The organism is Kitasatospora sp. cg17-2, assembly GCF_054031055.1.
Genome location: NZ_JBSSXW010000005.1, coordinates 1 through 53,448, shown reverse-complemented (window position 1 = coordinate 53,448; position 53,448 = coordinate 1). Strand labels below are relative to the sequence as shown.

The window sequence follows — 53,448 nt, the reverse complement described above, 5'->3', positions numbered from 1 at the left end:
CCCCTCAGCCGGCCCTCCGTCGCAGGACCGGCCTGGTCACGCGACCCGGCACCGCCGACCGGTGCCGCGGTTTCTCCCCGGGGCGCAGCGGGCGCGGTTTCGGCGGTTTGGGCGTCGGGGGTCTTTTCGCCCCGGGGGGCAACTGCTCGCGGGAGCGTCACTTCGGCGGTGCGGGCAGCGTCGTGCTGCCCGGTCGTTACTCCCCGGGGGGATCGGCCTGCGGGTCCGGCGTCCGGGACCGGGTCGGCGGCCGCGGGACGGGGGGCGGGCACGGTGGCCGACGACGTCCCGGCCGTCGCCGGGGCGTCGCCGGGGGCGGTGCGGGTTTCACCCCGGGGGGTTTCGCCGGGTGCCGGGGCGGGGTGTTCCGGCGTCGGGGTCTGGGTCGGGTGCTCGGCGAGCATCCGCTCGGCCAGCTCCCGGTGGCGCAGCATCACCAGGTAGGCGGCGTGGAGGGCGTCAGTGACCGCTTGGCGGGCAAGGGCGGGGTCGCCGTTGCGGGTCGCGCGGTCGAGTTGGAGCAGCAGGACCCGGTCGTGTCGGCGCAGTTCCTCGCCGAGGGCGAGGAGGTCGGCGGCCAGCGGGTCGTCGGTCAGGCCGTCGGGCAGTCCCGTTTCCCCTCGGGGCGTTTCGGTGGCTGCGGCGAGGGCCTTGGTCTGCTTCTCCTTCTCCCGGGCGCGGTCGGCTTTCGACGAGCACGCCTTGGAGCAGTACTTCGGCCGGCGTCCCTTGCCGGCCCAGGCCAGCTCCGTGCCGCACACCGCGCAGGTCGGGCCGCCGAACAGCATCGGCGCGGCCGCCGCATCCACCGCTTTACCCCCCGGGGAGAAACTCATGATCGGGATGCTAGTCCCACGACCTGCGCCGTTTGCCCTCGGGGTGAAACGGCGAGGGTGTTGCGCGGGGACGACACCGTGCCGTCCCCGGGCTCACCGGCCTTGTCCCCGCTCGGCGGTCCGATCGGGTGCGGGTACCCGGGCGGTGTCGGTCGTCGGCGTCGGGCGCCGAACGGGATCGGGTGTCGGGGCCTGGGTCACCGGGCCGGCTGTCCGGCCGGTGGGACAACCTCCCGTCCGGATGCCACGCGCGAGTCACCAAGGTTGGTGCCTGCCGTACGGACGGCGGCCTGGGCCGCGGCGAGCAGGTTCTCCGCCGAGCGGACCAGCACCGACAGGGACACCTGGGCGTGCAGGGGCCCGAGGTCGTCCTGGGCCAGGGTGCGGGCCAGGGCCCGGGCGCTGCGTTCGACCACCGCGCCCAGGCGCCCGATGTGGTCGCCCGACGGGTCGCCGGTCGGCTCGCGCGAGCCGTCGACGGCGGCCGCCAGGAGGGCGTTCTGCTCGGCCTTGCGGCGGGCCCGGTAGGCCTTGGAGGAGCAGCCGCGGCCGCAGTAGGAGGGGCGCTGTCCGGGGCCGTGCCCGCGGATCGGCGCCTGGCAGACCGTGCAGCGCGGCCCGTCGTGTGCGTGCTCGGGGGCCGGGTTGATGGCTCGCGCGTCGCTTTCCATGATCGGCATCGTAGGGGCGGGCGACGACAAGGGGGGCGGGACGGTGGTCGCGCGGGAGGTCGTCAGCGGTCCGGCGGATACCCGCGCATGCGCCGGGCCGTCTCCTCGATCATGGCGACCCGGTCGGGGTCCTCCTCGCGCCGGCGCCGCCACCGCTCGGCCCGCTCCGCCTCCCAGTGCTCCTGGGTGCGCCGTTCGGCGGCGAGCAGTCGCTCCTCGGTGACGCCGAAGACCGGCGGCGCCCACTCGTGCCAGCCGATCCACCGGTCCTGGGCGTCGTCGTAGCGTGCGGAGGCGAGCCGGCCGCGGCGCCCGGTGGTCTCCAGCTGCCGGTAGGTCTCCTCGGCCATGCCGAGTTCCCGGGCCATCGCCGCCCGGCTGCGGCCGGTGAACACCCGCAGGTGCGCCAGGCGCTCGTGCTCGACGGTGCACAGGTCGGCCGGCCGCGCGCCGACCGCGTCGGCGAGGCGCACCAGCACCTCGGGGCGCGGGACGCGGGATCCGGCGAGGTAGAGGGACACCGCGCGCCCGGACACCCCGCTCTCCCGCGCGATCCGCGCCACCGAGGCGCCCGCGGCCGTACGGGCGGCGCGGAGCCTGGCCGCGTCGAAGCCGTACTCGGTATCACTCACACCGGAGTCCTACCCGCCCGACGGGAGGTTCGTTCACCCTGAACGAACCTTCACAGGGGCGGGAGGGTGAAGGTTCGTTCAGGGTGAACGAACCATGAGACTCCAGGAGCAGGCCGGTGCCCGGCGGCTACCGGGCGGCGCCGGGATCCGCCAGGCGCCGGCGACCGGACCCGGCAGGCGCGGCGGGCGGCATCGGACCGGCGGCCGGGTCGACCGGGCCGGCGAGTTCGACGGCCAGGCGGCGCAGCCCGGTCTGGGTGCCGGAGTCGGGGGCGGTCCGGGCGGGGTCGGCGGGCGCGGGCCGGTACAGCGGGCGGCGGGCAGGCTGAGGTGTCGTCACCCCGACCATGATTCCCCACCCGGGCCGACGAGCACCGGCCCGCACTGATCCGCAGGCCCTGTCCGGGCTCCCCCGGAGCGCTCGCCCCTGCCAGCGCGGGCCGCGCAGCCGAACTGCGCAGGTGGGCGCGGCTCAGGGGCGCTGTTACGAAACCTACTGGGCTTGTTATAACGGCGAGTGCGGCCCAAGTTCCCAGGCCAGGGCGCGGATTGACCGAGCGTTCAATTTCTGGGAGACTTATCTCGAGCGGGACACTTATGTCCTGACTCATTGAAGCCTCGCCTGGACGGCGGGGCTTTTCGCTTGCCGCAAGGCACCCAGCACATCTCAGGCCTCCGCCGTCGGCGGGGGCCTCTCGTCGTATCTGGAGGAGAACTTGGACACTGCTCTCGTCGTCGCGGCCCTGGTGGTCGTGCTCGTCCTCGGCGTCATCGTGGTCCTGGCGTTGCTCATCGGCTACATCGTGCGGGTCTGCGTCGCCAGGGCGCGGTCCCAGGACATGCCCGTCATGGTCGAGCGGTTCACCGGGCTGATCGGCGCCCTGGAGCGCTACACCCCCCGCCACCAGGGGGCCCGTGAGCTGTCGGCCCCGCTCCGCGGTGCCCAGCTCGGCCAGCAGGGAGGTGCACCGATCCCGGCGTCCGCCCCGCAGCCGGCGGTCATCCCCGGGCAGGTCGTCGGGGCCGGAACCGTCGCCCCGCCCACCAGCGGTGCCCAGTGACGCCCCGCCCGGTCCCCAACGACCCCACCGGCCGAACCGCGACCACCAACGCGCTGACCCTCAGCCCGGGTGCGCAGGAGAGCGTCGGGATCATCATCGAGATGGTCGCCACCCTGGACCTCTCAGAGGCCGAGGTCCGCAGGTGGACCGGCAAGACCCGGAACGCCCTGTATGCGGAGTACCGGAGGCGGATTTCCGCCCACCACCACCTCACCTCAACGGTCCAGGAGGAGATCCAGGACTTGGCCGACGGCCTGCCCCCCGAACTGAAGGAGGCCGTACGCGCCGTGGAAGGGAGCATGCTGCGCCCCTGCGAACAGTGCGGGGCGCTCAAGATCCCGCCGCCGACCCGGGCCGGCGGCCAACCGCGGCGCTACTGCTCGAACGCCTGCCGACAGGCGGCCCACCGGCGGCGCGCACGAACACTCGACTGACCTGACCGGGCATCGACGGCCCGGTCGACGGGTGACGGCCACACCTTGATGGTGGCCGTGACCCGCTGACCGGGCCGTCAACCACACCGCGCGCCACGCCGCCAACTGGTGACCGACCGTCGGCCATGGACCAGCCAGCGGTAGTCGTGGCGCATGATCACCACTACCGGATGGCGTCGTACAGCCATCGTCCTGACCGCGCTCGCCGCGGTCCTCCTGCCCGCGGCCGCGCCGGCCGCCGCCGAGACCCTCACGACCGCCGGCCCCGCCGCCGTACGGCGCGAGCTTCCCGAGCCGCCGCCCACCGACGTCGTCCGGGCCGAACTCGACGAGCTGGTCGTCGAACCGCCGCACTCCATGGACGGCTACAGCCGGGAGCGCTTCCCGCACTGGATCAAGGTCTCCGGGGAGTGCGACACCCGCGAGAGCGTCCTCGCCCGCGACGGCGAGGGGGTCGTCCAGGACGAACTGTGCCGGGCGGTCGCCGGTGCCTGGGTCAGTCTGTACGACGACAAGGTGTTCACGGACGCGAAGGCGCTCGACATCGACCACGTGGTGCCGCTCGCCGCCGCCTGGCGCTCGGGGGCCGACACCTGGACCACCGCGAAGCGCCGCGCGTTCGCCAACGACCTGACGCACTCGCAGCTGATCGCGGTCTCCGCCGCCTCCAACCGCAGCAAGGGCGACAAGGCGCCGGACGCCTGGCGCCCGCCGGCCACCGGCTACTGGTGCACCTACAGCCGGGCATGGACCGACACCAAGCACGTCTACGGCCTGAGCGTGACCGAGCCGGAGAAGGCCGCGCTCACCTCGATGCTCGGCACCTGTACCCCGTAGGCGAGCACCGCCGCCGTCCCGGTCCCGACCGATCCGGCCGCTGCCCCCGCACCAGGGGGCGGGCCGTCGACCTGATTCGCCATTGTCGAACCCGGCTCCCGGCACGGGGTTGACCGGACGTCCGAGTGGTGTATCGTCCGCCGGTTCGGCGCCCCCACCAGGCCGGTGCCGTCAGCGAGAACCAGTGCCCGAACCCTCTTGACCCGCCGTCCCCTGTGCCTACCGTCCGCTCCACGGACCGCCGGAAGCGAGCCCGCGGCGCCCTGCTGCGTCTCTGGCTTCTTCCGCCTGCGGTTCGTATTCACCGCACACGATGCACAAGGAGACGGGTATGGACGAGATGAGGCCGCGCAGCGAGGAGCCGGGCGCGGCAGGGTGGGACGGCGTCGAGCGACGTCGGACAGATCCGGCCCGGGCGGCGGTGCCCGAGCCGGACGGGCGGCCCGCCTGGCGGTCGCCGGACCGGCTGCCCGGCCGGATCCTGGTGCGCGTGAGCGGAGAGCTCGGCGCAGTCGCTGTACTGAAGGTCGTGCAGGTCCTGGCCGAGTACTTCCGGTGAAAGCGTGTTGCCCGAACCTGCGCTTGCCGGGCTGCCCGGAGCCGGTCCGTCCGGCACTGGTGGAACGGTGAGCGCCAGCTGCTGGCCGCAGGTGCACCGCGCGGGTCCGGTCGGCCTCACCCGCAGGCCTGGCCTCCCGGGCCTGCGTCGTGCGGCGCCCGGGGCTGCGGAATGTACTGGCCGGACGGTTCGGAGTAGATGCAGCCGCAGGCCCTGGTCGTGGCGCTCGCCGGGTTCCATGGGCGGCGCGGGCCGGGAGGACCGGGATCGGGAGGGGCCGGTGGGTGGGACGGGTAGGTGTCCGTGCGAGCGGCGGTGCCGTCCGACCGGTTGACGTCGGGCCTGGAACGCGTTCGGATTCTGGCTCTGCCTGTATGAGTCCCGTAGAGTGAGCGGTGCGCGCCTGGATGCCGCTGGATGCCGTTCGACGTCACTCGATGTCGCTCGGTGTCGGGCAGCGAGGGCACGCAGAAGGCCCCACCCCAGGACGGCCATCCTGTACGGGGCAGGGCCAACTGCTTCAGCGAGCAGCACCTTCCAGCGCCTCAGCCCTCAGCTGAGGCGCTGCTGCGTTTCAGGCCTGGAAGAAACCGTTGAGCTTCTCCCAGATCGTGAACCCGAGGTTGGTCAGGCCGACGACCAGGCCGGCGATCCTCACCGCCAGGTCGAGGGACTTCTGCTTCCCCTCCGTGCTGCCGCCGGTCGCCACCCGCGGGAACTGGGCGTTCGTGTTCCCGTTGGGCTGGGTCCGGCCGGGCTGGTGCCCGCCGTTGCCGTGGACCGACATCGTGCGCATCTCCGCTCTCCCGGGCGTCGATGGCCCGGGTCATCCCGCCACCGCTCGGTGGTGGACGGCTCCTGGCCGGCCCGCCGGGCAGGCCGGCGAAGGCGGGGAAGTGCACGCTCCGAGCTTAGATGTACGACACAGTCCAGATCGAATTCTGTCGGAGCTATCGCACAACAATCCACCGGCTGTAGCTGACTGGTCACCAGGTGTGCCATGGGCGGCCCCGCCTGCGGGCACTGACGGTCGGTCGGCCCGGTCCCGCGGGCCGGCTAGGGGCAGACCAGGTCGTGGAGCTGCTCGGCGATGGTCTCGGTGGGCAGCACGAACGTGCCGAACCGATCGTCCTCGCGGACCGTGTCGAGGTGGTCGACCGCTCGGCGCAGTGCCTGGTCGGGGTGGTGGAGGTCGGTGGTGTCGTCGGGCAGGCGCATGGCCGCGCTGTGCCAGGGGGTGTTGAAGAGGTAGACGTCGACCGGGGGGAGGCTGGGCGGCGCCGGCGCGGGGGCGGTGGGCCGGCCGCGGACGTTCTGGTCCGTGAGCTTGGCGGTCTCGTGGTACCAGTGCTCGGCGGCGCGCAGTTCGCCGAGGGCGGCGTGGTGGAGGTAGAGGCCGTAGGCGGCGGTGCTCTCGCCGGAGCCGGCGGCGAACTGGAACCAGAACTGGGCGTGGCGGGGGTGTCCGCTGAGGTAGAGCAGGGCGGCGAAGACGAGGCCGCCCTTGGGGTCGAAGTCGCTGGTGTCGGCCATCGCGTGGAGGCGGCCGGGGGCGGAGGCTTCGTTGATGACGCAGGTGGAGAGGTTGCGCAGGTCGCGTTCGGCGTGCTGCTGGAAGGTCAGGCCCTGCTCGTCGACGGCGTGCTCGGGGCACTCGGCCGGGCTCGCGGGGGCGGTGTCCGCGGACTGGCCGGCGGCGCGCTTGAGCGCGGCGATCTTCGCGGCGATCCGTCGGCGGCCGGCGGCCGGGTCGTAGCCGGTGAAGCGGGCGTAGGGGGCGGCGGCGGAGGCAAGGTGGTCGAGTTCGGTGTTCACCGGTCTTACTCCTCGTCGGTCTCTGAGGCGGAGAGCAGCGTGCGTTGGCGGAGCTTGCTGTGGGCCTGGTGGATGAGGACGCGGACGGTGCCGGGGCTGATGCCCATGACGTCGGCGGTCTCGGCGGTGCTGTATTCGAGGAAGCGGTTGAACAGCAGCGCGTCGTACTGCCGCTCGGGCAGGGCGCTGATGGCGTGGTAGATGCCGAGGCCGTCCTCCAGCGCTTCGAAGACGGGGCGGGTGGCGCGGTTGGCGGCGTCCATGAAGACGGCCTTCTCGACCAGCTTGAGGACCTCGCCGCGCTGGCGGCGCTCGTGCTCGACCGCGAAGCGCAGCATGCCCCAGGCGTAGTTCGTGGGCCCGGGACGCTGGAGGACGCCGTCCCAGTCGGCGCCGAGGTGGGCGAGGACGTCCTCGACCAGGTCCTGGATCTGCGCGGGTTCGCACAGCGTCAGCTGGGCTCGGGCGTAGTCCAGGTAGCGCTGGTGGTAGAGCTCGAAGAAGGCGTCGAACTCTATGGGGAGCAGGAGCGGGGGGTCGCCGCCGTTCGCGGCCGGGTCGTGGTTCACGCGGCGGCCGCCGGACCGGGGGCCGACCGGTGGCGTCCGGCCGCACCGGGGTGGTCGCCAGCGGGCCGGGCGTGGTCGGCTGCGGCGGTGTGCTCGGGTCGGACGGGGCAGGGCAGGGTGTTCACTGCGGACCTCTCGCGCTCGGAAACTGTCGCTGCGTGGGGGAGGCATGACGCCTAGTGACAGTTTTCCGAAACGAAGGCGTGAGCGTTTAGCGACGCGTGACAAAAAGTTGCGGAGGGTGTCAATCCGCCTACCGAGTGATGACCTTCGTCTCCCTCCGGCGGCCGCACCTCCAAGCCTTCCGTCCAGGGCCGCCCGGAAGGGACGTCCCGGACCGCTACCCGGCGGCCGCCGTCCCGACCGTCGGCGCGGTCCCGGTGGCGTCGGCCGTGCGCGGTGCGCTCACCGAGCCGGTCTCGTCGGGCAGCAGCAGGCGGGCGGTGCGCGGGCGGGCGGCCCGGCCGCGTCCGGTGCAGTGGACCTCCACGGTGCGCGAGCGCAGCATGCCGTGGCCGTCGCCGAGCCCGCTCCAGGTCGCGCCGCCGGTCGTCAGACGCAGGGCGGCGCCGTGCCACGGAGTGGTGGTGAGCAGGGTGGTGCCGGTCACCCGCAGGCGAGCCTCCAGCCGCTGGAGCTCGCGGGGCCGGGGCGGCACGGGCGGGTCGAGGAGGACGACCTCGCAGGCGCCGGCCAGGACCGAGGCGATCTCGCTCCACCGCTCCCCCGGGGTGTCGACAAGCAGCAGGCGCTCCAGGGGCAGGCCGTAGGCGCGGGCGGCGGCCAGCCCGAGCGTCGGCATCGAGATCGCGGCCGTCCAGACCGTGGCGGCCGCGGCCGCCGGGCCGGCGGCCAAAGCCAGCAGCAGGCTCGTGTCGCCGCGGACCTCGACGACGGCGCCCTTCGGCAGCCGGCCGTCCGGCAGCAGCGGCTCCAGGGCCGGAAGAACCGGGCGCGTCGCGGCCTCGACGCGCGCGCGGCGGGTGGCCGGACTGGTCTCCTCCAGGAGGTCCGCCAGCCTGAGCCTGCGCTCCTCCTCCACATCGGGAACCGGCAGGGCCGGCTCGGCCACGGGCACCTCCGGGACGGCGGCGACGCTCATCCGGCGGCCCCCGGTTCCGGGTGTCCGGGCCCGCCGGCCGGAGCCGGCGCCGCTCCACCGAGTGCGCCTGCGCCCGGGCGGTCGCCGGGTGCGTCGGCCGGGGGCAGGATCCGCACCGCGGCCGGGTCGTAGAGCAGCCAGGAGCTCTGCTTGTCCTCGCCCCAGCGCGCGAGGGCGATCCACGGCACGTCCGGCCCCGGGCGGCGTCGGGCCGTGACCAGGCCCGAGCGCCAGCCTCCCCCGGTCCGCACCCACGCCAGGCGCCAGCACCGGTCCGCCCCGTCCGGGTCGGGCGCGCCCGCGAGCTCGGCGGGCACCGTGAGTGCGTCGCGCCACGCCCCGTGGAACGGCGCCCGGCCGGGCGGCGGGTCGTCGGGCTCGGGCAGCGGGCGCACGGTCCCCTCGTCGAACACGAACCAGCCCCAGGGCTGGCCCTGGGGCACGGTCGCGTCGTCGTCCCACCGCACGTGGACCACCCAGACCGCGCTGCCGGGCGGCCTGCGCCACACCGTGAGCATCGCCGGCTTCCATTCGCCGCCGAGGCGGATCTCCACCAGCCGCCAGCGCCGAATGTCCCGGGACGCCCCGGGCAGCGTCATGAGCTCCCGCGGCGCCCGCTCGGCATCGCCCGGCACGGGAGCCGGGCGTACGGGGCGGGAGAACGGAACGGAAACGGTCATAGAACTATTGTTCGATAAGCTGAGAGGGTGATCAAACGTCAGCCGCGCGGTCGCCTCGGGAGCACCCCGGTAGGCGGCCGGTAGCGTGACGCCGACCCCACCGACGGACGGACCCCTCATGCGCCCTGCCCGCGTCCAGCACCTGCTCCTCGACGCCGCAGCCAGCCTCCCCGGCGCCTCCGCGAGGACCTTCGCGGACTCCGGGCACACCCGCCACCCCTTCGGGATCACCGTCGAGGCCGCCGGCCGAACCTCTCACTGGCAGATCGCCGTCACGAGCGCCCCGGGCGAGACCCTGACCGGCGGGGAGGACCCGGCGCCCGTCCTGGGCGAGCAGCCGCCCGCGATGGAGGTCCCGGCCCTCACCGACGACCCCGCCACCGTCGAACGGGCCCTCGTCGCCCAGTGGCTCGCGGCGGACCCGGGCGAGATCGCCTCCGCAGACCTCTACTCCACCCGCCCCGCCCCACCTGCCGTCGGCCACGGAGCGACGATCGACCTCCACGACGGATCCCGCGCCTTCATCAACCACGTCCGCTAGCCCCCGGGCCACCGAGTCGATGACCACCCCCGACTTCGACCGGATCACCGACGAGATCTACACCCTCGCCCCGGCGGGCTTGGGCTTCGGGGATCAATTGGGACGTGGCTAGCGGTAAGCCCCTGATGATCAGATCGCGGGGACGGCTCGCCGGCCTACTCGGTGTCGGTCGCCGGGCGGGTCCGGCACGTCTCGTAGGCCGGGGTGGCCGACGGCTGGCGGTGGCGCAGCAGGCGGATCGCGGCGACCGTGTTCGCCACGCCCGAGGCGGCGAAGCCGACGTTGCGGATCGCGCGGCCGAGAGCGGCGGCCTGCGGGCCGGACGGATCGGTGACGGCCTCGGCGAGGAACAGCAGGACGGTCTGAACGGGCGACATCGCGCCCTCCTTCTGGAAGAGGTCTGTTCTTTCACCCCTTCGAGGCACGGAGAGTCCACATGACAGCAGGCCCGCGTGCGGAAACGTGCATGGCGTGGGGTGTCCCCCTCTCACGTTGGGGCCTCATTTTTTGGACTGGTAATTCACGCGGACATGGCTCGGCCCCGGCACCGCCGTGGCGGTGCCGGGGCCGGTCAGGAGGGACTGTGCGCTACGCGCCCGCCATCGCCTCCAGGACCGCGCGCTGCTGGTCGGGGATCATCAGGCCCGCCGCCCGGACCATGCTCAGTGTCTGTCCGCTCATGCAGAACCGGCACACTCCGACGATCGGCATCCCCGCGCCGATGAACATGCCGACGAACTCCGTGCTGTCGTAGACGGGGCGCAGGCAGCCTGGACACGTTCGGGCGTCCTCCTGCTCCCAGTGCTCGGGCGGCAGGGTCGTGTCCAGGTTGGTGATGATCTCCTCCATCGCGGTGCCGGCCTCGGCCCACAGCGCCAGAGGCCGGTCGGCGCGAATCAGGATCTCGGGGGCAGCCTCGGGATCGGGTCTGAATCGGGCGTGGACGAGAGAGCCGATCCCGGGTTGGTGAGGGGCGGGAAAGAACGCGTAGTAGCGGTCGCCCATCCCAAACTGGTGCCCGGTTCCGGCGCGGAGCGCTGCGGCCACCTCGTTCAGGAGCGCGCTGTCGTTGTTGCGCAGGCGTAGCTGCCAAGCCGCAGTGCGGTCACCTGCCTCGGCCGGGAAGGCGGTGAGCAGCAGCCCGTTCCCGGCCGCGCGGACATCGAGGTGCATCAGGCCCTGAGTGCTGTGTACGGCGCTGCCGAACCACTCGGTCACGCTCTTGTCTGCGGCTCGGCTTCTGCTGTCCCTGCTCGCCCTGGCCTTGCTGCCCTTACGGGACTTGGACCCTGCCATGGCCGTCCTTCGAGTGCTCGGATTGCGGGCCTCTCCCGTCGGCTGCCCGCCGGGTCGGGCTGTGCACTGCCAGCACGACGCTGGGGCAGCCGGGCCGCGTACGGGCCGGCTGCCCCAGCGTGGTCACGCTGCAGCGTCCGGGCCGTGGGGGTGTACAAGCCGGACGGTGTGGAGCAGGCACAACCGCACGCCCTGGTCCGGGCGCTCGACCGGTTCAACGAGCAGGTGGCCGTCGGGCAACGGGCCGTCCGGCACCACCTCCCGGTGGGCGGCGTCGGCGAGTGCGGCCGAGTCGAGCGGGGCCGCCACGCTGAGCTCGGCCCACACGGTCTTGCCTCCCGGCCTGACGCACTGGACGGCGGTGAGGTCGGGGCGCTTCACTGCTCGCCCAAGGAGTCCAACATCTCGCTGGTCACGTACTCCCAGCGGAGTTCTCCCCGACGGGGACCGGGAAGTTCGATGCCCTGCAGAGGTGCGTCCTCCGGGTGATGGAACAGGTCGTCCCTCGCCCACCGGATCGTCGTCTCGTTGAGCCAGCGGGCCGTTCGCGTGTTGCCGGCCAGCTGGGCATCGTCCCGCTCGCTCGTCCCGGGCCCGCTGATCATCAGGGCAGTGCGCCGGGCCAGCGGCACGTACAGTCCGCCCGGTGTCATCAGGCCCATCGGTGTCCGGTCGGTGGTGTGCTCGTCCGCGAGCGGCATGACCGGGACGTCGGAGGTCGCCAGCCCCTTGCGCTGGAAGTCGATGATGTTCCACTGCCGGTCGTACAGCTCGGCCGCTCCGCTGGGCAACGCCGGACCGAGCATCGACGCCGCGTGCTCCAGGGGCAGGTTCAGCTCCGTACTCTCGATCTCGCCCCCCTGGCTGCGGATCAGCTCGGGAATCAGCTCGTGGGCGGTCTGCAGAACGTCTCGGGCGATCGGGCCGCGGAGGTGCTGGAAGGTGATGAAGAGGGCGACCTTGAGGCGGGTCTCCGATGGAATCGGCCACCGGCGTTGGGTGCGATCCGCGAGCTCCTTCAACGCGGGAGCCACGTCGTCCTCCAGGGCCGCAGCCGCCGTCTCCAGGTGGATGTTCCGTTCCCCGGCCACCTCGACGCGGTGGAAGTGGTTCGAGGCGGCCACGTTCTTGACGCGCTCCTTGGTGGAGCGGCCGCTAGCCAGCCGGACCACCTGCACCTCCTTGTCCTGCGGCTTCTCGTCCGGGCCCGCGCCGAAGAGGCGCAGATACATCTGGGGCACGTAGTGATGCTTCTTTGGGTCACTCACAGTAGCCATGGTGACTCATCTGAGTGCCCGAACTCCATCGCATTCTGGACCGGCCTCCCCGGCGTCTCCGCGAGAACCTTCGCGGACGGCGGGCACACCCGGCACCCCTTCGGGATCACCGTCGAGGCCGCCGGGCGGACGTCGCACTGGCAGATCGCCGTCACGAGCGCTCCGGGCGAGAACCTGGGCGGCGGGGACGACCCGGCTTCCGTCCTGGGCGAGAAGCCGCCCGCGATGGAGGCCCCGGCCGCCCTCACCGACGACCCCGCCACCGTCGAACGGGCCCTCGTCGCCCGGTGGCTCGCGGCGGACCCGGGCGAGATCGCCTCCGCAGACCTCTACTCCACCCGTACCGTCCCGCCGGCCGTCGGCCACGGAGCGACGATCGACTGCCACGACGGCTCGAGGGTCTTCATCAACCACGTCCGCTAGAACCCCCGACCGCCGAGGCGGTGACCACCCCCGACTTCGACCGGATCGCCGACGAGCTCCGCACGCGACCACTGATGCGACCCGGCACAGCACGTCGGAAGGGCCGCCACCGTCAAGGTGGCGGCCCTTCCGGCGCCCGCGATGCGCTGGTGGGTCAGACGCCGGCGCTGTCCTTGCCGCCCACGGCGAGGAGGGCCAGGTCGGCGTACTCCTCACGCAGGGCAAGGACCTTGGCGGTCTGCACGAGCGATTGGCCCTCGCCCCGCGCGAAGCCCTCGGCCCGTTCGCGGGGCTGGCGCAGGATGACGTCGCGGTCCACGAGCGGGGCGACCGCGGCCCGTGCGGTCTGCGGGCTGACCACCGCGCCGGTGGCGCGAAGCACACCGATCAGCTGGGAGCTCCATGCCCTGAGGCCCTTCGCCCGGCGGGCGATCTCCGCCGGGTCGCCTTCCATGCCGTGCACCGTCTCCGCCTCGAGCAGGCGCAGCCACAGGCGGCTGGCGTCGACGAAGTCGAGCGCGAGGTCGATCCGGGCCGCGCGGTCCTGGGCGTGCTGCCTGAGCTGGTACAGGGCGGCGATGCTGTCCGTGTCGATCTCGCTGTCCTGCTCGGCGATGCCGATCGCCAAGGTCTTGTCGACGATCTCGGCCTGCGCGGCCCTGCGGTCGGTCAGCAACCCGTCGGACAGGGAGGTGTCGGCGAAGAACTCGCCGAGGTCGCTGAACGCGCTGAACGCCTGGTCGAAGCCGTCGTCGGAAGTGGCGGCCATGATGACACCTTTCAGTCGGAGGAGAGCGCGGTGCGGCGGGGCTAGCGGCGCCAGCGGAAGAACAGCCGCTCGCCCGGGGTGCCTTCGACGCCGTAGGGCAGGCCAAGACGCTCGGCCATGCTCAGGCCCTCGCCGTCGGCGAGCGGGGTGAAGCCGGCGGCCTGGTAGAAGGCCTCCAGGTGGGCGGAGGCGGTGCTGAACTGGCCGTAGAGGAGCGGGTACTGCAGCTGCCGGTAGACCTGCACGGCGCGCTTGAGCAGCAGGGTCCCCCGGCCGGCGCCGCGGGCGTCCTCCTCCACCGCCAGGCCGCCGATCTTCGCGATGGCGATGGCCGGGAGCAGCGCTTCCCCGGGACCGGCGCCCCGCTGGAGGAGCCGGGAGATGAGCGGGGCCGGCGGGTGGGCGACCAGGGCGCCGACCACGCGGCCGGTGGAGTCCTCGGCGACCAGGGCGAGGGCCAGCGGCGGCATCCCGTCGGCGAAGCTGGCGCCGGCGAGCGAGGTGACGGCTCCTTCCATCAGCGCGTCGGGACCGCTGTCGAGGGCGGTCCGCAGGGTGGCGGAGACGGAGCCCGCCTCGATGGCCCTGCCGTACCGGGCGTCCAGCTCCACGTCGGCCAGCTTCAGCAACGCGGCCACCTCATCGGCGTCCCCGGGCCCGGCCAGCCTCACCCGCCCGCCGTCCGGTCCGGGCCAGCCCTCTGCCAGCCGCTTGCCGGTCACCCGCTGCGGCGGGGTGGAGCCCCCGCGCGCCCGTGCCGCTCGCTTCGCCATGCGAGCACCGTAGCCACCCCCCGGCACCGTGCACCGGCCTTTGGGGCAACTGGTCCGGCGCGGCCACGGTGCTCAGCGCGGCTCGAGCCCGGGAGGCGGTGTGGAGCGGGCGAGCGGTCGGACCGACGGGGCAGTGCGTCGGTCGGCGGTAAGCGCTGGCGACGCCCCGAGAAGGCACTGGGAGGCCGTCACCTTCAGGTGACGGCCTCCCAGTTTTCCGCGCGCATCATGTGGTGTGGAGGTTCCAACCGCTGTCCACGCCCCACGAGGAGTCGACGGTGCCCCACGTCGAGTCCGGCGAGCCGAGGCCCCAGATCGTGTCCTTGCCTACACGAGTGTTCATGCTGTCCTCCCCGTTCCGTGATCAGGCGCCCCACTGTAGGCGCCGTGACCAGGCATGTCATCACTTCGGCAGGACCGCAGCCGACCCGGCTCAGAAGGGTGGCACTTCGGAGTACTTCCCTCGTTCTGGATCGCCCTCTATCCGAAGGTCATCGCTGTCCGGCGTCGCCGCTCCGACGCCGCCGGACTGCCGAAGGCGGGAGCCTCCTCGCCTCTTGCCTCACCCACCGCGCCCACAGCGAGGCTGGCTGGCACCTCTACGCCCCCGCCGCGCGCTCGTCGCGGCCGGCCACGAACGCCCCGGCACCACCGCACACCTCGCCGCACTGCCCGCCCCGCTCGCCCAGGCTCCAGCCGCCGACCGCCGATCGCCGTGAGGACCGCGCCGGACCGGCTGCCTCCGAGCGGTCCGGCCCGAGCGGATAGTCACCTCCGGGTGAGCCGGGGGCACGGCGGCTACCGGTCCGGCCCTCCGCTGCCGATACGCTCACCCGCATGAACGAGATGCTGGCAGCGGCCACCATGCACGTGGTCGCGATCCTGAACCAGAAGGGCGGCGTCGGGAAGACCACGGACACGATCCACCTCGGCGGTGCCCTCGCCGAGCACGGTCGACGGGTCCTGCTGGTGGATCTCGACCCGCAGGGCAACCTCACCACCGCCCTCGGCATCCCCCGCCTGGAGGGGCCGCTGACGATGCCGACGGCGATGCTGAACGGGTGCTCGGCCGAACAGGCCAGGGCCCTCGTCCATCAGCACTCCGACAACCTGTACGTGATCCCGAGTTCCCTCGACATGTTCTCGCTGCCGCGCAAGCTGCACGGCGAGCGTGCCGCCCACGAGCGGCTGTGGCGGGTCCTGCGGCACCTGGAGGGCATGTTCGACGTCTGCCTGATCGACTGCCGTCCAGGGCTGGATGTCGACACCGACGCCGCGCTGTACGCCGCCGGCTCGCTGCTCATCCCGGTGGACGTCGATGAGTTCTCCATCGACGCCCTGAGTCTGCTGCTCGGCCAGATGGAGACGCTCTCCGCCGAGCTGGAGCACCCCGCGCCCGATGTCCGCGGGCTCATCATCAACCGCGTGATGCTCCCGCTGTCCGCGATCAACGGCGCCGTGATGAACGAGCTCAAGTCGGCCGGCCCGCAGGTCCTGGCGGAGATCCCGGTGCGGTCGATACTGGCCGAGGCCCGCAACCAGCGGAAGACGATCACGCAGTACGCCCCCAAGAGCGACGTGGCGCAGATGTTCCGCGACCTGGCCAAGGCCTCCGGGCTGGTGGCCTGATGGCGAAGACGTTCACGGTCAAGAAGGTCGACCCGACAGTCGCGGCCGGTCTCGGCACCGGCCGGACGAGCAAGACGGGAACGGTCGCGACCCGGGACGCGCGACTTCCCCACCAGTTCGACCCGGCCTCGCTCGGCTCGACTCCGGCCGAGCGGCTGGCCGGGCTCGAGGAGATCATCGAATCCGCCCGCCAGGACGCGGCAGAGACGGTGAAGGCTGCCAAGACCCGCTTCGAGATGCGGGCGGGGATGGCGCTGGAGATGATCCGCAGCGAGCCGATCCTGTTCACGCAGAAGGGGTACTCGGACTTCAAGTCCTACGTGAAGGGCCGCTGGGGCTACAGCCTCTCGCGCGCCTATCAGCTGATGGACATCGTCCTGGTCATGACGGCCGTTTCCACAATTGTGGAATCGGCGCTCCCCGAGTCGCAGGTCCGACTCCTGGCCGTGGTGGTGCGCCAGCACGGTGACGAGGCCGCCCGTCAGATCCTCTCCACCACCAGGGCACTGCCGGGCAATGTCACAGCGAAGAAGCTGGAGCAGGTCCGCGACCAGCTGAACTACACCCCGGCCTCACGGACCACGGGCTCGGGCGGCGGTCCGGACATCGTGGACGCCGAGCTGGTGGGCGAGGCCCCGGCGGAGGTACAGGCCATCCGCGACGGTCTCGCCGCCCTCAGCAAGGCGAGCGCGCTGCTGACCCCGAAGAACCTTGCCGTCGCACTCCAGCACTACCCGGATCTCGGGGACGCGGTCCTGGCCGGCTACGAGAAGTCCGGCGACGTACGCCGCCGCCTTCGCCGTCACATCGACGCGGCCACCGCGTAGGCCCGAAACGCAAAAGGGCCCGCTTCCACCGGCGTTATAGCCGAGGGAAGCGGGCCCTTCACTGTGCCGGGGGTCAGGCCGGAGCGGGAACGCCCGCATGGTCGAGGCCGATCGCGTGGCTGACGGTGGCGAGAGTGTCGGTCCAGTCGCCAGCGTGGTGGACAGCGCGGTCGTCCACGTACGCGGCCGCGCCCAACTTGGTGCTGGTCACCAGGATCGGACCGCCCACCACGGTCCAGTACGCCCTCGAGGGATCCGGGTCGACGAAGGCCGACAGGCCGCTGTACCAGGTGACCCAGTCAGCGATCTCCGGCAGCCAGCGCTCCGGTCGGGCGGTGAAAACGAAAACGGCGCGCTGCCGGGCGACGGTGCGCAGCGCCTCGATCGCACCGGGCTGGGGCAGGCCGATGCGGCCTGCCTGCCAACCCTGGTCGACCGTCAGAGTGCCGTCCAGGTCGAATCCGACGGCCTGCGACGCGGGGCTGTCCGGGCGAGGGGCGATGACGGTGCGGTGCATGCGGTCCTCCATCGAATGCCGGGCGGGTCTACAGGAGGGCGAGCTGGTTCTCGTCCGGCTCGCCGCCGCTGTCCTGGGGGAGCACCTGGGCGCGGGCCGCGTCGTGGGCTTCGTCGCCCCGGTCGCAGACGAGTCGGCCGTCGGGGCGCTCGTGCCACTCGCGGCCGGCGGCGTCGGCGGCCGCGCCTTCGGGCGTGGCGTGGTGGGGGATGTACTCGTCCTCGACCAGGTCGCCGCACACCGAGCAGCAGGCGGTCCAGCAGAGCGTCGGGACGGCGACGCCGGCGCCCGAGCGGGCCGCGCCCTCGCGGCGCCAGGCGTAGCCGTTCCGGAGGACGACGGCGTGGGTGGCGGGCTGGAGCGGGGAGCCGTCGTCGAGGTCGGCGGCCAGGGCGTTGTGTTCGGCGGCGGCCATCAGCGCGGTGGCGAGGTCGGGCATCGGCAGCAGGGTGTTCGGGCCGGTGAGCCACAGCTCCCAGGCCTTGTCCGGGGTGCCGGGGCGCAGCCGCTGGTCGGGGTCGGTGGTGAAGAGGCCGCGGCGGCCGACGGGGGTGATGGCGGGGGTGGTGGTCATCTGCGGTGTCTCCTTCGGCGGGTCGGCCCCGGCCTGCTGGGGTGCGGGCCGGGGCCGGGGTGGTGGCTGGTGGTCGGGTGGGGTGGTGCGGCGGCAGGGGGCGGTCGGCTACAGGAGGCCGGCGGCGTGGGCCTCCGCTTCCTGGTCGACGTCCTCGTCCTCGTCGGCTCCACCCTCGGTGTCGAAGTCGGCGTCGGCGTCGGCGTCGGTGTCGGCGGGGAGGAGTTCGGCGATGGCGAGGTCCTGGCCGAGGGCGGCCCACGGGTAGCCGTCGCCGTCCTCGCTGTCGGCGTCGGCGGGCTGTGCCGCGGCCGGGGCGGGGCCGTCCAGGAGCGCGGCGAGCTCGGCGACGGTGTGGATCTGCACCGGCTCCTCGCCGTCCCGGGCGAGGAGGAAGGTGCGGCTGTTGTAGCCGTCGCGGTCGGTCGGCCGGGGGACGGCGAGCAGGCGCGCGGTGGAGGTGATCTCGCACGTCGCGGAACCGTCGTCCATGCCGGTCCAGTTCTCCGCCTTGGTGAGGGCGCCGTGGCTGTAGTCGAGGCGGGCGGCGCCGGAGGCGGCGCGCTGCGCGGCGTCGGCGCGGACGTCGGCGGCCAGCTGCTCGGGGGTCGCCGGCGGGGGCGTCACGCCGACCGGGCTGTGGTGCTCGGCGCCGAGGCGGCGGCGCAGGGGGGCGAGGGCCTGGTAGGCGTGGTGGTCGGTGAGGGCGGCGGCGAGGGCGCCGGTGGCGAGGGCGAGGGTGATGCGGATGTCGGCGGGGTGGGTGGTGAGGGTGCGGTAGGTGGTGAGGGGCGGCGGCGGCGGTGACGACGGCGACGCTGTCGGCGGTGTCGAGGGCGGTGCGGGCCAGGCGGGTGCGCAGGGTGTCGGTCACGGGTGCCTCCGAGGGGGAGCGGGTCGGGTGCCGGCCGGGCGGCCGCGCCGCGCACCACGGCGCCCGCCGTCCCGGCCTGGACGGCTCGGGGGCGGCGGGCGTGGTGGTGGGCAGCGTCAGTGTCCGGTGCGGTGGTGGCGGATCTCGTCGAACCCTTCGCCGGCGAGCAGCTCGCGGGCGGAGCGGACCATGCGGTGCTGCCTGCGCACGACGTCCTCCGGCACCCGGCGCTCGGTCGGCCGCTGCGCGTTCCTCGCCAGACACACCGGCAGGGGCGCGTCCACCCACGTCGCCACGACACGGCGGCCGTGCTGGTGGCCGAGCTCGACCAGTTGTGCCCTGTGGTGTGCCTCGGCCGACGTGTTGTCCACCCAGGTCGTCAGGCCACGTCGCAGCCTCATGGCCAGGATCTGGGTCTGCAGCAGGACGGCGTCGGCGGTCGCCTCCTGCTGGCCGGCCGAGTCCGCGACGACGGCGCGCAGGTTGTCGAGGCTGACGACCTGGGTGGGCGGGAGGTGGCGCAGCAGGGTCGACTTGCCCGAGCCGCTGGCCCCGATCATGACGACCAGGTCGCCGCGTTCGGCCGGTGCCAGGACGTTGTCGAGGGCGGAGGGTTGGGTGGAGAGCATGGGCGGTCCCTTCGGTGGGCGGGTGTCAGCGGGCGAGGACGGCGGTCGGGCCCACAGCTCGGGGCGTCTCCAGGGGGATGACGTAGATGTCCACGACGTCCTGGACGTTGCTCCAGGTGCCGGCGGCGTGGCGGATGTAGACGACGCGCTCCTGGGCGCCGCTGCGGTCGGTGGTGTCGTACTCGTGGACCGTGTGGTGCTTGCGGGCGCGGCGGACGGCGGCGTTCACGGTGGCGGTGCGCGCCTGGTTGGGGAAGGGCAGGAAGTGGTGGCCGTCCCTGAGGGTGAACACCAGGGCGTGGTCGGGGCGCGGTCCGGTGGTGACGAGCCGGGCGCCGTAGTCGCGCAGGTCCTGGATGTGGCCGGCGTAGTACTCCTCGGCGGTCTGGGTGGTCATGGGTTCCCTCCGGTGTTCGGTGCGGCCGGGCGGCCGCGCCGCGCACCACGACGCCCGCCGTCCCGGCCGGGCTGGCGGGGGCGGCGGGCGCGGTGGTGGGCAGCGTCAGTGCCCGGGCGTCAGCGGACGGCGCTCCAGAGGATCAGCAGGATCACGGCCAGCCCGACGAGGACGGTCTTCGGCGAGATGCTGGTGGCGGCCTGCAGGCGTCGTATCTCGGCGTGAAGGGCGTCGCACTCGGCCTGTATCCCGGTGTGGGAGGGGGTGCCGGGGGTGAGGCCGGCCAGGATGGCGGAGCGATGGTGGAGCTTCTCGTACAGGGCCGCGATCTGTGCGTCGCGGGAGACGGCCAGGGCCACGTTGGGTGCCTTCCGGTGGTCGGTGCTCGGCAGGTAGGGGGAGCGGCCGGGGCCGGCGCGGTGGGTGCCGGCCCCGGCGGTGCGGGTGGTCAGGTGAGGCTGCGGGCGTCGATCAGGCCCTCGATCCGGGACGCCTGGGCGTGGATGCGCTGGGCCAGGACGGTGAGCCGTTCGGTGTCGGCGGTGCTGACCCCGCGGGCGAGACCGGCGGCGAGGCGGTCGGCGTCGGCGCGCAGCTGGGCGACGTCGGCGGCCAGGGCCTGGCCGCGCTGGGCGATGACGGCGGTCAGCCGGACGGGGTGGGGAAGGAGGGGTTCGGGCACGGGCGGGCTGCTCCCGGTCGTCGTGGTCGGCTCAGTGGCGGTGGTCGAAGGGGGCTGCGGGGTTGGGCAGCGCGGCGAGCCGGGCCGGGGTCGGGGCGGGGGTCGGCTGGGGCTCGGGGGTGTGGACGGTGATCTGCGGGGCGACGTCGGTGCGGTTGATGACGGTCGGGCGCAGCGAGAAGCTGATGCCGCGCAGGGCGAACAGGCTGACGGCGGCGATGCCCGCGGCGGTGAGGCCGGTGGCGACGGGGCGGCCGGTGTCTGGGGTGGCCTGCCAGACCATGGCGAGCGTGGCGCAGGACCAGGCCGTCCAGGCGAGGCGTGCGACGGCGCCCTGGGTGAGGAACGCGAGCAGCGCGGCCACCAGGCCGACCGTCTTCCAGGCGCCGTAGGCGGTGGCGGCGGTGAGCGGGGCGGGCGTGTGGGCGGCGAGGTAGGTGTGGATCGGGCCGGTGACGGCGGTGCGCAGGCCGTCGCCGTCGGCGGGCAGGTCCTGCGGCAGGTGGATCGCGCCGACCAGCGCGCCGGCGCCGTTCAGCAGGATGCCGCCGACGGTGCCGAGCACCAGGACGGCGAGGGTGATCGTGATCAGGTAGGCGAGGCCGCGCACCCACGGCTCGGCGCCGGCGAAGTCGTCCAGGCCGGCGGCCAGCTCCCGGCGGCGCTCGTCGAGCCAGCCGCCCGGGGCGCTCAGGGCGCGGACCCGGCGGCCGGCCGCCTCACGGACGCTGACGCTCGGCTGCTCCTCGGAGTCGGTGGTCGGCTCGGTGTGCTGGTTCACGGGGTGCTGCTCCTTGGTGAGGTCGGTGGGGTGTGCGCGGGTTCGTGGCCCGCCCCGGCGGGTGCCGGGGCGGGCGGGGTCGTACGGGGTCAGCCCTGGAGGCGGATGGGCATCAGCAGGTGCTGGTAGTCGCCGCCGGTGTCCTCGCCGCTGTGACCAAGAATCAGGACGGGCTTGGTGGAGGAGGTGAGGTGGAAGCGGGCCTCGGGGGTGGTCACGGCCTTGAGGCAGTCGGCGAGGTAGCCGGGGTTGAACGCCGCGTCGCAGCCCTGGACCCGGTCGGTGAGCGAGCCGACGGAGTTGCAGGGGATGCGGTCGGCGGCGCGGGCGTCGTCGCCGTCGCCGGCCTCGACGAGCAGCTGGTCGCCGTCGACGGCCAGGCGGATCGGGCGCTTGTCGGAGGCGACCAGGGCGACGCGCTTGACGGCGGCCAGCGCCTCCTCGACGGGGACGGTGACGGTCAGCTCCGCGTCCTCGGCCGTGGGGAAGAGGTTGCGGAACTTGGGGAACTCGGCCTCCAGGAGACGGGTTCCGGTGGTGCGGCCCGGGACGGAGAGGGTGATCTGCCCGTCCGACCAGCCGATGCTGACGGGGTGTTCGCCGGCCAGGGCGCGGGCCGCCTCGGCGAGGAATTTCGCGGGCACCAGGACGGTGCGGGCCGCCGCGTCGAGCTCCTCGGCCGTCGGCCCGGCGTCCTCCTCGCCCTTCTTCCGGGCCTTCCTCACCGGCTCGGCGGCCGGCAGGGTGCCGGTGGGCCTGACGGTGAGCTCGCGGACCGCGAAGCGGTAGCGGTCGGTGGCGGCCAGGGTGAGCCGGCTGCCCTCCAGCATCATCTGCACGCCGGTGAGCGCGGGCAGCGAGTGGTCGGTGCCCGCCGCGACGACGGCCTGGGCGACGGCGTCGGCGAGCGCGTCGCCCTCCACCGTGAGGACGCTGTCCGGGGCGGCCGGGAGGGCCGGGTACTCCTCGACGGGAAGGGTCGGCAGGGTGAACCGGGCGCTGCCCGCGGTGAGGAGCAGGCGGGCTCCGGAGAGCTCGAGGTCGACCTCGGCCGACTTCGGGAGCGTCTTCGCGATGTCGGACAGCAGCCGTCCGGAGACCAGCGCGGTGCCGTCGTCGGCGATCTCGGCGTCGACGCGGGTGGTCGAGCACACCTCGTAGTCGAACGCGGCCAGGTGCAGCCCGTCCTCGCCGGTGCGCAGCAGGATGCCGCCGAGGACGGGCACCGGGGGGCGGGTGGGCAGGGCGCGGGCGGCGTGGGCGACGGCGTCGGCGAACGGGCCGGCGAACAGGCGCAGCTTCATCGGGGTCCTCTCGGAAAGGCCGGGGTGCGGTGGGCGGGGCGGGGCCGGGGCTATGCGTCGGCGTCGGCGGCGCCGGAGAGCTCCTCGCAGGTGGAGTAGCCGGTGTCCAGCAGGAGGCAGTCGCCGTAGTCGTCGGCGTGCTCCAGGACGAGTTCGGCGGTGCCGGCCCACCCGGGGACGACGGCCGTCACCGGGGCGTGGTCGGGCAGGGCGGCCAGGCCGGCGGCGAGGTCGCCGACCGTCAGCACCGCGGCCAGGCCGGTACGGCGGGCCGCGGCGGGCCGTGCGTCGCCGTCGGGGGCGGGGGCGGGCAGGTGGAGGTCGAGGGCCGGGGTGGTCGGGTCCGGGTCGGGCGTGGTGGTGCGCAGGACCAGGGCGCCGTCCCAGGTGGTGGCGCGCACCGGCCAGGCGGCGCGGCGGTCCCACTTCGGGACGCCGCAGACGACCGGCAGGTGGTCGGGCAGGGCGGCCAGTACGGCGGTGAGGTCACCGACGGTCAGGCGGGCGGCGCTGTAGGGGGTGCCCTCGATCCGCCACGGCGCCCGGCGGTCGACCGGGGGGCGCGTCGTGGCGGCGGCCTCGAGGGCCTCGGTGATGGCGGTGACCGCGGCGGCGCCCATCTCCTCGGGGCTGGCCGGGTCGGCGGTGACGGTGACGGTGCTGCTCACGACGTCCTCCAGGCAGGTCGCGGTGTCGGCCGGTCGGCCGGCCCCGTCCCCGGAAAGCGGCCCGCCCGCCCGGCCGGTGTTCGGCGGGGCGGGCGGTGTGCGGGCCGGGGGCGAGGCCGGGCGGCCGGTCAGCGGACGTTGTTGGTGACCGTGCCCTTCCATCCGGCGGACTGCCGGCCGATGGTGACCTCGGTGTGCCGGTGGAACATCGCGAGGACGGGACCGGTGCTGGCACCGTCGCCGCCCGCCGACGCGGACGTACCCGCGCCGGTGCCGGTGGCGGAGCGGAGTTTGCCGAGCAGGCCGGCGACGCCGAGGACGACGGCGGCGACGAGGACGGCGGCCCACTTGAGGAGGTCGCCGAGTGCGTCGGCGTGCGGGGCGACCTGCGCGACGGCGGCGCCGAGCATCCACACCGCTCCGCCGGCGGCGAGGGAGGCGATGGATCCGTAGAGGACGTACTGGCGCACCGCCAGTGGCAGGCCCGGGTCGACCACCGGGACCGGCGCCGGTGCGGCGGGGGCGGGCAGCGGCTTCGCGGCGGTCTCCGCGGCGGCGGCGAGGGGGTTGTGCACGGGGACGGCGATGACCTTGCCGTCGACCAGGGCGGGGATCAGGGCCGGGGTGGCGGGGGAGGGCTGGAGGGGGACGGCGACGACCCGGCCGTCGAGCGAGGCCACCACGAAGCCCTCCTGGAGCAGGTAGGCGTTGAGGTCGACCGCCGTGTCGGCGGCGGGGGTGGCGGTGTAGATGCTGTCCACGGGGTGCTCCTAGGTGTGGCGGGGAGGGCTCGCTCGGATCGGGGGCGCCGGCCGCGCCCGTAGAGGCCGGGAGCGGGCGCTCACTGCTCGGTGGGTGCGCTGCTGGGGCGGACGGCGCGGTTCTCTGCGGCCGGTCTCGGTGGGACCGGCCGCGGGTCACTGCACGATCATGTGCGGGGGGTGGCCGTGGTTCATGTGGTCCACGCACGGCTGGCAGTTCTCGCGCGGGCCGAGGTGGGAGTGCGCGTCCTTGGCGTAGGCGTGGTACCAGCACTGCCTGCATTCGTTCCGCGGCGGGTTGTTGGCGGTGTCGTTGCCCATCGTTTTCTCCTTCTGGTGTCGGGCCGCGGTACTCGGGCCCGGGCGGTGGCGCGGCGCCGGGCGCCTTCTGGGACCGCCGGGCCCGCGCCCGGTGGCGGGGCGGGTCCGGCGGCCCCCGGAGAGGCCGGGGACGGGCGGTCGGGGGTGCGGGTCAGTCCTCGTCGCCGCTGTGGCGGCGGGGCAGGTGCTCGGCGGTGTCGGGGTTCAGGTAGTGGTCGCGCAGCGCTGCCAGCCGCCACGCCTGCAACGTGGTGCTCTGGACGGTGAGGGCGGTGTGGACGGCGGCGCGTCGGCCGGTGGTGGCCAGGCGGTGCAGTTGTCCGCAGGTCGGCTCGTGGCGGGCCATCAGGTCGTCGGCGTCGTCGATCAGGATCAGCACGCTCGGCTCGGCCGCGGTCGGGATGTGCTCCTCGCCGCGGCCGGTGCGCCCGTCGATCAGGGCGAGGGCGTCGGCGAGCATCTGTGCGGCGCCGTCGAGGTCGGTGCGGCGGTCGGCGTCCACCAGCTGGGCGTGGGGGTCGACGGCCCAGGTGGTGGCGGTCGGGTCGGCGGCGTGGGCGGCGGCCAGGTGCTGGAGGCGGTGGGTCTTGCCGGAGCCGGTGGGGCCGACCAGGAGGAGCTTGTGCACGGGACTGGTCCTTTCGCGGGACGGGGGCGGGCGGGTGTGCGGGAGTCGGCCCCCGGTGGGGCCTGGTCGGTGTGCCCGGGCCGGTGGGTGGTCAGGGCTTGACGGAGCTGGTGACCTCGGCACCGCCGTCGAGGGCGGAGCGGATCGGCTCGGCGAGGCCGGTGGAGGCGAGGAGGAAGCCGAAGACGGCGGCGACGATCGCGGCGCCGACGGTGGCGCGGCGGTTGCGGACCAGCAGGACCATGACGACGCCGGCGAGTACGACGCCGGAGACGGAGACGACCACGGGGGCTCCTTCGGGCTTGCGCGGGTGGGGCCCGGCCGGTCGGCCGGGCCCGCCGGGTGTTCGGTGGTGGTGGGTGGTCAGGCGTCGGCGGGCTCGGTGACGAGCTGGTAGACCCCGCGGCCGACCCTCTCCAGCCAGCCGGACCGGTGGAGCTCGCCGGTCTCGGTGTTGACCGAGCCGGTCTCGTACTCCGGGCACAGGACCTTGCGCATCTCCGGCAGGCTCATGGGCCCGTCGGCCAGGAGGTCGAGGATCCGCTCGCGCAGGGTGGGCCCGCTGTCGAACAGGTCGCCCAGGTCGGGGCCCTCGTCGCCGTCGGCTGCGGCGGGAAGTTCGAGGACGAGCTCCGGAACCTCGGCCGGGGCCGGTACCGGCCCGTGGGCGGCGTCGGCCAGGGGCGCGCCGTCCGGCGCCGGCTCGGTGGGCGGGGTGTCGCGCAGTGCGTACGCCTTGCCCGCCGCGTGGGCCTCGCCGTCGGTGACGGTGACCGGCGGCTCGTCGCCGTACAGCTCGATCAGGTCCGGATAGATGCCGTTCTTCTTCTCGGCGTAGAAGGTGCGCATGAAGCGGGCGCGGCCGTCGAGGAACATGTAGGCCATGCCGGCCGTGCTCTGCCCTTCGTCGTCGTCGGTGCCGTCGAAGAGGGCTTCGATCTGGCCGTTGTCGTAGATGCGGGCGGGGATGTTCTCGAGCTGGAATCCGGGCGGAGCGACACCGTCCAGGCCCATGTCCCGGGTGGAGGAGCTGGTCGTGCGCATGAGGAAGAGGACGCCGACCTTGCCCTGCTGGCGGATCGCCTCCTCGTCGCCGAGGTCCTTCAGGTGCAGGGACTGGACGGCCAGGCGGATGCCGATGCCGACCTTGCGGCCGGTCTTCTGGATGTCGGCGATCAGGTAGGCGGCGAGCTTCTTCTTCTTCTCGTCCGGGTGGGACAGGAGCCGGTTGATCTCGTCCAGGGTGATGTTCAGCAGCGACCACGGGCAGCCGATCGCGAAGTCGCCGCGGCCCATCTCGTTGGAGACCTTCTCGCGGTGCTTCATCACCTTGTGGGCGGTGGCCAGCATCGACAGGGCCTCGTCCTCACCCTTCGCGAACCAGTCCACCCTGCCGTCGGCCTCCGGCAGCGACATGCCGCCCTGGATGTCGGCGACCCACGACACCACCCCCGAGCGCTTCTCGGCGGCGAGGATCAGGTTCAGCAGCACGGACTTCCCCGCGCCGGTGACGCCGGCGACGATGCCTCGCAGCGCGCCCTGCCCCGGGTCCCACAGCCGCATCACGGCCGGGCGCCCGTCGTGGCACACCCCCACGGCGACCCGGCCGCGCTCGTCCATCGTCAGATCGGCGACGGTGGCCTTGCGGACGTTCATCAGCGGGTTGATCCGGTAGACGGAGACGACGGCCTGACGCAGCCCGTCGGTCTCGATGACCAGGCGGGTCGGGTCGTCGACGTCCAGGGCCGAGCAGACCTCGGAATGGGGCAGGCGGATCTTCTTGCCGCGCGGGGAGGCGACGAGGATGACGATCCGGTCCTCCTCGATCCGGGCCCGCACGAAGCGCACACCGGGGGCCGCGCCGCCGGGGCAGCTGACCGCGCTCTCCCACAGCGCCTCCAGGCTCTGGAACTGGCGGGTGGTCTCGCCGACGGTGGGGGTGACCTGCAGCACCATGCGTCCCGGGCCGGAGCGGGGCAGCGAGGTGAAGCTGATGGCCTCCTCGGGGACGTCGAACGCCGCCGCGAGGCTGCGCAGGGACAGCTGCGGGACGGCCTTGCCGGGCTGGGCGACGACGACGGCCCTGAAGTCGGGCAGGCCCTGCTGGAACTGCTCGACGGCGTCCAGCCGGGTGCCGGGCGCGAGGTTCGCCTGGTCCCACAGGCGGGCGAGGAACGACGGGTAGTCGGTCGGCGGCCCGGCCGGGGCGCCCTGTTGGGGGAGGGCGGCGACCAGGTCGGGCAGCGCCTCCTCCGTCAGGGCGGCCGAGCGGGTGTAGGGGGTGGCGGCCGCCATCGCCGCGCCCCACAGCACGGGGCCGGCGATCTCCCACCAGGCGGTGCCCGGGGCGGCGAGCGCCGCGGTGTAGACGGCGGAGCCGGACAGCGCCGGCAGGGCGCGCAGCGCGGAGCGCAGCAGGCCCAGGCCGGGTGCGGAGCCGTCCCTGGGGGTGGCCTTGCAGTACAGCCACAGGCCGGTGCCGGCGGCGGTGCCGAGCGCGCCGAGCCAGGAGAGCGGGCCCTGGTCGAGCTGGGGGCCGATCGCGGCACCGGCGGCGCAGGCGGCGTAGGCGAGGCGTTCGCCGTTGGTGCGGCGGCGGATCGTGCCCGGGGGAACGGTCGTGGCGGTGCCGGTGGCCGGCGCCTGGGTGTGCTCGGTGACGGTCACCGTCGCCTTCCTCTCCTTCGGGGGGTGCGGGACGGGGCCGCACCCTGGCTGTTCGGGTGCAGCCCCGTCGGGGTCGGTGCGGTGGTGCGGGGTGGGTCAGCGGACCTCGTAGAAGCCGGGCTTGGCCATCGGCACGCCGGAGGCCTGGGCGGCTTCGTGGATGCCCCGGTACTCGCCGTCGTGCGCGGCCTCGAAGCCGCGGGCGGCGCTCTCGGTGGCGTCGGCGGCCGACGCCATCTCGCCCGAGGCGGTGGCCACCCGGGTCAGTGCGGCGGAGACCTCGAGGATCTGCGCGGTGAACCGGTCGGCGACCTCGGCCTGCCCGCACATCTCCGACAGCGTGCGGGCCTGCCCGGCGTTGTGCTCCATGTGCCGCTGCAGCGCCCACATGCCCTCCTTGAGCTTGAGGGCGCTCGCGGTCAGCTGCGCGGTGCGGGCCGCCAGCGCGAGGAACCCGAGCGCCCCGCCGCCGTGCTCGACCTCGCCGTGGTTGTCGTACAGCTCGATGTCGTTCATCGGCTGCTCCTCCTTCTCAGTTCTCGTTGTGGACGCGGGCGGAGGGGGTGCGCAGCCCGGCGTCGGCGGTCGCTGCCTGGATCGGCTTGTAGTGGTCGTTCATCGCCTGGTCGGCGCTCTCGGACTGCTCGGCCGCCTCCAGCGAGGCGACCTTCATCTCGTCGGCCTTCGCCGCGAGGACGTCCATCGACTCCGCCAGCCGGCTCATGGCCGTCGAGGTGATGGAGCCGATGACGTTGTTCCTGGTGCGCAGCTCGGCCGCCAGGTCCTCCAGCTCGTAGCGCAGCCGGCGGGCCCGCTCGGCCAGGGCGGTGCAGGTGTCGTGCGCGGCGAAGCCCTCCTGGGTGAGGCGGCCGAGTTCGTCCAGGACGTCGTCGAGGGTGATCTCGGTGGCGTGCTCGGAGGACATCCCCGGCGCCGCGGCGGGCGTGGTGGTCATGGGCAGGGACACGTTGGTGATGCTCCTTGTGCTCGGTCCGCTCTGTGCGGGGATCGAGGCCGCCACCGCGGCGGCGGCCTGCTGGACGGGCGCCCCGGCGGCCGGCACCGCCGACGCTGCGGCGACCGGGGCAACCGGCGCCGGGGCGGGGGCGGGCGGCATCGGGATCGGCCGGCGGGTGCCCGGCCGCCGGGTGTGCTTGACCGAGGCCGGGCCGAGCGCGGCCGGTGCCCTCGCGGGCAGCCCCTGCCCGGCGGCGTGCTCCGGGGGCCGGGTGCGGGAGGCCCCGGCGTCACCGACCCGGTCGGTCCGCACCACCGTGTGCGTCTCGCCCCCGGCGCTGGCCATCCCCGCCGCCGAGAACGGCGTGCTGCGCCCCGCCGTGGTGCCGCCGGGCCCGGCGGTGAACCCGCCGCTGTGCGTGCTGCCCGGACCGGGCGGCGGGGTGTTCGGCGCCTTGCGCTTCGCGCGGGCCCTGGCCCGGCGGAAGGCGGCTCCCCAGCCGCCGCGGGACTTCTTCGCGCCCGGGCCGGCCGTGCCCGGCCCGGTGCCCGCGGCCGCCGAGGCGGCGGCCCGGGCCGCCTTCTTCCGGGCGGCCTTCTTCCTGGCCTTCTTGGAGACCCGGGAGAACACCGGCTTGTGGGTGCCCATCCGCTTGGCCCAGCGCCGCTCGAACTCCTCGTTCACCGCCTGCTTGAACGTGCCCGGGCGGGCGCCGGCGTTGCGGCGGTGGTACGCCTTCATGCACCGGCGGCAGCGGCAGTCCGCGTCCTCCCACGCCTGCAGAGTGCCGTGCCGCACCCCGGGTCCGAGCTTCTGCTTCTTCCCCACCAGCGCGGCCTTGGGCGCCGACGGTGCACCCGTCGACCCGCCGGCCCCGCCGCCCTTCTTCCCCTTGCCCTTGCGCAGGGTGCCCGAGGACGGGCCGGTGCCGGACGCGCCGGTCGGCGCCTTCACCCGACCGTTCTTGCCGCCCGGCTTGCCCGGCGCGGTGCCGCCGGTCGAACCGGCCCCGGACCTGCCGGGACCGTTCTTCCCGCCGGGCGTGCCCGGCGCCTGGGTGCTCCCCCCGTCCTTGCCGCTCCTGCCGCCGGCCTTGCCCCGGGCGGCCGGACCGCCGCCCTGCGACGTGCGGCGCACTGCACCGGGCATGGACTTTCCCGGGTTGCTGCGGCTCCTGTCCGCGCCCGCCCCGCCCTTGCCGGTGTCCTTCCTGCCGGTGTCCTTGCCCTTGGACGGACCGCCACCGGCGGAAGCGCCTGAGCCGGAGCCGCCGGAGCCGCCCTTGCCCGTGTCCTTGCCCTTCGGGGAGCCGCCGGGATCAGCCGGGCCGGGACCGCCCTTGCCGGTGTCCTTGCCCTTGGACGGACCGCCACCGGCGGAAGCGCCGGAGCCGGAGCTCCCGGAGTCGCCCTTGCCGGTGTTCTTCTTGTCCGTGTCCTTCTTGCCGGTGGTGCCGGTGTCCTTGCCCTTCGGCGAGCCACCGCCGGCACCCGGGCCGGCGCCGGGGCCGCCCTTGCCGGTGTCCTTCCTGTCCGTGTCCTTCTTGCCGGTTTCCTTGCGGTTGCCGCCGGTGTTGCCGGTGGGGGAGGCGGCCGGTCCCCGGTCCGGGCCCCGGCGGGGCGCGCCCGGACCGCCCGGGGCTCCGCCGGAGCCGCCCGGGCCCCGTCCCCCGCCGGCCCCGCCGCCCCTGCCGCCCTGCTGGCGGTCGAGGGAGCGGCGGCCCCATTCGTGCGAGGGGGCCACCGTGTCCCGCCCGCCGCCCTTCTTCTCCTTGTTCTCCTTGCCGTCCTTCCCGGTCTTCTCCGCGGTCTCGGCAGCCTCGGCGACGGCCTTGCGCTGCTCGCGGCTGGCCCGCCAGGCGGTGACGGCCGAGTGGATGCCGCGCATCGCGGCGACCGAGACGGCGAGCACCGCGGCGAGCGACAGCGCGCCCAGACCCGGACCGGGGGCCGTCTCCTGGGCGGCCTCGGAGCGGAACGTGGCGGGTACGTGGCCGGGCACCGGCGGGGCCGGCGCGGCCGGCCCGTCGGGCAGCGCCGGGGGCCCGACCGGTACGAGTTCGGCCGGGCCGGACAGGGCGGCCAGGGTCTCCAGCGGGGAGCGCCGGCCACTGTCCGGCGGCATCTCCAGGACCGGCGGCGCGGCCGGTCCGTCGGGCAGCGGAGACGGTGCCTCCGGCAGCGGCGGGGGCGCGAATCCGACCCCTCCACCGGCTCCTCCGGGGAACGGGATGACGGTGCCGGAGCCCTCGCCGGAGTCCTCGTCGTCGCTCATTCCTCCTCCTTCCTGAGTTGACAGACAGTCACAGGTACGGCAACCTCGCGCGCGCGCGTCGCGCGCGCACCTTGGGGGCCGCCACGGCGGCCCCCAGCCGGTTGTGGTTGTGGTTGTGGTTGGTGATGGCGGCTACTGGTTGTGACGCTCGAAGAACCCGTGGAGCGCGGTGGCCAGCTCGTTCCAGACCTGGGGCCGCCCCTCGCGTTCGGCCTCCACCGCGATCGACCGGGCGACGTCCCACCAGTAGGCGGCGTACGGGGCCGGGCCCGCGGCGCGGGCCTTCTCGCCGCCCTCGCGCCAGTGCTGACGACGGTTGTGCCGGCGCCTGGCATCGGCCTCCGCCCTGCTCCTGCGGGCCATCAGCCGACCCGCTTCGGCGCCGGGAAGAAGTCCCCGATGCCGTTGATCGCCGGGGCCGCCGCCGGCTCCGCCGGAGCCCCGACCGGCGGCTGCACCGGCAGGTACACCCCACCGTTGTCGCCCTCGCCCGCGGCCGCGGCCGGGCCGCCGTCCACGCCGGACAGCTGCGCCGCCGACCTGCCCAGCGAGGCGGCCACCGTGTGCTGCAGCTGCGCCCCGCGCCGGGCCCGGCGGGCCGCCTTCCGCTCGGCGGCGGTGTTCCGGCGCGCCGGGAGCTCAAGCACTTGGTGCACGTAGGTGGCGTACAGGGCCTCCGCCGCCCCGGCCGCCCGCTTCGACGCCTTCTCCATCCGGCGCAGCTTGGCGGCGACCTTGCGGGCGCGGTTGCGCTCGGACAGCCAGCGGTCGCCCTCGATCGGGGTGTTCCGCAGGCGCTGCTCGACGACGATGGCGAGCTGCCCGTACTGGCGGGCGTCCTCCAGGTGCTGGTCGCGCTGGGACGCGGTGAACTTCCGCATCTCCTCGTCACTGAACAGGGCGTTCAGGTCCATGGGTGGGCTCCCCTTTCGAGAGCGTGCGGGCAGGACGGCGTCAGCCTCCTGACCTCGGGTGATGGGTTTCTCGGACCCGGGCTCCGGCCGGACGACCGGGTCGTATGGTGGTGCTCGGTGCCGTCGGCACCTTCGGCGGTCACCAGGGCATTACGAGTGCTCTGGTGGCCACCGGAGAAGCCGGCTTCCCGTCACGCCGCCTCGTCGACGGCCTGGTCGTCGTGCTTGGTGTCCTCGGAGACCGGCATCTCGTCCTCGAGCGCGGAGGAGATGACCGCGAACTCGAACTCGGTGTCGTCCGCGAGGCGCCTCTTCGCGGAACGGATGCGGTCTCCGATCCACGTCTCGCCCTTGCCGTAGCGCGCGCCGATCGCCTGCTGGTCGATCTCCGAGCCCTCCAGCATCAGCCGCGCGACCTCCCGCTCGGCCTGCTCGCGAAGCTGCGAGCGGACTTCGCGAGGAACCGTCCCGCTGTTCTGCGAGGCGATTTCCGAGGGAACCCGCGAGGTGACCGAACGCGATGTGCGAGCACTCTGCGAGGCCAGTCGGCTCTGTCGCGCGGCGGCCCGCTCCTCCGCCTTGCGGCGCCTGGCCTCGGCCTCGGCAACCTCCTTGGCCCGGCGCTCCTCCTCGGCCGCCCGCTGCTGCCTGACCTGCTCGTTCGCCAGCAACAGCTGCGCCTGGGCCTCGCCCTCGGCCTTGATCCGCAGCGCCTCGATCTCGGCTTCCGAGCGCGCCCGGGCGTCCTCGTTCTCCCGCTCGAAACGCAGCCGCTCCGCCTCGATTTCCTGCTCGCGGCGCGCCCGGGCGTCCTCGTTCTCCCGTTCCGCGCGCAGCCGCTCGGCCTCGCGAAGCGCCCTCGCGTTCTCCAGCGCCGTCTCCTCGCGGAGCCGCTCGATTTCCGCCTCGCGTTCGACACGCGCCTTCTCGGTTTCGCGCTGCGCCCTCGCGTTCTCCAGGGCGGCCTGCTCGCGGAGCCGCTCGGTTTCCGACTGCGCGGCGATGCGAGCGATCTGAGCGGCGTCGCGGGCCCGCTCGCTTTCCAGTCGCTGCTGGTGCTCGCGGTCCTCGCGAAGGCGGCGGTCCTCGCGTTCGGCGCGCTCGGCTTCCCGGCGCTCGCGCTCGGCGTGCTCGTTCTCCTCGCGGATGAGGCGCTCGCGCTCGGACTTCGCGGCCTGCTGCTGGTCCTCGAATGCCTGCACGACCCGGCGCAGCTCGCCGAGGCGGCGGGCGAGGTACTTGCGGTAGCCGGAGGACGCCTCGGCCATCGTGATGAGCAGGAAGGGGGCCACCGAGTGGAGCAGCAGGCCGCCGGCGTCCGGGTGGTCGGGGACGAGCGTGAACCTCCCGTCCGGGTAGAGGGAGGTCCAGGAGTTCATCAGCCAGGTGCTGATGCCGGCGAACCAGCGCAGCAGGAACGGCCAGGTGCCGGCCCGCTCGTCGCCGCCCTGTTCGGCGAGGACGCCGTCGACGTACAGGACGGTGATCAGGGCCAGGGAGGCCATCGGGTCGAGCATCCAGGCGATCAGGCCCGGGATGTGGTGGCTCATCGCGAACAGGGTCACGTTCACGCAGGTGAACACGAGCGCCCCGCCGCCGATCGACATCAGCGAGCGGGTGATCAGCCGGCCGAGACGGGTCAGCTTTGCGAGGGCGGTCTTCGCGGCCTCGTACTCCTGGCGGGTCACCAGGTGCACCGCGCTCGCGGCGGGAGCCGCAGCCCGGACGGCGCCGGGGGCGGGGTTGCGGGCGGGCGGCAGCGGGTGGACCGGCTTGTCGACGGTGATGGTCACCTCGTCTCCTCTCTTCTCTTGTGGCGGGGACGCCGGGGTGCGTCGGGCACCGATGTCGTGCGCCGCCGCCCCGCGCCCGGTGGTCCGGGGCGGGGCGGCGGTGAACGGCAATCCGGGGGCGGGTTGGTCAGATCAGGTCGAGCGGGATGCTGGTGACGGTCGAGGTCGGGGTCTCGGTCCGGTCGGCGACCGGGCCGTCGCCGGTGTCGGTGGCGGTGTTCGTGTCGTCGGTGGCGGTGTTCGTGTCGTCGGTGGCGGTGCTGGTCTGCTGGTCCATCAGGTCCTCCGTCTCGTCGTACGGCGCTGTCGGGCACCGACGAACACCGCCGCACCACGCACCCGGTCGTCCGGGGCGGGGTGCGGCGGCGAACGACGGCAACCGCTGTCAGACCGACGGGGCCAGGAGGGCCAGGCGCCGAAGGCCGGCGACGGTCTCCGGGTGGGCGGCCTCGTGCAGGACGTGCCGCTGCTCCAGGAGCAGGCCGCTGGTGGCCGGCTGCTCCAGGACCGGGTCGGCCCAGCGCGCGACGTCGCGGGCGTCGAGCGCGTCCATGTAGGCGACGTACTCGGCCTGGTCCGCCTCCTCGTAGTCGCGGTTCATCTGCTCCAGCCCGGCCTGCCAGGCGACGTACTCCTCGGACGGCATCACGGACGGTCTCCTCTCGTGTCGTGGCTACTGCGGCTGTCCGCCGGCCTTCTCGGTCTGCGCCTTCGCGTGCATCTCACGGGCCCGGCGCAGCAGCTCGTCCATCTGCCGCTGGGTCCAGGCCTTGTCCTCGGGGCTGCTCACCGGCCGCTGCCCTTCGAGGTGATCGGCGGGTGGGGGTCGGAGGGCTTCTTGCCGTCGCCGTTGCTGCCGCCGAACGCGCGGGTCACTTGGTGCCTCCCTGCTGCTGGCGGAGCTGCTCGGCCTGCTGGCGGGCGCGCTCGGCGGCCTCGGCGGCCTGCCGGGCGGCCTCCATGCGGCGGGCGACCTCGGCGTCGCCCAGGTGCTGGCTGCTCATCGCGGTCAGCCGGCCAGGGGGAGGGAGCGGAGGGCGGCGACGGCGGCGGAGACGGTGACCGGCAGCGGCCGCACGACGCCGGCGGGGGCGGGCCTGGTGTCGGCGAGGTCGTCCAGGTCGATGACGACCTCGCGGACCGCCTCGCTGGCAGCCGCCGCCCGGGCGCCGATCCGGTGGACCTTCTCGGCCAGGAGGACGAGGAGGCCGTCCAGGCCGCGGGCGCCCTCGGGGTAGCGGCCGGCGGCGACGTCGTCCCACACGGCGTCGGCCAGGTCCTCGTCCAGGTCGGCCGCGTCCGGGCCGAGGTCGGCGAGCTCCTCGGCGGCCGCCGCGAGCAGCTGGCCGGCGTACCGGGTGTAGAGGTCGTCGAAGTCGGCGGGTCCGGTGGTTCCGGTGGTCTTCGGGGTGTCGACGAAGAGTGCCATCATGGGGTTCACGGTCGTTTTCCTCTCGTCTACTGCTGGTGGGTGGTGCGACCGACCACGGCCTCGGGGCTGCAATCCCCGGGGCCGTCCTGCTGCTCTGTGCTGCGTACGAGCAGCCACGGCCGCCGCCCACCCGGTGATCGGGTCGGCGGCGGCCGTGGTCGTTCGTGCTGGTGGCGGGTCAGTGCTGGGCGATGTCAGGCGGCGAGGCGGCCCTTCCGCTTCCGGTGCTTCCGGGGCGGCTCGGTGGCCACGCCATTGGGCAGGGGCAGCGAGAAAAGGGGACCCCGCGCGCCGTACAGCGGCTGCTGCCGCAGCGCGTCCGTGACGAGCACGCCGAAGCGGACGGCTTCCCAGCCCTTGGCTCGCTTCCGCGCGACCTGCTTGGCGGAGACGGTGGGCTCGGCCGGGCGACCCTGCGCGATGTGGAGTACCGCCTCGGGCTGCAGGGCCTTGACCTTCTTCAACACCGTGGTCGCCCTCCGCGCGGCGGTCTCCGCGACGCCTTCCTCGATCTGCGCGGCCCACCGCTCGGGGGTGACGTCCTTCTCAACGCGCTGGGCGCTGGCCGGGCAGTACGTCGTCCCGTCGTCCAGGAAGTGCGGCTGGACCTTGCTGCGGTTGATGCGACGCCAGACCGAGCAGTCGGGGCATACCAGCGAGGCCGGAAGGCCGGGGGTCATCTCGATCTGGTTGGGGCGGAGGGTGCTGAGCCGGAGGGCCGGCCGAGAGTTGCTGCGCATCGCGGTCTCCCGAGAAGTCGGAGTGGCGGGGGCTGCTGTGGTCTCCACACCTCACGACCGACGTGTCGTCCGCGAGGCCTGGGCAGCACAGCTGCTTGGGCTGCTCCCCCGCGCAGGCCTCCGGGTCTGGTCTTCACCATCAGCCGGCGCAGGGTAAGAGCTATGAAGTTTGACTAGGCCAAGTAGATTGACTACTCAATGCCCGCTGCAATGAAGGTTGCACACTCTGCGACCCATCGTCAAGCGCATCGGCTATATTGACTAGTCATTGAGAGGGAGGTAGACATCTGCCATGGCAGTCAGCAGTAGGGCAAGGGCCCTCTACCAGCGCATCGCGGACAAGATCCGCTCCGAGATCGCCGACGGAACCCTCGGGCCCGGCGCGCGGCTGCCTACAGAAGCGGAGATCGCAGCCGAGTGGGAGACCACCCGCTCGACGGCCGTCCAGGGGCTGCGGGTCCTGGTGAACGAGGGCCTGATCGTGAGCGAGCGCCCGCGCGGGTACTTCGTCCGCAGCCGCCGGCCGATGGTCTACCGACCCCAGGCCGAGTTCATGAAGCGGCCGCTGTCCCCGGAGATGGACTCCTTCCTCGACCAGATGAAGCAGGAGGGCCGCGAGGCCGGCCAACTCATCGAGGTGAGCGTGGTCGTCCCGTCCCCAGAGGTGCGGCGTCGGCTGCAACTGGACGAGGGCGAGCTGGCGGCTGTTCGTCGGCGTGTCCGGTTCATCGACGGCGTGCCGTACAACACCAACGACAGCCACTTCCCCCTGGATCTGGTGCAGAGCAGCGAGATCATGAGCCCGGACGACATCGCCCGCGGTGCGAACGTCGTGATGGCGGAGCTGGGGTACGAACAGGTCCGGGCGCTGGACGAGATCCAAGTACGGATGCCGACCCCTGACGAGTCCGACCGCCTCCAGCTCGGCCCCGGCACCCCCGTGGGCGTTCACCTCTGCACCGGCTACACCGAGGAAGGCCGCCCCGTGCGCGTCGTGACCAACGTTCTGCCGGGTGACCGGCACGTCATCACCTACGAGCGCAGCAAGCCCAAGCTGAGCGCGAGCCCCACCATCCGGCTGGCGGTCGAGAACGACCTGGAGACCGTGGTGAACCTGTGGGGGCACGCGGCCTCCTGGCTGCGCGAACTGGGCACCGAGCAGTGGCAGTACCCACCGCGCGCCGAGCGCATCGCAGAGAACATCGCGGCGGGCGAGTGCTGGATCGTCGAGGACGAGGGCGCGCCCGTGGCGACCGTCACCGTCGACGAGCATGCCGACCCAGACTTCTGGAGCCCGGAGGAGACAGCCCAGTCCGCCCTGTACGTCCACCGCATGGTCGTTCGCCGTGACGTCAGCGGCCTGGAACTCGGCTCGGCGCTGCTCGACTGGGCCAGCACCCGAGCCGCCGAACAGGGCAAGCAGTGGCTCCGCCTGGACGCGTGGCGCGACAACTCCGACCTCCATGCCTACTACAGCAACCGCGCCTTCACCCACGTCCGCACCGTCGACATGGCGGGCCGAGGCAGCGGTGCCCTGTTCCAACGACCTGCTGGCCAGACCCGAAACGTCGGGCCGAAGCTGACCGAGGCGCCCGCTCACTGATCACTCCTTGACTTGGACCGGTTGCTGATAGTTCGGTTCTAGTCCGCAGTGATCCTCGACTTCCAGATCCGACATGTGGCCAGCGCCATTGGCCACGTAGGCCACGCCTTGGGGGCAGCATGGGCCAGCGACCGAACGAGCTGACACCTGACGCATCACCACGTCACCGGTGGGGCTACGAGCTTCGTGCGCTTCGCCAGGGCCGCGGGATGTCCCTGCGCGGCTTAGCTGCCGCTGCTCTGATCGACCACAGCCACCTGGGCCGATTCGAGCGCGCCGAGCGGGTTCCCGACCGCGCCCAGGTCGTCCGGCTCGACGCCGCGCTGAACGCCTGCGGCTCCCTGCTGCGTGCCTGGGACGACCTCGGTATCGGCCAGGGTGATGTGGCCAGTCCCGTGGCCCATGTGGCCAAAGCCTCGGCAGCTCTGGCCCTGACCCTGCCTCACCAGGCAGCGTCGGACGGTGAGGGGATGTCCGTCCCCTGTCGTCTACGAGACGGGTCGGTGGTCTGGGTGAATCTCGATCGACGCGCGCTTCTGCGCGGCGGGGTCGGCCTCGGTGTGGCGGCAGCCGTAGGTGTGGGAACGCCGGCGGCGGCCGCCGACCGGGGAACGACGTCGGCGCTCGCGCGCAAGGCCCGTGCGGCGTCGGCGTACGGGGCAACGCCCGTGGAGCACCTGCGGCGTACGCGGCGGCTGCTGATCGACAGCGACAACCTGCTCGGTCCGAGGCAGGTCATCGCGACGGTCCGCGAGCACATCGGCGTGATCCAGGAGCTCCGCAAGGACGCCACGGCCTCGGACCGCCGCGACTTGGCGGAGCTGCAGACCCAGTACGGCGAGTTCCTGTCCTGGCTCTACCAGGACCTCGGGAACAACGAGCAGGCCGGGTACTGGTTGGACCGGGCCTTCCAGTGGTCGCACACCGTCGGCGACAGTGAGCTGACCTCGTACGTGATGGCCCGCAAGGCCCAGCTGGCCGGTGACATGGCCGACCTGGCCGAGGTCGTCGACCTCGCGGAAGCCGCGCAGCGGATGGCACGGCCCCGCAGTCGGCTTGCCGCTGTTGCCCGGACTTACGAGGCGTACGGGCACGCTCTGCGCGGCGATGCCTCCGAGAGCGAGCGGGCGATCGACCAGGTCCGCGACTCCCTGGACGGGGTGGCTGCCGACCCGACTCCGTGGGGCTCCTGGCTGAACGCCGCGTACGTGGAAGTCCACCGTGCACGCGGTCTCGAAGTCCTCGGCCGCCACGACCAGGCCGCGGACGCCTTCGCCGGAGCGATCCGGCTGCTCCCGGACGGCTACCACCGCGACCGCGGCGTCTACATGGCGCGGCAGGCCGTCACGCTCGCCGGCGCCCGGCGTCCGGAGGAGGCCGCGGTCGCCGGCGTGCACGCCCTCGCCGTTGCCGAGGACACCGGCTCCGGCCGCATCCTCACCGAGCTCGCCCGGCTCGACAAGGAGCTGGCCGATTGGTCCCGCCTGCCCGAGGTCGCCGAGTTCCGCCGAACCCTCAACGAATCCCTTCTCCACGAGACCGAACAGGACGCATGACCTCATGACCTCCCGCCCGTACGTACTGCTGTCCGCCGCGACCTCGGTCGACGGTTACCTGGACGACGCCAGCGACACCCGGCTGCTGCTTTCGAACGCAGACGACTTCGACCGGGTGGATCAGGTCCGCGCGGAGTCCGACGCGATCCTGATCGGCGCCACGACCATGCGCAAGGACAACCCGCGCCTGCTGGTCAACAGTCCGGAACGCCGTGCGAAGCGGATCGCCGACGGCAGGTCGGAGTACCCACTCAAGGTCACGGTCACCGCGACCGGCAACCTCAATCCCGACCTGAAGTTCTGGCACCACGGGGGCGGCAAGTTGGTGTTCACCACCGACACTGCGGCGGAGAAGGTCAGGGTGACCCTGGGCAGTCTGGCTGACGTGGTGAGCACCGGCCCGGATCTCGACTGGGGCCTGGTCCTCGACGAGCTCGGCCAGCGCGGAGTCCGCCAGCTCATGGTGGAGGGAGGCGGCACCATCCACACCCAGCTCGTCGCCCAGGGCCTCGCCGACGAGATCCACCTCGCGGTCGCGCCGCTGCTGGTCGGGCACCCCGAGGCACCCCGGTTCCTCGGCTCCGCCGACTATCCGGGTGGGTCCGCAGCCCGGATGCGCCTGCTCGAGGCCCGGCCGGTTGGCGACGTCGTCCTCCTCCGCTACGCGCCGAAGGACCGCTCGGCCTGACCGTCCGCTGACTCCAGACGTTCCGCTGCCTGGACCGCCATGGGATACGCGGGCGTGTGACCGACACGCTCAGCTCCCTGCCGGGATAGGCTCGACCGGACGTCCGCTCGCGGGCGTCACCTAGTCCAGAAAACGCGAAAGCGGCCCTGCATCCGCCAAGATTTGGGCCGCTTGCGCTATCCGTATAAACCCCCACGTGGGGAGCCGTTGTGGTTCGACGGTACCAGGCTTCCCCAGTTCGGTGCGAGAGACACCCGTCTCACGCACCCGAACTGGCGGACAACGTCTGGTGCTGGCGGGATCGCGGCGGCGGAGAGGCAGTAGTCCGTTGCACAGCCCCGTCACCCTGCGGAATCGCCGCGTCACTCAGGCTCGCTCCGCAGGCCCCTCCACCAGCGTGAGCATCCACCGGTCCGGCCCGCCCCAGAAGGCCGACCGCACCCTCGCCGGCCTGACCCGCACGTCCCCGCCCGCCGGCCAGGCCGGGCTGCTCCTGGCGGTCTCCGCCGGATCGGCGGTGTCGCGATGAGCTTCCTGCCTGTTGAGTGGGCGGCCGAGCACTCGCCTGTGTCGGACCCGTACGAGCGCCTGCTCCTGATCGCTCTGGCGCGCCGGGCGAACAGCGACGGGACCGACTCCTACCCGTCGCGCAACACGCTCGCCAAGTCAGGCCTGTGCGACAAGTCAACGGTGACGCGACGACTGGGAGCGCTGGAGGCCCGCGGCCTGATCCGTGAGGGCGACCAGCGGGCGGCGTTCCGGATCCCGGAGCACGTCCGCCCGAAGGTCTACGACGTGCTCATCCCGTTCAGCTTCTACAGCCCCGACCAGATGAAGAAGGTCAACCAGGAGCGCGTCGACCGCGGCCTGGCCCCGCTGCGCCCGGAGGACCGCCCGGACCTGGGTCCCGCGCCGGAGAAGAAGGCCCGCGCAGACAAGGGGACGAAGCGTCCGAAGAGGGACACGAAGGACGCCTCCAAAAGCACTGCAAGTGAGGAGGGGGGTGCTTCAAGCACCCCGGGTGCTTCAAGCACCCCCCTTGGGATTTCAACCGATTCGCCCGAATTTGCCCCGGGTGCTTCAAGCACCCGGGTGCTTGAAGCACTGGGAGGGGGTGCTTCAAGCACCCCAAATCTGTCCTTTAACTCTGTCCTCTTCTCTCTCCCGGACGTCGCGTCGAACGCGGCTGTCACGGGAGCCTCTGAGGTAACGGAGAGTGAGAGGATCGAAACAGAGAACGGCGAGACGGCTACGCCGTCGGTGCCCGGCCAGCGGTCGGACACCGACGCCGCTGCCGACGACCCGCAGGTGCTGCGGGTCGTGGCCGCCTGGACCGGTGCCAGGAACAGTGCTGGCTTCGGGCCTCACCGCCGCCGCACCGCACTGGCCGAGTTCACCGATTCGGCGCGGGCGCTGATCTCAGCGGGTGCCTCGGTGGAGTGGCTGGTCTCGGTGGCGGCCTGGATGGGCACCACCCAGCCGACCTGGGTCGGCCTGGCGGAGGCGACCACGGCCCAGTACGCCGGTGCGCCGGCCAAGCCCGCCGCGCCTCGGAAGCCGGACGCCAGCAAGTGCTCGCGTCACCCGGCGCTCCCGCTGGACTGCCCGACCTGTTTCAACGAGGCGGAGCAGCGGCGCACGTCCAAGCCGCAGGGCATGTCGATGGCCGAGATCCTGGCGGCCGAGGGCGTGCCGTGGCAGCCGAAGGTCGACGCCTGACCTTCTCGAGCAGCAAAGCGGCGGCCGGGGTCTGCACCCCCGGCCGCCGGATCGAACCGTCCCTCGAACAGGAGATTCACCATGAGCGTACTGCCCGACGACCCGGCCCTGGAGCCCGAGGACCTGCCCGACGACGGGCCGGACGACCTGCCGGAGGACGACTGGGTGCCCACCGAGGCACCGGCGGTCGAGCAGCTGCCCGCGCCGCGCTGGGGCGGGCGCACCCGCGGCAGTCGCGACGACGCCCCGGCCGGCGACGGCTTCGAGCGGGTCCCGCCGCAGGACCTGGAGGCCGAGCAGGCGGTGCTGGGCGGGATGCTGCTGTCCAAGGACGCGATCGGCGACGTGGTCGAGGTCCTCCAGCCCGCGGACTACTACCGGCCCGCGCACGAGACCGTCCACGGTGCGATCCTCGCCCTCTACGCCCAGGGCGAGCCCGCCGACCCGATCACCGTGGCCGACGAGCTGACCCGCAGTGGCGACCTGGAGCGGGTCGGCGGTCGCGGTTACCTGCACACCCTGGTCAACTCGGTGCCGACCGCCGCGAACGCCGAGTACTACGCGCAGATCGTGCACGAGCGCGCGGTGCTGCGCCGCCTGGTGGAGGCCGGCACCCGGATCGCCGCGATGGGCTACGCCGCCGAGGGCGAGCTCGACGAGATCGCCCAGGCCGCGCAGACGGAGATCTACCAGGCGGTCAGCGCCCGCACCGTCAGTACCCCGTTCGCCCCGGTCCGCGACGACGTCGAGTTGTTCTTCGACAACCTGGACGCGGCCAAGACCCGCAAGAAGCTGATCGGGCTGTCCACCGGTTTCGCCGACCTGGACCAGCTCACCAGCGGCCTGCTGCCCCGTCAGCTCATCGTGATCGGCGCCCGGCCGGGCGTCGGGAAGTCGACGCTCGCCCTGGACTTCGCACGGGCCTGCGCCGTGCACCAGCAGAAGCCGGCCGCGTTCTTCTCCCTGGAGATGGGTCGCGCGGAGATCGTCCAGCGGCTGTTCTCCGCCGAGGCGCGGGTGGCGCTGCACCACATCAAGGCCGGCAGCGTCAACGACGACGACGTCCAGCGGCTGGCCCGCCGGACCCAGGCCGTCATGGACGCGCCGCTGGTGATCGACGACTCCCAGGAGCTCACCCTGATGGAGATCCGCTCCCGGGCCCGGCGCATCGCCCAGCAGCAGGGTGGACTGGCCCTGGTCGTCGTCGACTACCTCCAGCTGATGCAGTCCGGCGGCAGCAAGCGCTACGGCAACCGGCAGGAGGAGATCAGCGACATCTCCCGCAACCTCAAGATGATGGCGAAGGAGCTGGAGTGCCCGGTCGTGGCGCTCTCCCAGCTCAACCGCGGTCCCGAGCAGCGCAACGACAAGCGGCCGTTGCTCTCCGACCTGCGCGAGTCGGGTTCGATCGAGCAAGACGCCGACATCGTGATCCTGCTGCACCGCGAGGACATGCATGAGAAGGAGTCCCCGCGGGCCGGCGAGGTCGAGCTGAACGTGGCCAAGCACCGCGGAGGCCCGCAGGCCGTGATCACCGCCGCGTTCCAGGGTCACTACAGCCGCATCGTCGACATGGCCCGCGACATGGAGCCCGGCCCGGCCGACGACGCCTACGCCGATGGTGCCGCGTGGACCCCCAGCTCGAACACGGCGTCGGACCTCGGACTGTAGAGGTGCGAGAAGAGCCCTGAGTGCCCCTCAGGCCGCCCCGCAGCCCCGCCCGCACCCATGGAGTGGGGCGGGGTCATGATCACCACGCAGAAGGCGATCTAGGGCCTCGCCCCCGCAGCAGCACTGTCCCTCCCGAATCGAAAGGAACTCCGCCATGACCGATACGACCGACATCAACGCCGCGATGGACTCGTTGCAGGTCGCCGCGACCGCCCTGATCACCGACTACTCCGACATCGCCGTCCGCGGCCAGCTCGCCGAGCACCCGGACCTGGTCGACCACCGCCTGACCCTGGTGGCGGAGATGCTCGCCGCGGTCCGGGCCGCGGTCGCCGCCGAGCGCGTCGACGGCGGGTGGCCCGCGCTGCGGGTCCACCCGGGCGCCCGGCACGACCAGCTCGCCGCCGAGTACGCCGGCCACTACTGCGACTGCCCGCACTGCTTCCACGGCGGCGGCCCGGGTGACGACGGGGACATCATCTGGGCGTGACCGCCCGCCGGAGGCAGCCCCGGGCCAGCTCCTTCTGGCAAAGCTGTGATCGCGATTTGAGCAGAACCGCAGTAGCGGCATCCACTGAACTGTGATCATTTTCTGAAGTGTTAATGATCGTTTTTGTGATCTGCGTCTGTGGTCAGCTGCCCCTAGGCCGAATTGGGCACCACCGACCCAAACTGGGCTCATACCTGGCGTCATAGTTGTCATAGGTCTTCATAGGACCGACCGAGAGCGTCGTCCGGCAGGCGTGGTCGCGGAGGACGCGCGCCCGTCTGGAGGTTCGGCTCCGTCAGACTGAAGTTGTGCAAAGGACATCCATCACCGCCTCCGCCCCGACGCCGGTCCGCGACCGTGGCGTGCTGCCGCAGGCGGAGACCATCGAACTGCTGCTCCAGCAGTCCAAGCGCCGCGGTGAGGCGGTGCCGATCCGGCGCGCCTTCGTCCAGGACACCGAGGATGTGGCGGCCCTGGTCCAGAAGCCCGGCCCGCTCAGCCGGCTGGTCCGGCACGAGAAGGCTCTGGACCTGCTGCTGCTGTTCTACGCGCTCACCAGCGGCGGCGACTTCGGCGCCGTTGAGCGTGCCGAGACCTGGGGCCGGGCCATCGCTCTGACCTTTGCGACCGACGGCTCCGCAGGCTCGGCGGTCTCCCGCCTGTGGAACCGGCTCGCCGGGCTCGGCCTGGTCGCCCGCAGCACCAGCGGTCGGCTCGCCAAGGTGACCAAGCTGCTTGAGGACGGCAGCCACGAGCCGTACACGGTTCCGGCCGGCGGCGAGAAGGGACGGCGTAAGGAGGTGTACTTCCGGCTCCCCTTCGCGTACTGGCGCGAGGGGCTGCACAACCGGCTCGACATGCCCGGCAAGATCGTGCTGCTGATCGGCATGAGCCTGCGCCAGCCGACCTTCGGCCTGCCCCAGACCGCGACCTTCGCCGGCTACTACGGCATCTCCGAGTCGACGCTCCGCCGGGGCATCGACAAGCTCATCGACGAGGGGGTGCTCACCATGACCGACGCCGAGGTCTACATGACCACCGAGACCGTCACCGGCTGGGGCGTGCGGCATCTGTACGCCTTCAACCCGCCCTACGACCTGAACGTGAACAACAAGGCCAAGGCCGCTCTGGAGAAGGCCGCGGAGGACCCCTCCGCCGCGCTTCTTACCGGCCTCGGTCCTCTCCCCAACTTCGTCCAGCCGACGAGGCTCGTCCGGCCTGAGACCGAAGCCGATTCCGCTCCCCGGACGGAAGGAGGTGAGGAGAAATGAGCCCGAAGAACCACTCGCGCTGGCGGAACGCCACCACGATGCCTGGTGTGATCGTCGCCAGCATCATCAGCGGCGTGATCACAGCCGTGCTGGTCGACGGACTCCACTACCTGATCCGCTGACCCACGGCGTAGGAACCCGGTCTAAAGATCACGTAGTGAAGCCCGTCTCTCGGCCCCGCCCCGTTGAGGGCGGGGCCACCACCGTCTCCATCATGCAGCAACCAAGACGCATCGACCGAGGAGCGCCGCCACCACCATGGGTCCGGCGGTGCCGAGGAGGGCCACGATGGTGGTCTCGAACAGCTCCAGCACCGACTCGGCCTCGTGCAGGGCCCGGCGGGCGAAGTCGGCGCGGGCTTCGGGGGTGCCGCCGAGCTCCGCGCCGATCCGGCCGTCGGTGAAGCCGGTGAAGATGCTCTCGTGGGTCTCGACGCTGCTGCGGTACCGCTTGCGCAGGAAGTCGACCATCGCCCGGGTGTCGTCGTTCATCGCGCCGTCGTGGCGCACCGCCGGCCGGAGCACATCCCCTCCGACGCCACCGGTCCGGACCCGGGGCCACACCTTCGGAATGACATGCTCGCGGCCGGAAAATCGCAGGTCAAAGCCCTGGCCACCGCCGGTCGGCGGGTCTATTGTTCCCGGCACGGCGGCCCCACCACAGCACCACCGGGCCGCCGGCCAGAGCGGCTGCGCCATGTCCCCCGGCGCTGCTGGCCCACGGCCGGGCCCCGGCGGACCAACCCCCCCTACGTCCCCGGGCCCGGCCCCTTCACGCCCCCGGCGGCGAGCACCTGGGGGTTCGCGCGTGCCGTGGCCGGTTCCCGGCGCGGCCCCGGTCGCGGTTACGGCGCCTCGGCGGGCAGCAGGCCGGCGGCGAGCAGCGGTGCGTCGAGGCGGTGCGTGGCGGCCGCGCAGAGCGCGTCCGGCATCGTCAGGTCGAGGCCTGCGGCGGCGGCCCGGGCGGATCGGATCCGAACGCTCGGGCCTCGCTCGCGGCCTCGGCGAGGACGTCCTCGTCCAGGTCGTCGAAGGCGTCCCGCCACCGCTTGGCCGTCGCCTCGAACCGCTCCAGAACGGCGCGCAGCGTGCCCTCGACGGCGGTCGGTGACCAGGGGTGCGGGGTGCGCGGACGGTGTCGGCGAGGACCCGGGCGGTGCCGGGGCCGAGCGCCCGCCGTGCCCGTCCGGGCCGGACCGCGTTCACCGGCCGTTGTCGGCGGCGCGGCCGGCGGCGACGGCGTCGTCCATCACCTCGGCGAGCAGGGGCAGCTCCCGCTCGAACCATGTGAGGGCGGTGCCGGGCATCGCGGCCGCGAGGGCGACCACGGCCGCCAGTGCGATCCGCTCGCCGGCCGCGAGCTCGGGCACGCCGGCCGGGGCGGCCGCGCCGATCAGCGCGTAGCCGGTCAGCCGGTCGCGCAGTTCCTCCGCGAGGTGACCTTCGCCGTCGGGGACGACCTCGCGACCGGTGGCCCGCTCGATCGCGTCGGCCACCAGGCCCAGCACCGTGCCGTGGACGTCGACAGGCTGGCGGTCGGCGAGCTCGCGCACCCATGCCGCCGCCCGCTCACCGGCGGCCGCGGCGCTCTGCAGCGCGGCGAGTTCCCCGTCGGTCGGCCCGGCCGGGGGAAGGTGCCCGGCGGCGGTGCCGTCGAGCGGGACCGGGGCCGGCGACCGGGACGGCGGAGAGGACGTCATACCGGTGCAACCGGCCCGGGTCCCTGCCGGTCACGGGCAGCAGCGGGTGCAGCGCGGAAACCCCCTGCTGCACCCCTTGCTGCCCTCCGTGTAGCAAGGACGGCTTTGTCGCACCCGGTGCAGCGCCCGCACCGCATGCGCGGTGCGGGACAACCCGGAGGCGGCCCGGCCGGTGCCGTGCGCAATTCCCGGCAGCGACGCCGCCGCCCGGCGGCGAAGCGGGCCTGGAGGGTTCGGAGGCCTCCGGCCTGTCGGGGTTGTCGGGGTCTCGGGAGCCTGGCCCGGTGGTGACATCGGGTGAGCGGCTGAGGTGCATCGCCTACATGGAGGCCGTCCTCCTGGAGGACGGCGCTGGCCGGGGGGCGCTGCGCGTGGACGGGCCGGGTGAGCGGCCGCTGGCGGTGGTGCTGGCCGAGTACGGCGAGGCGATCGTCCAGTCGGTCGTCGTCGCCCATTCCGGGATCCACGACGCTCTGGGCCCCGAGGAGATCGTCGCGGCGTCGGAGCGGATGCTGGCGGACCCGGGCGCCCGGTACAGCGCCGTCCTGCGCGAGCGCCTGCGGGTGTGGTCCGTCACCGCCACCGGGGACGCCGTGGACGCCCTGGCCCGGATCGTGGCCGCCTGCGTCATGTCGAGCGACCGGTCCTTCGCGCCGGAGGACCTCCCGGACCTCCTCGCCCGGATGCGTGCGGCGGAGGACCCCCGGCTCCCGGGCACCTGAAGCCACCCGTACGTCGTCCAGCTCCGCGCCCTCGCGGGCCCCGGGCCGGGCGACGACTGGCTCCGGGCGGTCTGCCACGACAACGGCGCCGGCCGGTTCGGCCTGCCGGCTGTTCCCTCCGGGCCGGGGGCACGGGGCCGACCCCGGGGGCGTCACCCGTCGCTCCGCCCCACCAGGCGGATCTCCGGCTCCTGGCCCACCGTCCGCATCAGCCCGGTCTTCGGGTGCCACGAGACGCAGAGGCTGGAGCCCCACTCCAGGGCGTGGCGTCGGCGGTTGAGGTGGTCGACCCGCCCCGGCTCGGCGAAGGCGCCGGGCGTGACGCGCAGGCGGGTGATCCCCTCGACCACGACTGTCAGCAGGTCCCAGCCCTCCCGGCGCCCGCCGCCGTCCCGGGGCGGGAGAGCGAACTGGAGCACGGCCGTGCCGGGTTGGCGGTGCAGCCGGATCCCCTCGAAGTCGGCCGTCAGCAGCCGCAGCGCCGCCGCCCGCGGCAGGGCGGGGAGGCCGGCGGCCGTCGGCCAGGGCCGCTGGCTCAGTTCCAGGGCCAGCCGCCGCCCCCAGGCCCCGGCCGGGCCGGTCCCGCTGTTCCCGTGGAGCACGTTGGCGAACCAGTTCGCCATGGGATCGCCGCCGAGCTCCGCCCAGCGGTGGATCAGGGCCCGGAAGCCCTTGCCGCCCAGCCGGCCGGCCGCCAGGACATCCGTCCCCGCACCCCGGAAGACCCGGCAGACGTCGAGGACCGCACGCTGCTCGTTCCGGTCGGCGCAGGCACCGAGCGAGGCCCTCGCCAGTGCCTGCCGCACCAGTGCGGCCGCCAGGTGGGAGCTCCGGTCCAGGGGGAGCGGCCACCGCTCGGCCCGGTCCGTCCAGTGGTTCCGCCGCCGCGCCCGCCGCCGCTCGCGCCGCCCCTCGGGGACCGGCGGGTACAGCAGAGCGGCGGCGAGACCCTCCTCGCTGTCGTGCCAGTACCAGTCGCCGTTGCGGAACTCCGACCGCTCCGCGACCAGGCGGCCGTGACCACCCACCAGGACCTCGGTGCGGCCCTCGTCGGTGGACCAGCCGAGCTCGCCCGACGAGCCGCGGCCCCCCTCGAAGGCGGACAACGTGACCCCGGTCAGGCGAACGGCCATCCTGGCGGGCTGACGCTCGGGCCCGTTGACGGCGTAGCGGCGCGGCAGCTCCAGACCGACAGACGCGTCGACCCCGCCGGGCACGGACTCCAGCGACAGGCCGGTGAACCGGGCGGCGGCCGGGTCGTACGGCGCGAGGGCCGCACGGCCGAGCGCCTGGACCGCGGGGGGCTGGAGCTCCCCGTCCCAGCCCCGCTCGGGGACGGTCGGATCGACGGCCGGTGCGGCCCCCAGCAGGCCCGCCGCGCCCGGGAGTTCCGACACCCAGGCGTGCTGCTCACTGTCGGATTCCCCCATCCGGCGCAGCGCCCTGCGGGCGAGCCACTCCCCGGCCGGGGCCGGCCGGGAGGACGCGGCGGTGAACAGCGGGAGGACGTGGTCCCCGGCGTACGAACGCCAGGGGTTGGTCTCACGGTGGATCAGCTGCCGGTCGAGGGTCCGGGCGTCGACAGCGGCGTCGGCGATCCGGGCGAACGAACGGTCGAGCAGGTCGGCCAAGGCGTGCAGTGCGGACGGCGGCACGATACCCCCAGGGTCCGGGACTTCCTCGCGACGGTCGGTGGCCGCTCGGTGGACACGGCGGCCGGGAAGTTCCCTGCCCCGACCCGGCCGTGCCGAAGCCGACCCCGGGGAAGCAGGACCCTCCCGGATTGGGGGGGTGTTGCCGGGCCCGACGCCACCCCGTGCGGCCCCGGTCCGGAGCTGAGCTGTGTGCCTGGCACTGGCGGCCGATTGGAGCGGCACGCGGCCCCCGACCGAGGACCCGGCCCCCCGGACCGTCGGCGGAGCACGCACCGTCTCACTCGATCCAGTGAACCTATGCCCATGCTATGGAAATTCTCCATGGGGAATGGATAGAATGCCTGTATGGCACTCAGTACGTTGGAAACCCTGCGGCTCACCGTCGCCGCCCTCCGTCAGCGCACCAAAGAGAGCCAGGCCGAGCTCGCCGAAGGCATCGGCCTGACCCAGGACAAGGTGTCCCGCCGTCAGTCCGGTGCGCAGCCCTGGGGCCTGGACGAGGTCGACGCCCTCGCCCGGCACTGGGGCCTGGCGCCGCTGGACCTGCTCGCCGGCCCCACCCGCGCCGCCCAGGCCATGACCTGGCCGCCAGGCGCCGCAGCACCCCAGCAGCAGCCGACCGACGTGCCGGACACCTCCACCCCGGCGGCCCCCGCCCCTGCCCCGCATCCGCGGTCGGACGCGCCGCCGAGCCGTGGCACCCGGACCGAGCCGTTCGTGCCGCTCACTCCCGTGCCGGGCCACCGGGCGCGCCCCGGCGAGCAGCCGACCGCCCCGGACATCGAGCACCGGGCCGTCGCCACCGGGCAGCCCGCGGCCGCCGCTCCCGTCCAGGGCGCCGACTACGACCGGGGCCCCGACGGCGAGCCCATCGAGCACCCGCCCGCGCCGTGCGAGCACTGCGGCCGCCCGGTCCGCCACCGCATCGCGGGCCGCCCGCTGCACCTCGGCGGCTTCTGCGCGCCCGCCCCGGCCGCTGCCCCGGCGCAGCCGACCACCCCGACCACCCCGGCCCCCGCCGCCCCGCCCGCCGTCGCCGAACAGCCGGCCCCGGCCCCCGCCGTCCCGCCCGCTGCGCCCCGCCAGGTCGCTCGCAGGGCCCAGGCGGCCCCCGCCGCGCCGCGCCGCGAGTACGCCGGGACCGGCCGGGACCTCGGCTACTACCTCGACATGATCACCTCGGCCGTCGAGCAGGCCCTCGAGGAGCACGACGGCGACACCGAGGCCACCTCCGCCGCCCTGGAGAAGAAAGCAATTCCGAACGGAATGGCACTGTTCGAAGCGACCCGGGTCGGCGCCGCGTACGAGCACACCGTCTATCCGGAGCGCCTGGAATTCCTCTCCAAGAAAACCCGAGGCGGTGCCGACGAAATCTGGGAGGGACGCCACAAGTGGGAGAACGGCCCGCTCATGGCCGCCGTCCGCAAGGGCGACCCGGCCGAGGTGGACGTCGACGTCCTGGACACCAACGCCGCCTACTGCTCGGCGCTCAAGACCCACCTGCCGATCGGCTCCCTGGTCCACCAGCCCGACGGCGGATTCGACCCCAAGCGCTCCGGCATCTACCTGCTGCCCAAGCGCCCCACCTGGGAACACCCGCACCTGCCCGACCCGATCGGCAACCGCCACGAGACCGGCCCCGTGCTCCTGGACAGCGCCACCGTCCGCCTGCTGATCCGCTGCCACAAGCTCGACCTGAGCGAGGCCCCGCACATCACCGAAGCCTGGACCTCCGGCGCCAGCGAAGGGCTGCTGGAGAAGTTCCGCCGCGTCCTCACCCAGGCCCGCGAGAACGCCCTCAACGACAACGACCACGTCACCCTGGAATACGTCAAGGCCATCTACGCCAAATTCGCCTCCACCATCGGCGAATCCACCTTCAACCGCGACATCCGCCGACCCGACTGGATGCACATCATCCGCAGCCAGGCATTCGCCAACCTCTGGTACAAGGCACACCGCGCCCACGAGGGCGGCCTCACCATCGTCCGCCTGCGCGGTACCGACGAATTGCACGTGACCGGCGAGACCGATTGGCGCACCGTATTCACGGAGGGCCGACTCGCCAACCAGATGAAATTGAAGGACCAGTACACCCTGCCCCTCAACCGGAAGCGGAGCGCCTGAAAGTGTCGACCGACGGATGGAAGAACTTCGGCCGCTACGGCGCCGGCGGCGACCCCGGAAACGTCCACGGCTCGGTCGGGCTCGCCCGCGCCCTGGAGGACGCCCTGGAGCGGATGATCATCGAGGGCGGCATCAAGTCCCCCGTCTCGACCCGGCGCGGCCTCGGCGCCCGGATGCGGTACCTGCGGACCACCAAGGGCGGCGCCCAGGCGCTCGCCGACGCAGGCGTCACCGCCACCCCCGCCACCCAGCGGGCCTGGGCCAAGGGCAAGCAGACCCCCAGGCCGGCCACCCAGGAAGCGATCGACACCGCCTACTGGAACCTGCGTGCCGCCAACGTCCTCAACAACTCCGGGGCGTTCAAGCAGCACCTCAACCGCGGTGGGCGCGGATCCAAAATCGAGATCCACCCCATCAACCAGGCACCCGTGGACGAGAACCGCCGCCGCGACAACCTGCGGGTCCGCTCCTTCCAGGTCCGCTACGTCTGGGACGACGCCGTCGACGCCCTCACCACCGGCGACGGCGCCCGGCTCGAAGAGATCTGGGACGACATCATCAGCGACCTCGACTCCGACTACGGCGCCTACCAGTACGTCTCCCACGTCGGCCTCGGCGCCTGACCACCCCCCACCAACCCGCGCCCCGGTCCCGGGGCAGCGACTCCAACCGGAGCCGCTGCCCCGGGACCAGGGCGCCGTCGTGCCCCCCGCCAGCGGCCCGCAGGCACCCGCCGGCCGCGACGTCAGGCCCCGCCACCACCCCGGCCCACTCCTGACGCAACTCCTGACGTAGGTCCTGGGGTGACTCCCGACGCAGTTCCTGACGTCACCACCCCCACCGCGCCAAGGTCCGGCATCCGCCCAGGTCAGAAGGCATATCCGGGCGGCCGGAAATTCTGACATCCCTCTCCTGGCCCCTCTCCTTGTTGTTGTTGGTCGGTCGGGCGGCGGATCGGTCACGACGCCTGCGGCGGACCTGCTCCTGAGCCTGGCGGCCGGGCACGGCGAGGGGCACTGCCCCGGATCCGGCGGGCGCGGACCGCAGCCGGTTCGCCAACCCCACCGGACCGCCCGCACCGGCAGGACCAGGCGCCCCTGCACCGATATGGCTGATAGGCGCCTTTTGGCGAGCAACATTTCGTGTAAATGTCAGACAAAGGTAAGACAAACTAGAGCGCCGTGTGGAGTCAAGACGCCACACGGCGCCGGGCAATGTAATGCGCGCACAACATCTCTACTCGCATGTCTTGCACAGCATTCGCTGAGCATGGCCTCGAAGGAGGAAGATCTTGCGCCTGTTCAAGGGGATCGGAGTAGCCGCAGCTGCGACTGCGGCAATCTTCGCGACCGTTTCGCCCACCTCAGCATCCACTGGGCAGACGAGTGAAGCAGCAACCCAGGGATTCGCCGCCTGCGGTGTCACTCCTGCCAACCGTGACACCAGGCCTTACGCCCAGTTCTTCACGCAAGACGTGAACCTTCGCAACGGCCCCGCGTGGGAATGCACGATCGTCGACACCGCCAAGGTGACAAACCAGGTCGACCTCTGGTGTACGACCGACGGGTTCACCTACGTCCGTACGGCGTCAACGAAGTACGGCTGGGTCTCCAACCTCTATCTGAGTGCGACCAACATCAAGCCCTGCTGATCGCGCAGAGCCGGGTCGGCGCGGCCGCGCCGACCCGGCTCTGCGCGATCAGCAGGGGGCGCGCGTTCACTCGCACCGCGGGACCCGGTGCGCACTCCTGGGGGCAGCAGCCGCGGGGCGCAGGCGCTCCGGACGGCACTGGCCCGTGCTGGCCTGTACGACCTCGACGAGAACGACCACCAAGCCGTCGAGCAGCTCGGCGCGCTCCTCGACGACACCACGATCGCCCGGCTTGCCGACTGGCTGGAGCGCACCCGTACCGCAGCCCTGCGCCTGGCCTCCCCGCCCCGGCCGGCCTACCGGCGTCCCAGGCCCGACAACCAGCCCCAGCACTCGTAAGCACCGCCGCCTTGCCCCGCACCGGGACCCGGCCGCCGACTGCGGCCGGGTCGGCGGCCGGGCCCCGCCTCGACGTCCTGGACGTCCTCGGCGTCGTGCTGCGCCTGGGCGGCCACGCTGCCTACCGGCCACCGAGTGCGACTGGCCGGCTCCTCCTCCTGACCACCCCGATCCGCCTCGCAGACGGCCTGTAATTCTGGTCCCAGCCGAATTCCCACCGCCCCTTTATGGACGATTCCCATGTATGGGGGATTCCCATGGAATGGTTGAGCAATTCCGGCGGTGGTGGCTGCTACCCGAATTTCGCGTCATATCGTCAACGGCCGGTGCCGGTCGCCAGCCGCTGCGCCTGGTGGAAATTCGGGCGGACACCGGGGCCGGTTCCTGGGATTAAACAGGGCGCGATGGTGATGTGCGGTCAGATGGGCATAGGGGTTGCGGCGGGATTGGCCGACGGCGGATTCCTGATACACGCTCAGGGTGATTCTGGAGGGTTTGTCAGGGGTCGGACGGGCCTGATCGGTCTAGACCACTAGGACAGGTGTAGACCACTGCCCCGGGCGCCGCGTGTTCTGGCTCGAGAATTGTCTTAAGCCTCGGTTCGGTGACACT

General features: G+C 73.1%; 65 protein-coding genes (1 of these 65 only partly in view). 22 read left to right on the top strand and 43 right to left on the bottom strand.

Translation table 11 applies throughout. From position 1 onward, the window contains the following. From ACW14Y_RS42820 to ACW14Y_RS42805, 4 genes are all read right to left on the bottom strand, one after another. Positions 1 to 836, bottom strand: the 5' portion of a protein-coding gene (locus ACW14Y_RS42820) for a hypothetical protein (RefSeq protein ID WP_456989162.1). 382 nt of this gene lie to the left of the window's left edge; only the first 836 of its 1,218 coding nucleotides appear in the window; it begins with the start codon at positions 834 to 836; its stop codon lies off the left edge, out of view. A 197-nt stretch (positions 837 to 1,033) separates the two neighbouring features. Beyond that, positions 1,034 to 1,507 carry a hypothetical protein gene (locus ACW14Y_RS42815; RefSeq protein ID WP_456989160.1) on the bottom strand — a complete coding sequence of 158 codons (474 nt, stop codon included), beginning with the start codon at positions 1,505 to 1,507 and terminating at the stop codon, positions 1,034 to 1,036. Between the two features lie 62 nt (positions 1,508 to 1,569). Beyond that, on the bottom strand, positions 1,570 to 2,139 hold the full coding sequence (locus tag ACW14Y_RS42810; RefSeq protein ID WP_456989158.1) for a helix-turn-helix domain-containing protein: 570 nt from the start codon (positions 2,137 to 2,139) through the stop codon (positions 1,570 to 1,572). A gap of 127 nt (positions 2,140 to 2,266) precedes the next feature. Continuing rightward, positions 2,267 to 2,479, bottom strand: a complete 213-nt coding sequence (locus ACW14Y_RS42805; protein WP_456989156.1) for a hypothetical protein — start codon at positions 2,477 to 2,479, stop codon at positions 2,267 to 2,269. 376 nt (positions 2,480 to 2,855) lie between these two features. Between ACW14Y_RS42805 and ACW14Y_RS42800 the strand changes: the two genes are divergently transcribed. The 4 genes from ACW14Y_RS42800 to ACW14Y_RS42785 all read left to right on the top strand — a co-directional run bounded on the left by ACW14Y_RS42800 (position 2,856) and on the right by ACW14Y_RS42785 (position 5,030). After that, on the top strand, positions 2,856 to 3,200 hold the full coding sequence (locus tag ACW14Y_RS42800; protein WP_456989154.1) for a hypothetical protein: 345 nt from the start codon (positions 2,856 to 2,858) through the stop codon (positions 3,198 to 3,200). Continuing rightward, on the top strand, positions 3,197 to 3,634 hold the full coding sequence (locus tag ACW14Y_RS42795) for a hypothetical protein (protein WP_456989152.1): 438 nt from the start codon (positions 3,197 to 3,199) through the stop codon (positions 3,632 to 3,634). Before ACW14Y_RS42800 ends, ACW14Y_RS42795 begins: the two co-directional genes overlap by 4 nt. Before the next feature lie 153 nt (positions 3,635 to 3,787). Further along, positions 3,788 to 4,471: an HNH endonuclease family protein gene (locus ACW14Y_RS42790; RefSeq protein WP_456989150.1), complete on the top strand. Its 684-nt coding sequence runs from the start codon at positions 3,788 to 3,790 to the stop codon at positions 4,469 to 4,471. 331 nt (positions 4,472 to 4,802) lie between these two features. Then, positions 4,803 to 5,030, top strand: a complete 228-nt coding sequence (locus ACW14Y_RS42785; RefSeq protein WP_456989148.1) for a hypothetical protein — start codon at positions 4,803 to 4,805, stop codon at positions 5,028 to 5,030. Between the two features lie 574 nt (positions 5,031 to 5,604). Here the strand turns inward: ACW14Y_RS42785 and ACW14Y_RS42780 are convergent. From ACW14Y_RS42780 to ACW14Y_RS42760, 5 genes are all read right to left on the bottom strand, one after another. Continuing rightward, on the bottom strand, positions 5,605 to 5,826 hold the full coding sequence (locus ACW14Y_RS42780) for a hypothetical protein (RefSeq protein WP_456989146.1): 222 nt from the start codon (positions 5,824 to 5,826) through the stop codon (positions 5,605 to 5,607). 260 nt (positions 5,827 to 6,086) lie between these two features. Continuing rightward, on the bottom strand, positions 6,087 to 6,845 hold the full coding sequence (locus tag ACW14Y_RS42775; RefSeq protein ID WP_456989144.1) for a hypothetical protein: 759 nt from the start codon (positions 6,843 to 6,845) through the stop codon (positions 6,087 to 6,089). 5 nt (positions 6,846 to 6,850) lie between these two features. Beyond that, positions 6,851 to 7,414 (bottom strand): RNA polymerase sigma factor, encoded by a 564-nt coding sequence (locus ACW14Y_RS42770; protein ID WP_456989142.1) that lies wholly within the window; start codon positions 7,412 to 7,414, stop codon positions 6,851 to 6,853. Between the two features lie 340 nt (positions 7,415 to 7,754). Beyond that, on the bottom strand, positions 7,755 to 8,516 hold the full coding sequence (locus ACW14Y_RS42765) for a hypothetical protein (RefSeq protein WP_456989140.1): 762 nt from the start codon (positions 8,514 to 8,516) through the stop codon (positions 7,755 to 7,757). After that, a complete protein-coding gene (locus tag ACW14Y_RS42760; protein ID WP_456989138.1) occupies positions 8,513 to 9,196 on the bottom strand; it encodes a hypothetical protein in 684 nt (227 codons plus the stop codon). The genes ACW14Y_RS42765 and ACW14Y_RS42760 overlap by 4 nt, the downstream gene beginning before the upstream one ends. Positions 9,197 to 9,314: 118 nt before the next feature. Between ACW14Y_RS42760 and ACW14Y_RS42755 the strand changes: the two genes are divergently transcribed. Next, on the top strand, positions 9,315 to 9,737 hold the full coding sequence (locus tag ACW14Y_RS42755; RefSeq protein WP_456989136.1) for a hypothetical protein: 423 nt from the start codon (positions 9,315 to 9,317) through the stop codon (positions 9,735 to 9,737). 155 nt (positions 9,738 to 9,892) lie between these two features. On the opposite strand, the gene ACW14Y_RS42750 is transcribed toward ACW14Y_RS42755, so the two are convergent. The 4 genes from ACW14Y_RS42750 to ACW14Y_RS42735 all read right to left on the bottom strand — a co-directional run bounded on the left by ACW14Y_RS42750 (position 9,893) and on the right by ACW14Y_RS42735 (position 12,265). Continuing rightward, positions 9,893 to 10,114, bottom strand: coding sequence for a hypothetical protein (locus tag ACW14Y_RS42750; RefSeq protein WP_456989134.1), 222 nt, complete (start codon positions 10,112 to 10,114; stop codon positions 9,893 to 9,895). A 211-nt stretch (positions 10,115 to 10,325) separates the two neighbouring features. Beyond that, entirely contained in the window at positions 10,326 to 10,955 is a 630-nt protein-coding gene (locus tag ACW14Y_RS42745) for a hypothetical protein (RefSeq protein WP_456989132.1), read from the bottom strand. A 201-nt stretch (positions 10,956 to 11,156) separates the two neighbouring features. Continuing rightward, positions 11,157 to 11,414 carry a hypothetical protein gene (locus ACW14Y_RS42740; RefSeq protein WP_456989130.1) on the bottom strand — a complete coding sequence of 86 codons (258 nt, stop codon included), beginning with the start codon at positions 11,412 to 11,414 and terminating at the stop codon, positions 11,157 to 11,159. Further along, on the bottom strand, positions 11,411 to 12,265 hold the full coding sequence (locus tag ACW14Y_RS42735) for a DUF4238 domain-containing protein (protein ID WP_456989174.1): 855 nt from the start codon (positions 12,263 to 12,265) through the stop codon (positions 11,411 to 11,413). Before ACW14Y_RS42735 ends, ACW14Y_RS42740 begins: the two co-directional genes overlap by 4 nt. Positions 12,266 to 12,277: 12 nt before the next feature. On the opposite strand from ACW14Y_RS42735, the gene ACW14Y_RS42730 reads away from it, so the two are divergent. Next, on the top strand, positions 12,278 to 12,733 hold the full coding sequence (locus ACW14Y_RS42730; protein ID WP_456989128.1) for a hypothetical protein: 456 nt from the start codon (positions 12,278 to 12,280) through the stop codon (positions 12,731 to 12,733). A gap of 154 nt (positions 12,734 to 12,887) precedes the next feature. Here ACW14Y_RS42730 and ACW14Y_RS42725 read toward each other — a convergent pair whose 3' ends face one another. Both ACW14Y_RS42725 and ACW14Y_RS42720 read right to left on the bottom strand, forming a co-directional pair. Continuing rightward, entirely contained in the window at positions 12,888 to 13,502 is a 615-nt protein-coding gene (locus ACW14Y_RS42725; RefSeq protein WP_456989126.1) for a hypothetical protein, read from the bottom strand. 41 nt (positions 13,503 to 13,543) lie between these two features. Further along, the gene (locus ACW14Y_RS42720; RefSeq protein ID WP_456989124.1) at positions 13,544 to 14,275 is read right to left on the bottom strand and encodes a GNAT family N-acetyltransferase; all 732 of its coding nucleotides are present in this window, start codon (positions 14,273 to 14,275) and stop codon (positions 13,544 to 13,546) included. Positions 14,276 to 15,112: 837 nt separating this feature from the next. Between ACW14Y_RS42720 and ACW14Y_RS42715 the strand changes: the two genes are divergently transcribed. Further along, a complete protein-coding gene (locus ACW14Y_RS42715) occupies positions 15,113 to 15,904 on the top strand; it encodes a ParA family protein (protein WP_456989122.1) in 792 nt (263 codons plus the stop codon). Then, on the top strand, positions 15,904 to 16,731 hold the full coding sequence (locus ACW14Y_RS42710) for a hypothetical protein (protein WP_456989120.1): 828 nt from the start codon (positions 15,904 to 15,906) through the stop codon (positions 16,729 to 16,731). The genes ACW14Y_RS42715 and ACW14Y_RS42710 overlap by 1 nt, the downstream gene beginning before the upstream one ends. Before the next feature lie 73 nt (positions 16,732 to 16,804). Here the strand turns inward: ACW14Y_RS42710 and ACW14Y_RS42705 are convergent, their stop codons facing one another. The 25 genes from ACW14Y_RS42705 to ACW14Y_RS42585 form a co-directional block, all read right to left on the bottom strand. Continuing rightward, a complete protein-coding gene (locus ACW14Y_RS42705) occupies positions 16,805 to 17,248 on the bottom strand; it encodes a hypothetical protein (RefSeq protein ID WP_456989118.1) in 444 nt (147 codons plus the stop codon). A 28-nt stretch (positions 17,249 to 17,276) separates the two neighbouring features. After that, complete coding sequence (locus ACW14Y_RS42700) at positions 17,277 to 17,822, bottom strand: hypothetical protein (RefSeq protein ID WP_456989116.1); 546 nt, start codon at positions 17,820 to 17,822, stop codon at positions 17,277 to 17,279. A gap of 108 nt (positions 17,823 to 17,930) precedes the next feature. Further along, the gene (locus tag ACW14Y_RS42695) at positions 17,931 to 18,449 is read right to left on the bottom strand and encodes a hypothetical protein (protein ID WP_456989114.1); all 519 of its coding nucleotides are present in this window, start codon (positions 18,447 to 18,449) and stop codon (positions 17,931 to 17,933) included. A 363-nt stretch (positions 18,450 to 18,812) separates the two neighbouring features. Further along, on the bottom strand, positions 18,813 to 19,325 hold the full coding sequence (locus tag ACW14Y_RS42690; protein WP_456989112.1) for an AAA family ATPase: 513 nt from the start codon (positions 19,323 to 19,325) through the stop codon (positions 18,813 to 18,815). Between the two features lie 25 nt (positions 19,326 to 19,350). After that, positions 19,351 to 19,722, bottom strand: a complete 372-nt coding sequence (locus tag ACW14Y_RS42685; protein WP_380300730.1) for a hypothetical protein — start codon at positions 19,720 to 19,722, stop codon at positions 19,351 to 19,353. A 119-nt stretch (positions 19,723 to 19,841) separates the two neighbouring features. After that, entirely contained in the window at positions 19,842 to 20,081 is a 240-nt protein-coding gene (locus ACW14Y_RS42680; protein ID WP_456989110.1) for a hypothetical protein, read from the bottom strand. Positions 20,082 to 20,170: 89 nt separating this feature from the next. Next, entirely contained in the window at positions 20,171 to 20,404 is a 234-nt protein-coding gene (locus tag ACW14Y_RS42675) for a hypothetical protein (protein WP_456989108.1), read from the bottom strand. A gap of 31 nt (positions 20,405 to 20,435) precedes the next feature. After that, complete coding sequence (locus tag ACW14Y_RS42670; RefSeq protein WP_456989106.1) at positions 20,436 to 21,185, bottom strand: hypothetical protein; 750 nt, start codon at positions 21,183 to 21,185, stop codon at positions 20,436 to 20,438. Between the two features lie 89 nt (positions 21,186 to 21,274). After that, entirely contained in the window at positions 21,275 to 22,489 is a 1,215-nt protein-coding gene (dnaN, locus tag ACW14Y_RS42665; RefSeq protein ID WP_456989104.1) for a DNA polymerase III subunit beta, read from the bottom strand. Between the two features lie 50 nt (positions 22,490 to 22,539). Next, a complete protein-coding gene (locus tag ACW14Y_RS42660) occupies positions 22,540 to 23,157 on the bottom strand; it encodes a hypothetical protein (RefSeq protein ID WP_456989102.1) in 618 nt (205 codons plus the stop codon). A 128-nt stretch (positions 23,158 to 23,285) separates the two neighbouring features. Continuing rightward, complete coding sequence (locus ACW14Y_RS42655) at positions 23,286 to 23,918, bottom strand: hypothetical protein (protein ID WP_456989100.1); 633 nt, start codon at positions 23,916 to 23,918, stop codon at positions 23,286 to 23,288. Positions 23,919 to 24,074: 156 nt separating this feature from the next. Beyond that, on the bottom strand, positions 24,075 to 24,239 hold the full coding sequence (locus tag ACW14Y_RS42650) for a pRL2-8 (RefSeq protein ID WP_456989098.1): 165 nt from the start codon (positions 24,237 to 24,239) through the stop codon (positions 24,075 to 24,077). 151 nt (positions 24,240 to 24,390) lie between these two features. After that, positions 24,391 to 24,867 carry an AAA family ATPase gene (locus ACW14Y_RS42645; RefSeq protein ID WP_456989096.1) on the bottom strand — a complete coding sequence of 159 codons (477 nt, stop codon included), beginning with the start codon at positions 24,865 to 24,867 and terminating at the stop codon, positions 24,391 to 24,393. Positions 24,868 to 24,958: 91 nt separating this feature from the next. Then, on the bottom strand, positions 24,959 to 25,153 hold the full coding sequence (locus ACW14Y_RS42640; RefSeq protein WP_456989094.1) for a hypothetical protein: 195 nt from the start codon (positions 25,151 to 25,153) through the stop codon (positions 24,959 to 24,961). 77 nt (positions 25,154 to 25,230) lie between these two features. Continuing rightward, positions 25,231 to 27,534: a hypothetical protein gene (locus ACW14Y_RS42635; protein WP_456989092.1), complete on the bottom strand. Its 2,304-nt coding sequence runs from the start codon at positions 27,532 to 27,534 to the stop codon at positions 25,231 to 25,233. A gap of 96 nt (positions 27,535 to 27,630) precedes the next feature. Continuing rightward, positions 27,631 to 28,050, bottom strand: a complete 420-nt coding sequence (locus tag ACW14Y_RS42630; RefSeq protein WP_456989090.1) for a conjugal transfer protein TraB — start codon at positions 28,048 to 28,050, stop codon at positions 27,631 to 27,633. A gap of 16 nt (positions 28,051 to 28,066) precedes the next feature. Then, positions 28,067 to 30,766, bottom strand: coding sequence for a hypothetical protein (locus ACW14Y_RS42625; protein WP_456989088.1), 2,700 nt, complete (start codon positions 30,764 to 30,766; stop codon positions 28,067 to 28,069). 132 nt (positions 30,767 to 30,898) lie between these two features. After that, the gene (locus ACW14Y_RS42620; protein ID WP_456989086.1) at positions 30,899 to 31,129 is read right to left on the bottom strand and encodes a hypothetical protein; all 231 of its coding nucleotides are present in this window, start codon (positions 31,127 to 31,129) and stop codon (positions 30,899 to 30,901) included. Beyond that, on the bottom strand, positions 31,129 to 31,680 hold the full coding sequence (locus ACW14Y_RS42615) for a hypothetical protein (RefSeq protein WP_456989084.1): 552 nt from the start codon (positions 31,678 to 31,680) through the stop codon (positions 31,129 to 31,131). The genes ACW14Y_RS42620 and ACW14Y_RS42615 overlap by 1 nt, the downstream gene beginning before the upstream one ends. Positions 31,681 to 31,871: 191 nt before the next feature. Then, the gene (locus ACW14Y_RS42610) at positions 31,872 to 33,473 is read right to left on the bottom strand and encodes a hypothetical protein (RefSeq protein WP_456989082.1); all 1,602 of its coding nucleotides are present in this window, start codon (positions 33,471 to 33,473) and stop codon (positions 31,872 to 31,874) included. 127 nt (positions 33,474 to 33,600) lie between these two features. Then, complete coding sequence (locus tag ACW14Y_RS42605) at positions 33,601 to 33,750, bottom strand: hypothetical protein (RefSeq protein ID WP_456989080.1); 150 nt, start codon at positions 33,748 to 33,750, stop codon at positions 33,601 to 33,603. Positions 33,751 to 33,858: 108 nt separating this feature from the next. After that, a complete protein-coding gene (locus ACW14Y_RS42600) occupies positions 33,859 to 34,122 on the bottom strand; it encodes a hypothetical protein (protein ID WP_456989078.1) in 264 nt (87 codons plus the stop codon). A 223-nt stretch (positions 34,123 to 34,345) separates the two neighbouring features. Beyond that, on the bottom strand, positions 34,346 to 34,477 hold the full coding sequence (locus tag ACW14Y_RS42595; protein WP_456989076.1) for a hypothetical protein: 132 nt from the start codon (positions 34,475 to 34,477) through the stop codon (positions 34,346 to 34,348). Between the two features lie 5 nt (positions 34,478 to 34,482). Beyond that, entirely contained in the window at positions 34,483 to 34,914 is a 432-nt protein-coding gene (locus ACW14Y_RS42590; RefSeq protein WP_456989074.1) for a hypothetical protein, read from the bottom strand. Between the two features lie 185 nt (positions 34,915 to 35,099). After that, positions 35,100 to 35,645 (bottom strand): hypothetical protein, encoded by a 546-nt coding sequence (locus tag ACW14Y_RS42585; RefSeq protein WP_456989072.1) that lies wholly within the window; start codon positions 35,643 to 35,645, stop codon positions 35,100 to 35,102. Positions 35,646 to 35,937: 292 nt separating this feature from the next. On the opposite strand from ACW14Y_RS42585, the gene ACW14Y_RS42580 reads away from it, so the two are divergent. The 9 genes from ACW14Y_RS42580 (at position 35,938) to ACW14Y_RS42540 (ending at position 44,765) form a co-directional block, all read left to right on the top strand. After that, positions 35,938 to 37,248, top strand: coding sequence for a GNAT family N-acetyltransferase (locus ACW14Y_RS42580; RefSeq protein ID WP_456989070.1), 1,311 nt, complete (start codon positions 35,938 to 35,940; stop codon positions 37,246 to 37,248). A gap of 119 nt (positions 37,249 to 37,367) precedes the next feature. Beyond that, the gene (locus ACW14Y_RS42575; RefSeq protein WP_456989068.1) at positions 37,368 to 38,804 is read left to right on the top strand and encodes a helix-turn-helix domain-containing protein; all 1,437 of its coding nucleotides are present in this window, start codon (positions 37,368 to 37,370) and stop codon (positions 38,802 to 38,804) included. A 4-nt stretch (positions 38,805 to 38,808) separates the two neighbouring features. After that, a complete protein-coding gene (locus ACW14Y_RS42570) occupies positions 38,809 to 39,492 on the top strand; it encodes a RibD family protein (protein WP_456989066.1) in 684 nt (227 codons plus the stop codon). A gap of 397 nt (positions 39,493 to 39,889) precedes the next feature. Next, positions 39,890 to 40,021 carry a hypothetical protein gene (locus tag ACW14Y_RS42565; protein ID WP_456989064.1) on the top strand — a complete coding sequence of 44 codons (132 nt, stop codon included), beginning with the start codon at positions 39,890 to 39,892 and terminating at the stop codon, positions 40,019 to 40,021. Beyond that, entirely contained in the window at positions 40,018 to 41,211 is a 1,194-nt protein-coding gene (locus ACW14Y_RS42560) for a helix-turn-helix domain-containing protein (RefSeq protein ID WP_456989062.1), read from the top strand. Before ACW14Y_RS42565 ends, ACW14Y_RS42560 begins: the two co-directional genes overlap by 4 nt. Positions 41,212 to 41,292: 81 nt before the next feature. After that, positions 41,293 to 42,882: a replicative DNA helicase gene (gene dnaB, locus ACW14Y_RS42555; RefSeq protein ID WP_456989060.1), complete on the top strand. Its 1,590-nt coding sequence runs from the start codon at positions 41,293 to 41,295 to the stop codon at positions 42,880 to 42,882. Positions 42,883 to 43,036: 154 nt separating this feature from the next. Then, complete coding sequence (locus ACW14Y_RS42550; RefSeq protein WP_456989058.1) at positions 43,037 to 43,372, top strand: hypothetical protein; 336 nt, start codon at positions 43,037 to 43,039, stop codon at positions 43,370 to 43,372. Between the two features lie 308 nt (positions 43,373 to 43,680). Next, positions 43,681 to 44,643, top strand: a complete 963-nt coding sequence (locus ACW14Y_RS42545; RefSeq protein WP_456989056.1) for a hypothetical protein — start codon at positions 43,681 to 43,683, stop codon at positions 44,641 to 44,643. Then, a complete protein-coding gene (locus ACW14Y_RS42540) occupies positions 44,640 to 44,765 on the top strand; it encodes a hypothetical protein (protein WP_456989054.1) in 126 nt (41 codons plus the stop codon). Before ACW14Y_RS42545 ends, ACW14Y_RS42540 begins: the two co-directional genes overlap by 4 nt. A gap of 90 nt (positions 44,766 to 44,855) precedes the next feature. Here ACW14Y_RS42540 and ACW14Y_RS42535 read toward each other — a convergent pair whose 3' ends face one another. Further along, positions 44,856 to 45,134, bottom strand: a complete 279-nt coding sequence (locus ACW14Y_RS42535; protein ID WP_456989052.1) for a hypothetical protein — start codon at positions 45,132 to 45,134, stop codon at positions 44,856 to 44,858. A 710-nt stretch (positions 45,135 to 45,844) separates the two neighbouring features. Then, complete coding sequence (locus tag ACW14Y_RS42530; RefSeq protein WP_456989050.1) at positions 45,845 to 46,342, bottom strand: hypothetical protein; 498 nt, start codon at positions 46,340 to 46,342, stop codon at positions 45,845 to 45,847. 284 nt (positions 46,343 to 46,626) lie between these two features. Between ACW14Y_RS42530 and ACW14Y_RS42525 the strand changes: the two genes are divergently transcribed. Then, positions 46,627 to 47,064: a hypothetical protein gene (locus ACW14Y_RS42525; RefSeq protein WP_456989048.1), complete on the top strand. Its 438-nt coding sequence runs from the start codon at positions 46,627 to 46,629 to the stop codon at positions 47,062 to 47,064. A gap of 152 nt (positions 47,065 to 47,216) precedes the next feature. Here ACW14Y_RS42525 and ACW14Y_RS42520 read toward each other — a convergent pair whose 3' ends face one another. Beyond that, positions 47,217 to 48,719 (bottom strand): hypothetical protein, encoded by a 1,503-nt coding sequence (locus tag ACW14Y_RS42520; RefSeq protein WP_456989046.1) that lies wholly within the window; start codon positions 48,717 to 48,719, stop codon positions 47,217 to 47,219. 345 nt (positions 48,720 to 49,064) lie between these two features. Between ACW14Y_RS42520 and ACW14Y_RS42515 the strand changes: the two genes are divergently transcribed. From ACW14Y_RS42515 to ACW14Y_RS42500, 4 genes are all read left to right on the top strand, one after another. Next, on the top strand, positions 49,065 to 50,846 hold the full coding sequence (locus ACW14Y_RS42515; protein ID WP_456989044.1) for an acyltransferase: 1,782 nt from the start codon (positions 49,065 to 49,067) through the stop codon (positions 50,844 to 50,846). Positions 50,847 to 50,848: 2 nt separating this feature from the next. Then, complete coding sequence (locus ACW14Y_RS42510; protein ID WP_380392347.1) at positions 50,849 to 51,469, top strand: hypothetical protein; 621 nt, start codon at positions 50,849 to 50,851, stop codon at positions 51,467 to 51,469. A 668-nt stretch (positions 51,470 to 52,137) separates the two neighbouring features. Next, positions 52,138 to 52,497, top strand: coding sequence for an SH3 domain-containing protein (locus ACW14Y_RS42505; RefSeq protein ID WP_456989042.1), 360 nt, complete (start codon positions 52,138 to 52,140; stop codon positions 52,495 to 52,497). 87 nt (positions 52,498 to 52,584) lie between these two features. Further along, positions 52,585 to 52,836: a hypothetical protein gene (locus ACW14Y_RS42500; RefSeq protein WP_456989040.1), complete on the top strand. Its 252-nt coding sequence runs from the start codon at positions 52,585 to 52,587 to the stop codon at positions 52,834 to 52,836. Positions 52,837 to 53,448: the final 612 nt, after the last annotated feature.

What these genes read in the sequence shown, in the direction of transcription:
- ACW14Y_RS42815 (WP_456989160.1), bottom strand. Translation starts at nt 1,507, where the DNA reads ATGGAAAGCGACGCGCGAGCCATCAACCCGGCCCCCGAGCACGCACAC.
- ACW14Y_RS42790 (WP_456989150.1), top strand. Translation starts at nt 3,788, where the DNA reads ATGATCACCACTACCGGATGGCGTCGTACAGCCATCGTCCTGACCGCG.
- ACW14Y_RS42785 (WP_456989148.1), top strand. Translation starts at nt 4,803, where the DNA reads ATGGACGAGATGAGGCCGCGCAGCGAGGAGCCGGGCGCGGCAGGGTGG.
- ACW14Y_RS42780 (WP_456989146.1), bottom strand. Translation starts at nt 5,826, where the DNA reads ATGCGCACGATGTCGGTCCACGGCAACGGCGGGCACCAGCCCGGCCGG.
- ACW14Y_RS42765 (WP_456989140.1), bottom strand. Translation starts at nt 8,516, where the DNA reads ATGAGCGTCGCCGCCGTCCCGGAGGTGCCCGTGGCCGAGCCGGCCCTG.
- ACW14Y_RS42760 (WP_456989138.1), bottom strand. Translation starts at nt 9,196, where the DNA reads ATGACCGTTTCCGTTCCGTTCTCCCGCCCCGTACGCCCGGCTCCCGTG.
- ACW14Y_RS42755 (WP_456989136.1), top strand. Translation starts at nt 9,315, where the DNA reads ATGCGCCCTGCCCGCGTCCAGCACCTGCTCCTCGACGCCGCAGCCAGC.
- ACW14Y_RS42750 (WP_456989134.1), bottom strand. Translation starts at nt 10,114, where the DNA reads ATGTCGCCCGTTCAGACCGTCCTGCTGTTCCTCGCCGAGGCCGTCACC.
- ACW14Y_RS42735 (WP_456989174.1), bottom strand. Translation starts at nt 12,265, where the DNA reads ATGTATCTGCGCCTCTTCGGCGCGGGCCCGGACGAGAAGCCGCAGGAC.
- ACW14Y_RS42725 (WP_456989126.1), bottom strand. Translation starts at nt 13,502, where the DNA reads ATGGCCGCCACTTCCGACGACGGCTTCGACCAGGCGTTCAGCGCGTTC.
- ACW14Y_RS42720 (WP_456989124.1), bottom strand. Translation starts at nt 14,275, where the DNA reads ATGGCGAAGCGAGCGGCACGGGCGCGCGGGGGCTCCACCCCGCCGCAG.
- ACW14Y_RS42715 (WP_456989122.1), top strand. Translation starts at nt 15,113, where the DNA reads ATGAACGAGATGCTGGCAGCGGCCACCATGCACGTGGTCGCGATCCTG.
- ACW14Y_RS42710 (WP_456989120.1), top strand. Translation starts at nt 15,904, where the DNA reads ATGGCGAAGACGTTCACGGTCAAGAAGGTCGACCCGACAGTCGCGGCC.
- ACW14Y_RS42705 (WP_456989118.1), bottom strand. Translation starts at nt 17,248, where the DNA reads ATGCACCGCACCGTCATCGCCCCTCGCCCGGACAGCCCCGCGTCGCAG.
- ACW14Y_RS42700 (WP_456989116.1), bottom strand. Translation starts at nt 17,822, where the DNA reads ATGACCACCACCCCCGCCATCACCCCCGTCGGCCGCCGCGGCCTCTTC.
- ACW14Y_RS42690 (WP_456989112.1), bottom strand. Translation starts at nt 19,325, where the DNA reads ATGCTCTCCACCCAACCCTCCGCCCTCGACAACGTCCTGGCACCGGCC.
- ACW14Y_RS42685 (WP_380300730.1), bottom strand. Translation starts at nt 19,722, where the DNA reads ATGACCACCCAGACCGCCGAGGAGTACTACGCCGGCCACATCCAGGAC.
- dnaN (WP_456989104.1), bottom strand. Translation starts at nt 22,489, where the DNA reads ATGAAGCTGCGCCTGTTCGCCGGCCCGTTCGCCGACGCCGTCGCCCAC.
- ACW14Y_RS42650 (WP_456989098.1), bottom strand. Translation starts at nt 24,239, where the DNA reads ATGGGCAACGACACCGCCAACAACCCGCCGCGGAACGAATGCAGGCAG.
- ACW14Y_RS42630 (WP_456989090.1), bottom strand. Translation starts at nt 28,050, where the DNA reads ATGAACGACATCGAGCTGTACGACAACCACGGCGAGGTCGAGCACGGC.
- ACW14Y_RS42625 (WP_456989088.1), bottom strand. Translation starts at nt 30,766, where the DNA reads ATGAGCGACGACGAGGACTCCGGCGAGGGCTCCGGCACCGTCATCCCG.
- ACW14Y_RS42620 (WP_456989086.1), bottom strand. Translation starts at nt 31,129, where the DNA reads ATGGCCCGCAGGAGCAGGGCGGAGGCCGATGCCAGGCGCCGGCACAAC.
- ACW14Y_RS42615 (WP_456989084.1), bottom strand. Translation starts at nt 31,680, where the DNA reads ATGGACCTGAACGCCCTGTTCAGTGACGAGGAGATGCGGAAGTTCACC.
- ACW14Y_RS42605 (WP_456989080.1), bottom strand. Translation starts at nt 33,750, where the DNA reads ATGGACCAGCAGACCAGCACCGCCACCGACGACACGAACACCGCCACC.
- ACW14Y_RS42595 (WP_456989076.1), bottom strand. Translation starts at nt 34,477, where the DNA reads ATGAGCAGCCAGCACCTGGGCGACGCCGAGGTCGCCCGCCGCATGGAG.
- ACW14Y_RS42585 (WP_456989072.1), bottom strand. Translation starts at nt 35,645, where the DNA reads ATGCGCAGCAACTCTCGGCCGGCCCTCCGGCTCAGCACCCTCCGCCCC.
- ACW14Y_RS42580 (WP_456989070.1), top strand. Translation starts at nt 35,938, where the DNA reads ATGGCAGTCAGCAGTAGGGCAAGGGCCCTCTACCAGCGCATCGCGGAC.
- ACW14Y_RS42575 (WP_456989068.1), top strand. Translation starts at nt 37,368, where the DNA reads ATGGGCCAGCGACCGAACGAGCTGACACCTGACGCATCACCACGTCAC.
- ACW14Y_RS42570 (WP_456989066.1), top strand. Translation starts at nt 38,809, where the DNA reads ATGACCTCCCGCCCGTACGTACTGCTGTCCGCCGCGACCTCGGTCGAC.
- ACW14Y_RS42560 (WP_456989062.1), top strand. Translation starts at nt 40,018, where the DNA reads ATGAGCTTCCTGCCTGTTGAGTGGGCGGCCGAGCACTCGCCTGTGTCG.
- dnaB (WP_456989060.1), top strand. Translation starts at nt 41,293, where the DNA reads ATGAGCGTACTGCCCGACGACCCGGCCCTGGAGCCCGAGGACCTGCCC.
- ACW14Y_RS42550 (WP_456989058.1), top strand. Translation starts at nt 43,037, where the DNA reads ATGACCGATACGACCGACATCAACGCCGCGATGGACTCGTTGCAGGTC.
- ACW14Y_RS42540 (WP_456989054.1), top strand. Translation starts at nt 44,640, where the DNA reads ATGAGCCCGAAGAACCACTCGCGCTGGCGGAACGCCACCACGATGCCT.
- ACW14Y_RS42535 (WP_456989052.1), bottom strand. Translation starts at nt 45,134, where the DNA reads ATGAACGACGACACCCGGGCGATGGTCGACTTCCTGCGCAAGCGGTAC.
- ACW14Y_RS42530 (WP_456989050.1), bottom strand. Translation starts at nt 46,342, where the DNA reads ATGACGTCCTCTCCGCCGTCCCGGTCGCCGGCCCCGGTCCCGCTCGAC.
- ACW14Y_RS42515 (WP_456989044.1), top strand. Translation starts at nt 49,065, where the DNA reads ATGGCACTCAGTACGTTGGAAACCCTGCGGCTCACCGTCGCCGCCCTC.